The organism is Citrobacter sp. Cpo037, from assembly GCF_030332945.1.
Taxonomy (GTDB): domain Bacteria; phylum Pseudomonadota; class Gammaproteobacteria; order Enterobacterales; family Enterobacteriaceae; genus Citrobacter; species Citrobacter portucalensis.
In genome coordinates, this window is the sequence record NZ_JAOWGW010000040.1 from 115343 (window position 1) to 173013 (window position 57671).

Here is a 57671-nt window from a genome sequence, read left to right on the forward strand (position 1 = left end):
TCTTGTTTCTTGGCTTTGATCGCGTCCACAATCGGTTTGTTCGCCGGAACCTGATCGTAGTTCTTCGGTTTCGTTACCAGTAAGCCTTCTGCAGACTCACCCGCGATGTTAGACAGCGACACGTTCGCTACCCCTTCTGGTCCCATAAACTGGGTTTTCAGACCCGCAGCGCGTGCCTGGCGCAGAATCTGCCCCATTTCCGGGTGGTAACCACCGTAGTAAACGAAATCGATATTCTCTTTCTTCAGACGCGCCACCAGCGTAGAGAAATCTTTCTCGCCAGCGGTGATCCCGTCGAAGAACACCACGTCAGCGTTGGCTTTCTTGAGGTTGTCCTGCACGGAACGCGCCAGGCCTTCACCGTACTGTTGTTTGTCGTGAACGATCGCAATGCGCTTCGGCTTCACTTTTTCAACGATATATTTGGCAGCAGTCGGGCCCTGATCGGAATCCAGACCGGTGGTACGCATCACCAGGTTATAACCGCGCGCGGTCAGCTCCGGTGCCGTTGCCGCTGGGGTGATCATCAGAATGCCTTCGTCTTCATAGATATCTGACGCAGGCTGAGTGGAAGACGAGCACAGGTGGCCGATAACATATTTAATCCCGTCGTTGACCACTTTGTTAGCTACCGCTACCGCTTGTTTCGGGTCACAGGCATCGTCATATTTCACCATGACCAGTTTGTCGCCTTTCACCCCGCCTTTGGCGTTGATATCTGCAATCGCCTGCTCTGCGCCAGTAAATTCCTGATCGCCATACTGCGCTACCGGACCGGACATCGCGCCGACGACGGCAACTTTAATATCCTTAGCAAACGCCATATTGCTCAAAGACAGGGCGATACATCCTGCCAATAACGCTTTACCCTTCATATTCATCCTGACAATCCCCATTATTGTGGTTATTACGTGTGTTGTGATGTTGTTGTTCAGCACTTTATTTCGATTATTGGATAGCCACCCGTGCTTTAGCAGCATACTCTGCTAAAACATACCCGATTTTTATTATCTTGGAATAGCTAAATTTGACATGCAGATAACAACTTGATGACAAAAAGCATAAACGTCAGGAGAGAGGGGGAGAGATAAAAACAAAAAACCCCGGATTTTCATCCAGGGTTTATCAGCATTTCCAGGGCGGCTGGAAGATTACGCTTCGATCGCCGCGCGCAGTTTTTTCATGGCGTTCTTTTCAAGCTGACGAACACGTTCAGCGGAAACGCCGTAGCGATCGGCCAGTTCCTGCAACGTCGACTTGTTGTCTTCGTCCAGCCAACGGGCACGAATGATGTCCTGGCTACGCTCGTCCAGACCTTCCATTGCGTGGGTCAGTTTGTTCGCGGCCTGATCTTCCCAGTTATCTTCTTCAATGCCGTCGGCAAAGTTAGAAGATTTATCCTGCAGATACAGCACCGGGGCCATCGGCTGGCTGTCAGACTCATCGTCTGAAGACATGTCAAACGTCATGTCCTGTGCCGCCATACGGGATTCCATTTCGCGCACGTCTTTGCTGGAAACACCCAGCTCGCGAGCAACCATTTCAACTTCGTCCTGGTTAAACCAGCCCAGACGCTGTTTGGTTTTACGCAGGTTAAAGAACAGCTTACGCTGCGCTTTGGTGGTCGCGACTTTAACGATACGCCAGTTACGCAGAACGTATTCGTGGATCTCAGCTTTGATCCAATGCACGGCGAAGGAAACCAGGCGCACACCCACTTCCGGGTTGAAACGGCGCACGGCTTTCATCAGGCCGATATTACCTTCCTGAATCAGATCCGCCTGCGGCAGGCCATAGCCCGCATAATTACGAGCAACATGAACAACAAAGCGCAGGTGAGACAGGATCAGCGTTTTAGCTGCTTCCAGATCGCCCTGGTAATGCAGCTTTTCAGCCAGTGCCCGCTCCTCGTCAGCCGACAACATCGGCCACGCGTTCGCAGCCCGGATATAAGATTCCAGGTTACCAACAGGGGCTAAAGCTAAATTTTGCATTTCTTTGGTCATTCAAATCCTCTCAATCTTTTCATCTGGCGCATTGGCTAAAAACTAATTAACAAAAACCAGTAGCAACAACCATGCCAGAGCTTATGAGCAACGAGAATATCATTCAATCTTTTATCAGACAGTGATTTTATCCACAAGTTCCATGTCGTAATGTGTATAGATTACGCACAAAATGTGACATCACAATGAATACGCCGGGAAGAGATCACAGGGACTCTTTCCCTGCAGAGCGAACTACTCAGTGCAAGGAAAGATTATACCAGAGATTTTTTAATCGGGGGTAAAGTGGCGTAAATGTTGAACCGTGGCAAGCCAGGCTGCCACCCAGCCAATCATTGAGCACACCAGCAGCAATAACAGGCACTCATCGAATGATAAGCCATTGATATCAAACTTAGTTCCAAATACCTGTGCCACCTCAGTCACCGCTGACGACAGACGCATCACCAAAATTTCTGACAAAATCAGTGAAAGAAATGCACCGGAAAAACCGAGCAGTGCACCGCCGTAGAGGAACGGACGCAGGATAAATCCATCCGTCGCGCCAATCAGTTTTTGCACGTTAATGGTATCGCGACGCGCAAAAATACTCAGCCGCACGCTGTTACCGATGACGAGGAAGACCGCCGCCACCATCAGCACGCCGATCATCGCGGAAACGCGTCCGACAAGGCCCGTCAGCGCCGCCAGGCGAGCGAACCAGCTGTCATCCATTCGCACTTCATCAATACCGTTGATTTGTGCGATGCGGTCACGCAGCGTGTTCAGCGACTCCGTACCCTGAAAGTCCAGTTTCGGGATAACAACCGCCACGGCCGGAAGCGGGTTCTCTTCAAGCATATCCAGCGCGCCGCCAAAGCCAGACCAGTTACGGAATTCGCCCAGCGCGTCGTCACGGGAAAGATAATTCACTTTCTCCACGCCCTGTTCGGCCTGCAACTGACCAACCACCCGCGCCGCCGCATCATCATCCAGCGTTTTTTGCAGATAAACGGTGATCTGCGGAGACGGATAATACTGGCTTGCCGCATGGTTTACGTTCTTATAAACCATGTAGCACACGCTAGGCAGCGTCAGGGAGATGGCAATGACCATCACCGTCAGAAACGTCGCCAGCGGCTTGCTTTTCAGGTCCTGTAACGCGCCCTGAAACGCATAACGTACCTGCTCGTTAAAGACATTGGTTTTACGCGAATTCGGCTTTGGCGCGGCTTTCGCACGCTTTGGCGCGTTGCGACCGCCGTCACCCGACGCACCGCCCGATTTACGAAAGCGATCCAGTCGGCCACCGAACTGTTTGATTTGGTTAATAGCGTCACGTCTATTCATGCGCCAGGCCTCCATGCAGATGTCCATCGCTCAGAACCATTTGGCGATAGGAGCGACGGGAGATCAGGCCAATATCGTGCGTGGCCATTAATACCGTGACCCCGACGCGGTTAAACTCTTCGAACAGGCGAAGGATCCCTTCTGACAGCGCGTCATCCAGGTTCCCCGTTGGTTCATCCGCCAGCAGCACCGCAGGTTTGTTCACCACCGCGCGGGCGATGCCGACGCGTTGTTGTTCACCGCCGGAGAGTTGAATCGGGAAGTTTTTCGCTTTGTCCAACAGCCCGACCTTATCCAGCGCCGCTGACACGCGACGACGAATATCATCCCCGCTGGCGCCCGCGATGATCAGCGGGATTGCCACATTGTCAAACACGGTTCTGTCCATCAACAGGTGGTGATCCTGAAAAATCATGCCAATCTGACGACGCAGAAACGGCACTTCACGGTTTTTCAAACGGCTGATGTCATGCCCGCTAAAGTAGATTTTCCCGGCGCTGGGCCGTTCAATTCCACAAATCAGCTTCAGCAGGGTACTTTTCCCCGCGCCGGAGTGGCCGGTCAGAAACGCCATCTCGCCAGGCTGCATATGGAAGGTCACTCCCTGCAGCGCTTGTCTCCCACCGAGATAGGCCTTGCTGACATGTTCAAAGCGAATCATTGTTAATCCTCTCGGGCAAAAAGTGCCTCTATAAAATCGTCCGCTTTAAACGGACGTAAATCCTCGATACGTTCACCCACACCGATATAGCGGATAGGGATGCCAAACTGATCGGCAACCGAGAAGATAACCCCGCCCTTCGCCGTACCGTCCAGCTTGGTCAGGGTGATACCGGTTAAGCCCACCGCTTCATGGAACAGTTTGGCCTGGCTTATCGCATTCTGCCCGGTGCTGGCGTCGATAGTCAGCATAACTTCATGCGGCGCATCTTCGTCCAGCTTCTTCATGACGCGAACGATTTTCTTCAATTCTTCCATCAGGTGCGATTTATTCTGCAAACGCCCTGCGGTATCAGCGATCAGCACGTCTACGTTACGCGCCTTCGCCGCCTGGATGGCATCAAAGATAACGGACGCGGAATCCGCGCCAGTATGCTGAGCAATCACCGGGATGTTGTTACGCTGACCCCAAACCTGCAGCTGTTCTACCGCCGCCGCACGGAAAGTATCACCTGCCGCCAGCATTACCGATTTACCCTGCTGCTCAAACTGACGCGCAAGCTTACCAATAGTGGTGGTTTTGCCCACACCGTTGACACCAACCATTAAGATAACAAATGGTGTTTTGCCATCAACGTTCAGCGGTTCGTCAACCTTCGCCAGAATCTCGCCCATCTCTTCTTTCAACAGACCGTACAGCGCTTCCGCATCTTTAAGCTGCTTGCGGCTGGCGCCTTCCGTTAGATTCGCAATGATCTTGCGGGTCGTTTCTACACCCACATCAGCGATCAGCAGCTGCTCTTCCAGCTCTTCAAACAGATCATCGTCGATTTTTTTACCACGGAACAGACTGATAAATCCGGAACCGAGGTTTTCTTTTGTTTTCAGCAGGCTGCGTTTCAGACGCGCAAAGAAACCTTCTTTGGTTGGTTTTTCCTGCTCCTGGACCACCTCTTCTTCTACCGGTTCTTCTACAGCAGGTTCTTCTACCGGCACCACCATAACCGCTTCTTCAGCCGCCTCAGCGGCCAGCGCCTGTGCTTCCAGCTCTTCGTCGGTCAGTTGCGGTTCGTTTTCAGCTTCTTCTTCAACCGCCTCAACGATTTCCACGGTTTCCGCTTCGGCCTGCCACTCTTCGGCAGTAACTTCTTCGGTTTTCACCTCTTCCGGCAGCGGCAATTCTTCGCGTTCGATAACCACCGCAGCTGGCGTTTCCACTACAGTTTCAGCAACGGATTCAGCAACCGGCTCAATCTCCGGCTGCGCTTGTTCGGCGACAGGTTCTTCTTCCGGCTGCAGTTTTTCGATTTCCGCAACCTGTTCAGTTACTTCAACGACTTCAGCTGCAAAGGCTTGCGTTTCAGCCTCGCTACGGGTTTCCTCAACGTGCGGCTGTTCGTCAACGACGGTAGTTTCTTCAGCAACCGGTTGTTGTTCTTCATTTTTTACTTCTGTCTCGTTTTCCGGTGCCTGCTCTTTTTGACCAAAGCCCAGCCAGGAAAAAAAGCCACGTTTTTTCTCTTTCGCCATTTGCGACTACACTCCCCCGCTGTTGCTTCATGGCACAGCGTCAACGCTATGTACATAGCAGCTAAAAAAATGATGAAATAGTCTATCACTTAACTTAACTCACATCACCGCCTGGAATGACATGCTATAGGCGGATTGAGCAATAATAGAAATGAAAAAACCGAATCACTCTGGTAGCGGCCAGATCCGCATTATTGGGGGGCAATGGCGTGGCCGTAAACTCCCGGTTCCGGACAGCCCCGGCTTACGTCCGACCACCGACCGTGTGCGCGAAACATTGTTTAACTGGCTGGCCCCGGTAATGGTCGATGCTCACTGTCTGGACTGCTTCGCCGGCAGCGGCGCGCTGGGGCTGGAAGCCCTCTCTCGCTATGCGGCAAATGCGACGCTTCTGGAGATGGATCGCGCGGTATCTCAGCAGCTACAAAAGAATCTCGCCACGCTAAAAGCCTCCCATGCCCGCGTCGTCAATACCAATACGCTGACATTTTTGGCTCAGGCAGGTACGCCGCATAACGTGGTATTTGTTGACCCGCCGTTTCGCAAAGGATTACTGGAAGAAACATTAACTCTTCTGGAAACTCATGGCTGGCTGGCAAATGAAGCGTATATTTACGTTGAAAGCGAAGTAGAAAACGGCTTACCGCCGGTTCCGGTGAACTGGTCGCTATACCGTGAGAAAGTCGCCGGACAGGTCGCCTATCGCCTGTACCAACGTGAAGCACGAGGAGAGCACGATGCTGATTAACCTGGGACGCCTGCTGATGCTGTGCGTCTGGGCATTTTTACTACTGAATATTTTCCAACCCTTTCCACGCCCGCTTAACATCTTCGTTAACGTCGCACTGATATTTATGGTGCTGATGCATGGCATGCAGCTGGCGCTGCTAAAAAGCACCATGCCTAAAGATGGCCCGCAGATGACCAACGGAGAGAAAATCCGTATTTTTCTGTTCGGCGTCTTTGAGCTACTGGTGTGGCAGAAGAAGATTAAAGATCAGTTGAAGAAGTAGCTGTGATCTTTTCGCCCGGCGGCACGTTGCGGGCCGGGGCGAAAAATCTGTAGGCCGGATAAGGCGTAAGCCGCCATCCGGCATCAGTCAGATGACACCTTAGCGTTCAAGCGTAAAATCAACAAATCGCGAACCTTTGTAACTCAGCGTGCCTTTATCCCCGACCGTTAACGCGTGGTACTGCTGCGCATCAAGACGAAACGTCTGCTCCATCCCCCCATTTTGTGGCTTAAAGCTGGCTTCATAGCGCATGCTGGTACCTGCCGGGCTCACTTCCTGCTGGCGGGATCGCCGATCGTTAAGCGGTTTTTCCCGTTTGTTACTTACCACCACCTGCTTTTGCATCAGCGGTGCCGTATCATTATCGGCTTTTTCTCGTCGCTGCTGAACAAAGCGAAACGACGCAGCGATAACGATTAAGACAATGATAACAATGAAAAAAAGTGGTGGCTTGCTCATATTATTAACCCATCAGAAAATGCGGAAATAAGCATACATCGCCTGTTATGGTGTTGTCATCTGGCTGTGTCGACCTCTACACTGGACAGTAGAGCCGTGAGCACCCCGCTTACGAAAAAATAACGAATTCAAGGAACTAAGATGCTTTGGTCGTTTATCGCTGTCTGTCTTTCCGCATGGTTGTTCGTGGATGCTTCCTATCGTGGACCTGCCTGGCAACGCTGGGTCTTTAAGCCCCTGACGTTACTCCTGCTGGCACTGCTGGCCTGGCAGGCGCCAATGTTTAACGCTATCAGCTATCTGGTGCTGGCTGGCCTGCTTGCCTCGCTGCTGGGCGATGCGCTGACGCTGTTACCGCGCCAACGCCTGCTGTACGCCGTGGGAGCATTCTTCCTGTCGCATCTGCTGTATACCATTTACTTCGCCAGCCAAATGACGCTGTCGTTCTTCTGGCCTTTGCCGTTGGTGCTGGTAGTGCTGGGGGCGTTGCTGATCGCCGTGATCTGGACGCGTCTGGAAGAGCTGCGTGTCGCTATCTGCACCTTCATCGGCATCACGCTGATGATGGTCTGGATGGCCGGTGAGCTGTGGTTCTTTCGACCGACCGCCCCGGCGCTGTCGGCATTTATGGGCGCATCCCTCCTGTTCATCGGCAACATTGTCTGGCTGGGTAGCCATTACCGTCGCCGCTTCCGGGCCGATAACGCCATTGCCGCCGCCTGCTACTTCGCCGGGCATTTCCTGATTGTTCGTTCGTTGTATCTTTAAAACGCTTGACTCTGGAGTCGACTCCAGAGTGTATCCTCCGGTTAATACGAAATGATTATCAACCGGAGGATGCCATGTCGACACCCGATACCCGTGGCAAAAAAGTCCCACAATTCTCTTCTTTCAAGCCAGCGCCTGCGCCACAAAAGGTGGATGACTGCTGCTGCGAAGGAAGCTGCTCCACAACACCAACCGTATCCGATACCGTAATAGGTACCCGCTATTCCTGGAAAGTGGCGGGCATGGACTGTGCAGCTTGCGCCCGCAAAGTAGAGAATGCGGTCCGCCAGGTCAGCGGCGTCAACCAGGTCCAGGTTCTGTTCGCCACTGAAAAACTGGTGGTCGATGCCGGTTCCGATATCCGCCAGCAAGTTGAAAACGCGGTGCAAAAAGCAGGCTATACCCTGCGCGATGAGCACGCGACGGAAGCCGCCCCCGAGTCACGTTTTAAAGAAAACCTGCCGCTGATTTCGCTGATTATCATGATGGCGATTAGCTGGGGGCTGGAGCAGTTCAATCACCCCTTCGGTCAGATAGCGTTTATCGCCACCACGCTGGTCGGCCTGTATCCCATTGCCCGTCAGGCCCTGCGTCTGATGAAAACCGGCAGCTACTTTGCCATTGAAACGTTGATGAGCGTCGCCGCCATTGGCGCACTGTTTATCGGCGCGACGGCGGAAGCCGCTATGGTGCTGCTGCTGTTTTTAATTGGCGAGCGTCTGGAAGGTTGGGCCGCCAGCCGCGCCCGTAAAGGTGTCAGCGCACTGATGGCGCTCAAACCGGAAACCGCCACACGCCTGCGTAACGGCGAGCGCGAAGAGGTGGCTATCAATACCCTCCGCCCTGGCGATGTTATTGAAGTTGCCGCGGGTGGGCGTTTACCTGCCGATGGCAAACTGGTCTCCGGCTTTGCCAGCTTTGATGAGAGCGCCCTGACCGGCGAATCGATCCCGGTTGAACGCGCCACCGGCGAGAAAGTCCCGGCGGGTGCCACCAGTGTGGATCGTCTGGTAACGCTGGAAGTGCTCTCAGAACCGGGTGCCAGCGCCATTGACCGTATTCTGAAGCTGATTGAAGAAGCGGAAGAACGCCGCGCTCCCATTGAGCGCTTTATTGACCGTTTCAGCCGGATTTACACTCCAGCCATTATGGCGGTTGCGCTGCTGGTCACCCTCGTACCGCCACTGCTGTTTGCCGCATCCTGGCAGGAGTGGATTTATAAAGGGCTGACGCTGCTGCTGATTGGCTGCCCTTGTGCATTGGTGATTTCAACGCCCGCAGCCATTACCTCTGGTCTGGCCGCCGCGGCGCGTCGTGGGGCGTTAATCAAAGGCGGGGCCGCGCTGGAACAGTTAGGTAGAGTTACGCAGGTGGCGTTTGATAAAACCGGCACCCTGACCGTCGGTAAACCACGCGTCACGGCGATTCATCCGGCAAGCGGTATTGGTGAGGCTGAACTGCTGGCACTGGCGGCAGCGGTAGAGCAAGGCGCGACGCACCCGCTGGCACAAGCAATTGTTCGGGAAGCGCAAACGCGCGAACTGACTATTCCTGTCGCAAAAGAGCAACGGGCGCTGGTTGGCTCTGGAATTGAAGCGCTGGTCGACGGCGAGCGCGTGTTAATTTGCGCCGCAGGCAAACAGCCTGCCGACGCCTTTGCCGGACAGATTAGCGAGCTGGAAAGCGCGGGCCAAACGGTGGTGCTGGTGCTACGTAACGATGCTGTTCTCGGCGTGCTGGCCCTACAGGACACGCTGCGCGATGACGCTCGCAGCGCCATCAGCGAGCTTAATCAGATTGGCGTGAAAGGCGTGATCCTGACCGGCGATAACCCGCGTGCGGCGGCCGCCATTGCCGGTGAACTGGGCCTCGAATTCAAAGCGGGACTCTTGCCGGAAGATAAGGTGCAGGCCGTTACCCATCTTAACCAACAGTCGCCGCTGGCGATGGTCGGCGACGGCATCAACGACGCTCCGGCAATGAAAGCGGCCACAATTGGTATTGCGATGGGAAGCGGGACCGACGTCGCGCTGGAAACCGCCGATGCAGCCCTGACCCACAACCGCCTGCGTGGTCTGGTGCAAATGATTCAGCTGGCGCGGGCTACCCATGCCAATATTCGCCAGAACATTGCGATTGCGCTGGGTCTGAAAGGGATTTTCCTCGTCACCACGCTGCTCGGGATAACCGGATTGTGGCTGGCGGTGCTGGCGGATACGGGGGCAACGGTACTGGTGACCGCTAACGCGCTGCGATTATTGCGTAAAGGGTAGTGCCTGTTTCTCGCCTGATGGCGCTTCGCTTATCAGGCCTACAGGTTACTCAGTCTTTATAGGCCGGAGAAGCGTTAGCGCCATCCGGCATAACAAGATTACTGCCCTTTGCGCACCAGATAGCGGTACGGCAGCGAGTCGGTCTCTTTGGCCACCAGCTCATGTTCCATAAAGGTACAGAAGCCAGGAATATCGCGGGTTGTTGCCGGATCGTCGGCGACAATCAGCAGCGTTTCACCGGCCTGCATGCCGCGTACGGTTTTACGCACCATCATTACCGGTTCCGGGCAGCGCAGCCCCTGGGCATCAAGAGTATGGTCGGGGGAAGTAAACAGGTCGCTCATCGTCGTCTCATTCATACAAAAACGGCGTTATTTTACGCTCTGTTGTGGCGTAAGCCAATCAGGTTAACGATTGCGTGAAAAACAACCATTGCAATGTGCTCTTAAAGCAGTATCATGCGACGGTTTTTTATTGGGTTCCCTCACCCCATCCAACAAAAAGGTCACAATATGACTCCGTTTACACAAACTCAGCGCGTAAAAGCGTTGTTCTGGCTATCGCTATTTCATCTGCTGGTGATCACCTCCAGCAACTATCTGGTGCAGCTTCCAATCTCCATTTTTGGTTTCCATACCACATGGGGCGCGTTTAGCTTTCCGTTTATTTTCCTCGCGACCGACCTGACCGTGCGTATTTTTGGCGCGCCGCTGGCTCGACGTATCATCTTTGCGGTTATGATCCCCGCGCTGCTGATCTCCTATGTCGTTTCATCACTGTTCTATATGGGATCGTGGCAAGGATTCGGCGCACTGCTGCACTTTAATCTGTTTGTCGCCCGTATCGCCGCTGCCAGCTTTATGGCTTACGCGCTGGGACAAATTCTGGATGTGCATGTCTTTAATCGCCTGCGTCAGAACCGTCGCTGGTGGCTGGCACCGACGGCGTCCACGCTGTTTGGCAATATCAGCGATACGTTGGCCTTCTTCTTTATCGCCTTCTGGCGCAGCCCGGATGCCTTTATGGCCGAGCACTGGATGGAAATCGCACTGGTCGATTACTGCTTCAAAGTACTGATCAGCATTATTTTCTTCCTGCCAATGTATGGCGTGCTGCTGAATATGTTACTGAAAAGGCTGGCAGATAAATCTGAAATCTCTGCATTGCAGACGAGTTAAAGGTTCATTTTCCGAGTTGTGATAAGATGGACGAATGAGCCGTTATGGCCGTTTATCGAAAGGAAGAAGTCAATGCGCAATCTGGTTAAATATGTCGGTATTGGCCTGCTGGTTATGGGGCTTGCGGCCTGTGATAATAGCGATACAAAAGCGCCGGCCGAGGGTGCTGCCGCAGAAAGTAACGCCACCGGACAACCGGTCAGCCTGCTGGACGGCAAACTCAGTTTTTCCCTGCCAGCTGATATGACCGATCAGAGCGGCAAGCTGGGCACCCAGGCGAACAATATGCACGTATATTCTGACGCAACCGGCCAGAAAGCGGTGATTGTGATTGTTGGCGACAACACCAACGAAGATCTGGCCGTGCTGGCAAAACGTCTGGAAGATCAGCAGCGTAGCCGTGACCCTCAGCTGCAGGTCGTCACCAATAAATCTATTGAGTTGAAAGGCCACACGCTGCAGCAGTTAGACAGCATCATCTCGGCCAAAGGCCAGACCGCATACTCTTCCGTGGTGTTGGGTAAAGTGGACAACCAACTGCTGACGCTGCAAATCACGCTGCCTGCTGACGATCAGCAAAAAGCGCAGACTACCGCAGAAAACATCATTAACACGCTGGTTATCCAGTAACGGTTAAGACGATGACGCGGCCTCCGGTGACACCACCTGAGGCCGTTTTTTTAACCGCCAGGTCAGCAATAACGCCACCGCTACCAGCCCTGCCGCCGCCAGATAGATAACCGGCACACCCGCCCACGTCATGACCAGCCCGGCCAGCGGCCCGGTAACCCCCAGTGATAAATCCATAAACACCGTGTAGGTCGCCAGCGCAGCGCCCTGATTTTGCTGAGGAACGGCTTTTACCGCCACCACGCCCAGCGCTGGGAAAACCAGTGAGAACCCAGCCCCAGCCAGCAGAACGCCGATTTTCGCCATCCACGGCATCGAAGCCATCCCGACCAGTAACAGCCCGACAATCTCGACGCTAAAGCAGATCATCGCCACATTCAGCCCGCCTAAGCGGTTGATACCATTTGGGAACAACAAACGAGTACCGACAAACGTGCAGCTAAAAAGCGTCAGCGCGAATGCGGCGCCATCCCAGCCTTTGGCATCATAGAACAAGGTAATGAAGGTAGCGATTACCCCAAATCCAGCGGAGGCCAGGGCCAGCGCCATGCCGTACAACCAGACGCGCCCAAGCACCGCGCGAAATGGCAACGGTTTGCCTTTGCTGGCCTTCACCGCCGGACGAGGGAGCGCCAGCAGGATTGCCAACAGCGCCACGCCCATCACGGTCAGCGCCAGCCCCTGTAAGCCACCCCAGGCATAAAACAGAACACCCAGCGGCGCGCCTATCGCCATCGCGCCATAGGTCACGATGCCATTCCAGGAAATCACCCGTCCGATGTGCATTGAGCCAACCACCCCCACGCCCCACAGCGTAGAGCCGGTCCCGGCAAAGCTTTGCCCGATCCCGAGAATCACGCGCCCCAGACATAGCAGCAGCAAACTGGCCAACGGCCAGCCGTTCGTTGATCCCGCCAGTAAATAGCCCAGGCCACTTAAAAAGCAGCCGCACAGCCCAAATACCACAATCTTCTTTGGCCCCAGCAGATCGGCATAGCGACCGGCATGCGGACGGCTCAGCAGCGTAGCGAAATATTGCAGGCTGATGACCAGCCCAGCCCAGAAAGCGCTAAATCCCATTACATCATGGACGTAGCCAGGCAACACCGCGAGCGGCAGGCCGATGGTCAGGTAGCTGGCGAAGTTAAACATCACCACAGAAACAATACGCAGGTTCAGGCGTAAACCGCTAAGCGTCGGTTCAGCGACGGGTTCGGGCATGGAGGGTCACCACGTTTTCACAACAGTGTTTCATTTCTACCATGTTGCAGAGCAGAAATCAGTAGCCAGTTTAGGAATATCAGTCGCAAGCCAGCCGCTACACTTAATGCAAAAACGCAAACAGGAAGAAGACATGATAACCACCCAGCCCGATAAAACGGGTTTGCACATTTTGCTCAAACTGGCCGCTCTGGTGGTGATCCTCGCAGGTATCCATGCTGCGGCGGATATCATTGTGCAGCTGCTGCTGGCCCTCTTTTTTGCCATTGTATTGAATCCACTTGTCACCTGGTTTATCCGCCGGGGAGTCGGTCGCCCAATCGCTATTACCTTAGTCGTGGTGGTGATGCTGATCGTTCTTACGGCGTTGGTTGGCGTGCTGGCGTCATCAATCACTGAATTCATGGACCTGCTGCCAAAATACAATAAGGAGCTAACGCGCAAGGTTCTGTATTTGCAAGAGATGGTGCCTTTTCTGAATCTGCATATGTCCCCGGAGCGCATGCTGCAACGCATGGACTCTGACAAGCTGATGACCTTCACAACCACGCTGATGACGAGTCTTTCTGGTGCCATGGCCAGCGTCTTTCTGCTGGTGATGACGGTAGTTTTTATGCTGTTTGAGGTGCGTCATGTCCCCTATAAGATGCGTTTTGCGTTGAATAATCCGCAAATCCACATTGCGGGGCTACATCGGGCGCTGAAGGGCGTGTCACACTATCTGGCGCTGAAAACGCTGCTCAGCTTATGGACCGGTGCCATAATCTGGCTGGGACTGGCACTGATGGGGATTCAGTTTGCTCTGATGTGGGGTGTACTGGCATTCCTGTTGAACTACGTGCCCAACATTGGCTCGGTCATTTCCGCCGTCCCGCCCATGATCCAGGCACTGCTATTTAATGGCATTTACGAATGCGTGCTGGTTGGCGCACTGTTTCTGGTGGTGCATATGGTGATTGGCAACATTCTCGAACCCCGAATGATGGGGCATCGGCTGGGATTATCGACGCTAATCGTCTTCCTCTCTCTGTTGGTATGGGGATGGCTGCTCGGTCCGGTCGGCATGTTGCTCTCCGTGCCGTTAACCAGCGTATGTAAAATCTGGATGGAAACGACCACAGGCGGCAGCAAACTGGCCATTTTGCTGGGGCCAGGCAGACCCAAAAGTCGGCTTCCCTGAAAAACTACCAACCGAGGTAGTTTTTATATTTTTATATGACCGTTAAAATGACGCCAACGTAGTTATATATAGAAGCTTATCTTAAATAAAGAGTGAAAGGGATTTCATTCTTTATAAAGAAAATACATAAGCCAAGATGATGGTTTCTTTGCCAAAACGCATAAAAAAAATGAATCCCCCCAAAGCATTTAACGTAAACTATCTACTTATCTTTAAAGGTTATTTTATTTGATACATTTTCTCTAAAATTCTATACTTCTCGCCAATGATGATGCTGAAAAATTTCCGTTGAAGAAAGTCCTGGGGTATTACTATCCGGTCATCTCATTACCTTGCTACCAATCATATGAAATAAAATGCTAATTTAGCTTAAATATAATCATAGGCAATACAAGGTGCCCATGATTTCGGAGTTTATTATTTAACACGTATAAACGGTACTTTGATAGGGAGCTTTAATGAAACAGTATATTAAGTGGTTTGCGGCCATTGCCGTTGTCGGTGCTCTGGCGGGTTGCGCACGTACTGCGCCGATTGATCAAGTTCACACCAGTGTGAGCGCGGGACATACTCAGGACCAGGTTAAAACCGCGATCCTGAAAGCCGGTATTCAACGCCAATGGGTCATGTCTGAAGCCGGACCAGGTGTTATTAAAGCTCGCCAACAAACCCGCGATCATGTGGCTGAAGTCCGTATCACTTATACCGCCACCAGCTATGACATCAAATACGACAGCAGCCTCAACCTGCAGGCCTCTGGTGGAAAAATTCACAAAAACTATAACCGCTGGGTACGCAATCTGGATAAAGACATCCAGCTTAATCTGTCAGCCGGTGCCAATCTGTAATTATGCCTAAAGTCGGGCCGAAAAGGCCCGATACTCTTATTATCTGCCATTTAACAGGTTGTCCCCACATGTACGAACAGGATTCGCTTAGCGCACTGGATGCCATTACTGAAGCACAACGTATCGCCTTTGCCCCTATGCTTTTTCAAACCGCGTTGTGTCTGCGAAATGCGGGAGTACTCACCTGGCTAGACAAGCAAGGTAAACGCGGCGCCACGCTCGACGAAATTACCGAAAACAGCACCATCAACGAATATGCCGCCAGCATCCTGTTGGATATGGGGTTAAGTGGGCGAATCATTACCCACAAAGAAGGATATTATTACCTCGCTAAAGTCGGTCATTTTCTTTTACATGACACGATGACGCGCGTGAATATGGACTTCACTCAGGATGTTTGCTACCAAGGATTGTTCTATCTTGAAAATGCGTTGAAAGATGGAAAACCCGCGGGACTAAAAATTTTTGGCGACTGGCCAACAATCTATCCTGCGCTATCACAATTACCGCTGGCTGCGCGTGAAAGTTGGTTTGCTTTTGATCATTACTATTCAGATGGCGCATTTGATGCCGCATTGCCATATGTATTCGCCAGCGCCCCTGCAACCCTGTACGATGTCGGCAGAAATACCGGAAAATGGGCATTACGTTGTTGTCAACATGATGACAATATTACAGTCACCCTCTTAGATTTGCCGCAACAAATTGCACTTGCCCGCGAAAATATAGAAAATGCAGGATTATCTCATCGCATAAATTTCCATGCTGTGGATATGCTTAGCGACTCGCCTTTACCTGACGGCGCTGATATCTGGTGGATGAGTCAATTCCTGGACTGTTTTTCCCCGGAACAAATTATCGCTATGCTAAGCAACGTTGCTCGGGTGATGAAGCCAGGCGCGAAGCTGTGCATTATGGAGCTGTTTTGGGATGCCCAAAAATTTGAGGCTGCCTCATTTAGCCTGAATGCGTCTTCGCTTTATTTTACCTGTATGGCGAATGGCAACAGCCGTTTCTACAGCGTAGAGAAGTTTTATCACTATCTGAATCAGGCAGGTTTTCAGGTAGATGAACGCCACGATAACTTAGGTGTTGGGCATACTTTATTGATATGTCAGAAGAAAAAATAAGAAACAATCGGAACAACCGATTTACCGCGGATACGCGTTGATGAAATTTGCTTTCAATATTATCGACTGGCAGGCCAGGGCGCCTGGGTTAAGCGAAACAGAACAGTGGCATGAATGGTCACGGCTTTCGCACGCCATCGATCCCACCGCGCCGTTGGCTAAGCTCAATGAGTTACCGATGATGACAGCCCGCCGCCTCAGTTCCGGCAGCAAACTGGCCGTCGATTGCGGTCTGGCGATGTTACGTCGTCATGATATCAATGCCGTTTTGTATACCAGCCGCCATGGTGAACTGGAGCGTAACTACAGGATCCTGCACGCTCTCGCGACTGAGCAGGCGCTCTCACCGACCGATTTCGCCCTCTCTGTCCATAACTCTGCTGTGGGTAACCTGACCATCGCCGCGAAAAAACCGATTGTCTCCTCCTCGCTTTCTGCTGGCAGGGATACATTCCAGCAGGGGTTATGCGAAGTCATCGGGCTGTTGCAGGCGGGATATCAGCGCGTATTGATGGTCGATTTCGACGGTTTTCTGCCCGAGTTTTATCACCCACAGTTACCACCAGACATGCCAACATGGCCGTTTGCCGTCGCGCTGGTTATTGAATCCGGTGATAGCTGGCAATGTGAAACCCGTCCACACAGCGCACAGAGCGAGACAACATTGCCGCAAAGCCTGTTGTTTTTACAACATTACTTACAAGATGCCAGGGCGTTTACCCTGCCTGGCGAACGCGTACAGTGGCAGTGGAGTCAGGGATGAGCACGATGATCCTGCGGCTTAACCGGGTATGGCGGCTGGTGATGACCGGTTTTTGCTTTGCCCTGTTTGGCCTCGGCGGGCTCCTCCTGTCTACGATTTGGTTTAACGTCCTGCTGATCGCGGTATGGGATAAAGCCCGACGTCGGCGTATCGCCAGACGCAGTATCGCTGCCAGTTTTCGTCTCTTCTTAACCGTGGCGAAGCGGCTAGGCGTGCTGGATTACCAAATTGAAGGACGAGACATTTTACGCAACGAACAAGGGTGTCTTGTCGTCGCCAACCACCCGACGCTCATCGACTATGTCCTACTGGCCTCGGTCATGCCAGAAACCGACTGTCTGGTGAAAAGTGCACTACTAAAAAATCCTTTTCTCGGCGGCGTAGTCCGGGCCGCAGATTATCTGATTAACAGCCAGGCTGATGCGCTATTGCCCGCTTGCCAGCAACGTCTGGAGCAAGGCGATACCATTTTAATTTTCCCCGAGGGAACCCGTACACGCCCCGGAGAAGCAATGACGTTACAGCGTGGTGCAGCAAATATCGCCGTGCGCTGCAGCAGTGATTTACGCATAGTGACTATTAACTGCAGCGAACAAATGCTGGATAAAGAAAGCCAATGGTACAACGTCCCATCTGTAAAACCGATGTTTACCATTTCAGTACACGAACGGGTTAAGATCGACCAATTTTACGACGCAAACTCACAAGAACCGGCGCTGGCCGCAAGGCAGTTGAACCGGCATCTTTTGCTTCAATTACAACCAGGTACTTTACCTCTTTCAGGAATTAATGATGCAAGCGCTTTATCTTGAAATCAAAAATCTCATTATAACGACATTGAATCTCGACGAACTGACAGCTGATGATATTGAAACCGAAGCGGCACTCTTTGGCGATGGCTTAGGTCTGGACTCAATCGATGCCCTGGAGCTGGGTCTGGCGGTGAAAAACGAGTATGGCGTGATCCTCTCAGCAGAGAGCGAAGAAATGCGTCAGCACTTCTTCTCCGTCGCCACGCTGGCATCTTTCATTCACGCGCAACGTGCCTGAGGATAGTCCGTTATGACCGAACAAAAAGCCATTTACGCTGAAGTTTCCTCGCTGCTGGTCAAGCTGTTTGAAGTTGATCCGCAAGATATCAAGCCTGAGGCGCGCCTGTACGAAGATTTGGAACTCGATAGCATCGATGCCGTCGACATGATCGTGCATCTGCAAAAGAAAACCGGTAAGAAAATCAAGCCGGAAGAGTTCAAAGCAGTACGCACCGTACAAGATGTCGTCGATGCGGTAGAACGCCTTCTCAAAGAAGCGTAATTCTCCGTGTCGGGCACACGCTCGTTGCCAGTCGTACAACTGCTGACAGGTCTACTGTTGCTGGCCTGGCCGTTTTTGATCTGGTTTGGCCTGGCGCATAACAGTCTGCACTGGTTGCTACCGTTGATGGCGCTACTCCTTTTTTTACGCTTTCGCCAGACCCGGCGACAGGCGGGGCCGCTGCGCGTCGTGACACAGGTAGTGGCGGTCGCGGGTATAACCTTGTGCATTGCCAGTTATCTGCTCAAAACGCACCAGCTGCTGCTGTTTTATCCGGTAGTGGTAAACGCCGTTATGCTGTCGGTTTTTGGTGGATCGTTATGGTCAGCAATGCCCATTGTTGAACGTCTGGCACGACTGCGCGACCCAAATCTGCCCGATGCGGGCGTGCGCTACACGCGCCGTGTGACACAAATCTGGTGCGCCTTTTTCATCATCAATGGCAGCGTTGCGCTCTTTACCGCACTGAATGGCGATATGACCCTGTGGACCACCTGGAACGGCATGGTTTCCTATCTGCTAATGGGAACATTGATGGTAGGCGAGTGGTTAATTCGCCAACTGGTGATAAAACGAGATACCCAATGAAGCAGCCCCTCACACTCGCTCAATGGCTCTGTGCCCCACGTCCGGACGACGTTCCTGTTGCGTGGCAGGAAGAGCATACCTGGACGCTTGGCCATCTGCGCCATGATGTGGCCCATTTGATAGCATATCTGCGACAGCAGGAAGGTGAACGCTGGGCATTGTGCTTCGAGAACAGCTATTTATTCATCGTCGCACTGCTGGCAACACTCCATGCCGGCAAAACACCGGTGATCCCAGGACATTGTCGCGTTTCGTTGTTAAACGAGCAGCACTTGCTGTTTGACGGCGTACTGAGCGATAAAGCGATGGACTGGCAGGGAACGCTGCGGGTGGTCAACTCCGCCATGACATCCGTGGCTCACGACATCACGTTCCCGGCAATACGCAGTGACGCCTTTGTGGAGCTATTCACTTCCGGTTCGACCGGCCAGCCGAAACGCGTGATCAAACCGATCGCTCGTCTGGATAGCGAAGCGGCATTGCTCGCTACACGCTTTGCCGATCGTCTGGCAGGTTGCCGGGTGGTCGCGTCAGTGGTACCGCAACACCTGTATGGCCTGACGTTCCGTATATTTTTGCCGATGGCCTTAGGCCTGCCGCTGCACGCGGCGATGCTTTGGTATGCCGAACAACTGGCGGCGCTGAGCGCTGAGCATCGGTATGCGTTTATCAGCAGCCCGGCGTTTCTGAAACGCCTCGACCACAACCTGACACCGCCGCCGGTAGAACTAATTCTGTCTGCGGGCGGTATGCTGCCCTGGCAGGACGTCACGCAGGCTGCTGACTGGCTTAATGTCTGGCCCGATGAGATCTACGGCAGCACTGAAACCGGGATCCTTGCGTGGCGCTATCGCCACCAGGATGATGTGGCATGGCTGCCTTTTCCCGGCGTCAGATTCCAGCCAGAAGACGACGCATTTCGTGTGTTTTCACCGCTAATTAACGCTGATGATGGCCTGTTACTCGATGATGTTCTGCAGTTTATCGAAAACGGACAGTTCCGCCTGATGGGCAGACGCGGGCGGGTGGTCAAAATTGAAGAGAAACGCATTTCACTCAGCGAAGTGGAGCAACGTTTACTGGCACTGGATGGTATCTGTGAAGTCGCGGCATTGCCGGTCTCACGTGGAGGACGTCAGGGCGTTGGCGTCCTGCTGGTACTGAATGACGAAGCCCGGCAACGCTGGCTTGAGTGCGGTGGTAAACCGCAAGAACTGACCTGGCGACGATCGCTGCTGCCCTGGCTGGAGCCTGTCGCGGTTCCCCGCTACTGGCGGGTGATTGATGAGATTCCGGTCAACAGTATGAACAAGCGTGTCTATGCGCAATTACAGGAGTTATTTCATGAAACCCCATGAAATCGAGCGCCATCAGGCACTGCCTCATCAGGCTGAGATTGTTTTACAACTCGACCCGTCTCTGTTTTGGTTCAGCGGGCATTTTAGCGTGCAGCCACTGCTGCCGGGCGTTGCACAGCTGAACTGGGCGATGGATTACGCCACCACGCTGCTGGTCCCAGGCTGGCGTTTTCACAGTATTCAAAACGTGAAGTTCCAGTCACCGCTATTGCCAGAGGCCACCGTCACCCTGAGTCTGAGCTGGCAGGAAGCGCGTCAGATGCTCTCTTTTAGCTACCAGCGCCACGACGGTGACGTGCGCCATACCGCCAGCAGCGGGAAGATTCGGTTATGCCGCTGACCTTTTCCCCATGCGTGTTGATCCCCTGCTACAACCACGGCGCGATGATGTCAGACGTGTTGGATCGTCTTCGGCCGTTCAATCTCCCCTGCATTGTGGTGGACGATGGCAGCGACGAGACTACACGAGATGAACTGGCACGCCTGGCGGCAGAATACAGCAATCTGACGTTAATTCGCCTGCCCATCAACGCAGGCAAAGGCGCAGCGGTTATTCGCGGAATGCAGACGGCGGCAGATGCCGGGTTCAGTCATGCCGTGCAGGTCGATGCCGACGGGCAACATGCCATTGAAGATATTCCCAGGCTGCTTGCATTGGCAAAAGAACATCCGACAGCACTGATTTCCGGACAACCGATTTACGATGATTCGGTTCCTCGCTCGCGCCTGTACGGTCGTTGGGTAACCCATATCTGGGTGTGGATAGAAACGCTCTCGTTGCAACTCAAAGACAGTATGTGCGGCTTTCGGGTATATCCGGTGGCCCCTACGCTGCAACTGGCACAGCGCGTAACGCTCGGCAAACGGATGGATTTTGATACTGAAGTGATGGTGCGCCTCTACTGGCAAGGCAACACCAGCTATTTTATCCCCACGCGAGTCACCTATCCGCAGGACGGGCTATCCCATTTCGACGCGCTTAAAGACAATTTGCACATTTCATTGATGCACACTCGCCTGTTCTTTGGCATGTTGCCACGCATCCCCTCCCTGCTTTGTCGTCGTTCATCGACACACTGGGCGCAGCAACAGGAAGTCAAAGGGTTGTGGGGAATGCGCCTGATGCTACTGGTCTGGCGTGTACTGGGTCGCAAAGCCTTCTCCCTGCTGCTGTATCCGGTCGTCGGCGTATACTGGCTCAGCGCTTCAACTGCCCGAAAAGCCTCTCAACGCTGGATTAGCCGCGTAAGGGCGCAACTGATCACACGGCGGATGCCAGTACCGCCAAACCTGACCAGTTATCAGCATTTCCTGCGTTTTGGCGGCGCGATGCTGGATAAGATTGCCAGCTGGCGCGGTGAGCTGCACTTCGGTCGCGATGTGATTTTTGCACCAGGTGCAGAAACGACGCTGAATATCAGCGATCCTCGGGGAAAACTGCTACTGGCTTCACATCTTGGCGATGTCGAGGCCTGTCGGGCACTGGCCCAGCTACAGGGCAGTAAAACAATCAATGCGCTGGTATTTAGCGATAACGCCCAACGCTTTAAACAAATCATGCAAGAGATGGCCCCGCAGGCTGGATTAAATCTGCTCCCGGTGAACAGTATTGGTCCAGATACTGCCATTCTGCTCAAAGAGAAACTGGAGCGCGGTGAATGGGTAGCCATCGTAGGCGATCGCATCGCAGTCAATCCCCAACGCGGCGGCGAGTGGCGCGTGTGCTGGAGCCGCTTTATGGGGCAAAACGCGCCATTCCCTCAGGGCCCGTTTATTCTCGCGTCTATTTTACGCTGCCCTGTAGATCTGATTTTTGCCCTGCGCCAGCAGGAGAAACTCCACATCTACTGCGAACCGTTTGCCGACCCACTGCTCTTACCGCGCGCCACACGACAACAGGCATTACAGAATACTGTCGATCGCTACGCCGAACGCCTTGAGCACTATGCGCTTCAGTCGCCCCTCGACTGGTTTAACTTTTTCGATTTCTGGCAACTGCCGGATACCAATGACAAGGAGTAAAGGGTGCTTAACGATCCCCGCTTTACGGCTGAAGTCGAGCTAACTATTCCGTTTCACGACGTCGATATGATGGGCGTAGCGTGGCATGGTAACTACTTCCGTTACTTCGAGATTGCCCGTGAGGCACTGCTGAACCAATTCGATTATGGCTATCGGCAGATGAAAGAATCTGGCTATCTGTGGCCCGTGGTCGACACTCGGGTGAAGTATCGCAATGCGCTGACTTTCGAGCAGCGTATCCGTGTACGCGCCCAAATTAAAGAGTACGAAAATCGCCTGCGTATCGGCTACGAAATTTTTGATGCCGAAACAGGTAAACGCGCCACAACAGGCTACACCATCCAGGTCGCCGTCGACGAAAAAAGCCGTGAACTGTGCTTTGTCAGCCCGGATATTCTGTTTGAACGGATGGGAGTGACACCATGAAATTATGGTCATTGCTCGTGCTGCTCGTCAGCCCTTTCGTCAGTGCCCTGACGCTCGACTCCCTACAACAGCGTTTTACCGAACAACCGGTGGTTCGCGCCCACTTCGATCAAACCCGGACGATAAAGGATCTGCCGCAGCCGCTGCGATCTCAGGGCAAGATGTTGATCGCCCGCGACCAGGGGTTGCTGTGGGATCAAACGTCCCCGTTCCCGATGCAGCTGCTGCTGGACGACAAACGGATGGTTCAGGCAATTAACGGTCAACCACCGCAGACCATTACCGCTGAGAATAACCCGCAAATGTTCCAGTTTAATCATCTGCTACGGGCGTTATTCCAGGCGGATCGTAAAGTGCTGGAACAAAACTTCCGCGTGGAGTTTGCAGACTTAGGAGAAGGTCGCTGGACGCTACGCCTGACGCCAATCACCACACCGCTGGATAAGATTTTTGCGACGATTGATTTAGCCGGAAAGACTTACCTGGAGAGCATTCATCTCAACGATAAGCAGGGGGATCGCACCGATATCGCGCTTTCCCAACACCAACTAACGCCAGCGCAACTGACCGATGACGAACGCCAACGCTTTGCCGCCCAGTAAACGCCCCGCGCTGTTATGGGGAGTCGTCTGCCTGCTTCTGCTGGGCATCTTTCTGACGTTGCTACCTCAGGCCCGCCTTAACAGCAGCGTGCTGGCCATGTTGCCAAAGCAGACGCTGGGCGCTATACCTCCGGATCTGAACGAGGGATTTATGCAGCGCCTTGACCGTCAGGTGGTCTGGCTGGTGAGTCCCGGTAAGCAACCGGACCCAGCGATAGCCCGGGACTGGCTGGCTTTACTGCAAAAATCGCACGCGCTAGCCCAGGTAAAAGGTCCAATGGATGCCGACAGCCAGCAGGCCTGGGGGGCATTCTTCTGGCAACATCGTAACGGACTGATAGATAACGAGACCCGCGCCCGGCTGCAAAACGGCGGCGAAGCACAGGCCCAGTGGATCCTGTCCCAACTTTACTCCGCATTCTCCGGCGTCAGTGGCAAAGAGCTACAAAACGATCCCTTCATGCTGATGCGAGGCTCGCAGCTGGCCATGGCCAAAACCGGGCAGCGTCTGCGCCTGATGGACGGCTGGCTTGTCACCCAGGATGAGCAAGGCAACTATTGGTATCTGTTACATGGCGAGTTGACCGGCTCATCGTTTGATATGCAACAGACGCATCAATTGGTCACCACGCTGAATACGCTGGAAAGTGAGCTCAAAGCCCACTATCCACAGGCTCAACTACTGTCTCGCGGGACGCTGTTCTATAGCGATTACGCCAGCCAGCAGGCGAAACAAGATATCTCTACCCTCGGCATAGCCACTGTGCTCGGGGTGATCCTGCTCATCGTGGCTGTATTTCGTTCGCTGCGTCCGCTGCTGCTGTGCCTGATTTCGATTGGCATTGGTGCGCTGGCGGGGACCGTCGTCACGCTGCTGATTTTTGGCGAGCTCCATCTGATGACGCTGGTGATGAGCATGAGCATCATCGGTATTTCCGCCGACTATACGCTCTACTATTTGACCGAACGGATGGTGCACGGTGCGGAAACATCGCCATGGCAAAGCCTTGCCAAAGTGCGCAATGCCCTGCTCCTGGCTCTACTCACCACCGTAGCGGCTTATCTGATTATGATGCTGGCCCCCTTCCCCGGTATTCGCCAGATGGCGGTATTCGCGGCGGTAGGTCTGAGCGCCTCCTGCCTGACGGTCATTTTCTGGCACCCGTGGTTGTGTCGTCGGTTGCCGGTACGCCCAGTGCCGGCAATGGTACTCATGCTACGCTGGCTTGCTGCATGGCGGCGGAATAAGAAATTATCCGTTGGCCTGCCGGTGGCGCTGGCGTTGTTCTCGTTGGCAGGTATGGCGACGCTACGCGTAGACGATGATATCTCCCAGTTACAGGCGCTGCCGCAGGAAATTCTTGCTCAGGAAAAAGCGATTACCGCCCTGACCGGGCAAAGCGTCGACCAGAAGTGGTTTGTGGTGTACGGCAAATCCGCTCAGCAAACGCTGGAGCGGCTGGAAACCTTTATCCCCACGCTGGAACAGGCAAAAAAAGACGGGTTACTCAGCGGATATCGCACCATTCCGCTCAATTCACTCGCCCGGCAACAGCAGGATCTGTCTCTGCTAAAAGATGCCGCGCCCGCCATCACGAAAGCCTTAAACAACGCCGGTCTGGCAACGGTGAACCCCGATCTTAGCGCCATGCCCGTAACCGTCGATGCCTGGCTTGCCAGCCCGGCCAGTGAAGGCTGGCGCTTGCTATGGTTGTCTCTGGCTGATGGCGAAAGCAGCGTACTGGTTCCCGTTGAAGGGGTGAAACAAAGTGATGCTTTAAATACGCTCAGCGCGAAATATTCCGGCGTGGCGTGGGTGGATCGTAAGAGCAGCTTTGACAATCTGTTTGCCCTTTATCGCCATATTCTGACCGGTCTGCTGTGCATTGCGCTGGCGGTGATTGCCTGTGGCGCCGTCATTCGGCTTGGCTGGCGTAAGGGCTTAATTAGCCTGGTCCCCTCAGTGCTGTCTTTAGGTTGCGGTCTGGCGGTACTGGCCCTGAGCGGTCATGCACTCAACCTGTTCTCGCTGCTGGCACTGGTGCTGGTACTGGGAATTGGCATTAACTACACGCTGTTTTTTAGTAATCCACGCGGTACGCCACTGACATCGCTGCTGGCTATCACGCTGGCGATGATGACCACGCTCCTGACGCTCGGCGTGCTGGTCTTTAGCGCCACTCAGGCAATCAGCAGTTTTGGCATTGTGCTAGTGAGCGGTATTTTCACCGCCTTCCTGCTGTCACCGCTGGCTATGCCAGGAAAAAAAGAGAAAAAAAGAAGATGATTAAACAGACATTCTGGCGTACCGCTGCGCTCGTCGCCACGTTGCTGCTGGCCGGTTGCAGCCACTCGCAGCCGGAACAGAAAGGCCGCCCGCAAGCCTGGTTAGAGCCGGGGACTCGTGTAACGCTACCTGCCCCGGGGATTTCTCCCGCGGTGAATTCACAACAGCTACTAACCGGAAGTTTCAACGGCAAAACTCAGTCACTGTTGGTCATGCTCAATGCTGATGACAAGAAAATCACACTTGCCGGGCTGTCATCAGTCGGCATTCGCCTGTTCCTCGTGACTTACGATGAAAAAGGACTGCACACCGAGCAATCGATCATCGTTCCACAATTGCCGCCAGCCAGCCAGGTGCTGGCTGACGTGATGCTCAGTCACTGGCCGATTAGCGCCTGGCAACCGCAATTACCCACAGGCTGGACGCTCGTCGATACGGGTGACACGCGTGAGCTGCGCAATGCCCGCGGCAAAGTGGTCACGGAAATCACGTATCTGAATCGAAAAGGAAAACGCGAACCGATCAGCATTGAACAGCACGTTTTTAAATACCACATCACCATTCAATACCTGGGTGACTGAGATGATCTACATTTCTGCCGTTGGCATGATTAATGCGTTGGGCAATAACACTGATGAAATCGCAGCCAACCTCACTCGTGGCGTAGCGCCGGGAATGCGCCCGCGCACGGGCTGGCTGCAAGGACACCCATCCGCAGTGTTAGCAGGCGTTGACGGTGAGCTGCCCGCTATTCCTCAGCACTTTAGCGCTCATCGTTCGCGCAACAACCAGCTATTGTTGGCAGCACTGATGCAAATCCAGCCACAGGTGGACGACGCTATCGCCCGATTTGGTCGCGATCGTATTGCTGTTGTTCTCGGCACCAGCACCTCCGGTCTGGATGAGGGTGACGTTCACGTAGATTTGATGCTCAACGGCAAAGAGAGCACTGACTGGCGCTATCCGCAACAGGAACTGGGCGATCCGTCGCGTTTTCTTAGCCACTGGCTGGCGCTGGATGGCCCGGCCTTTACGCTCTCAACCGCCTGCTCGTCCAGTGCAAGGGCTATCATGAGCGGACGTCGTTTGATCGAATCAGGTCTGGTCGATATCGCCATTGTCGGCGGTGCGGATACGCTAAGCCGAATGCCAATCAACGGATTCCACAGTCTGGAATCACTCTCCCCAACGCTGTGTCAGCCGTTTGGCCGCGACCGTTGTGGGATCACCATTGGCGAAGGCGCCGCATTGATGGTATTAACCCGCGAGCCACAGCCTATCGCGCTCCTTGGCGTCGGCGAATCCAGCGACGCGTACCATATTTCGGCTCCCCATCCACAGGGGGAAGGTGCCATTCGCGCCATCGGCCAGGCGCTTAACGACGCAGGAATGACGCCGGAACACGTGGGCTATATCAATCTGCACGGAACCGCCACACCGTTAAATGATCAGATTGAGTCCAACGTCGTGAGCGCGCTATTTGGCGAAACGGTCCCGTGCAGTTCAACCAAACATCTGACCGGGCACACGCTGGGCGCTGCGGGGATCACCGAAGCAGCGATCAGTATGCTGATTCTGCAACGCGAACTGCCGCTGCCACCGCAGGATTTTAGCCAATCGCCACGCGATGAAACATTGCCAGCCTGCGGCATCATTGAACAGCCGCAGTCGCTGACTCGCCCGGTTATCTTGTCTAATTCATTTGCCTTCGGTGGCAATAATGCCAGCATCCTGCTCGGGAGAACCTCATGAGCCACTTTTTACCACCGGGTGACTATTTACCGCATGATGCGCCGATGCTGCTTCTTGAAGAGGTCGTCAGTGTGGCGGACGAAACCGCCACCTGCCACGTGACAGTATCAGCAAACAGCGTACTGGCCCCTTTTCTCGACCCTGATGGCAATCTGCCTGGCTGGTTCGCACTAGAACTGATGGCGCAGACCATTGGCGTCTGGTCTGGCTGGCACCGCCAGCAACAAGGTCAGGCGAGTATTACGTTAGGCATGGTACTGGGCGCACGTGAGTTAGTCTGTGCTACTGGTGTTCTGCCTGCCGGGAAGAAGCTGAGCATCCATGTCAAATTGCTGATGCAGGATGCACGATTCGGTAGCTTTGAATGTGCCATCCAGGCAGACAACGAGACGCTGGCAACCGGTCGAGTCAACACCTTCCAGCCAACATCAGAAGAAATTAACACGCTATTTCAACAAGGAGCGTCCACATGAGCCGTTCAGTTTTAGTTACGGGTGCCAGCAAAGGTATCGGTCGCGCCATCGCCAGACAACTGGCCGCGGACGGTTTTGTGGTCGGCGTACACTATCATCGCGATGTGCAAGGAGCACAAGAAACGCTGGATGCTATCCTCGCCGCTGGCGGCGTAGGGCGCCTGTTGACATTTGACGTTGCCAATCGCGAGCAGTGCCGTGAAATACTGTCGCAAGATATTGAGGCAAACGGCGCATGGTACGGCATTGTCAGCAACGCTGGAGTCACTCGGGATGCCGCTTTCCCCGCGCTCAGTGATAACGACTGGGATTCGGTGATCCATACCAACCTCGACAGCTTTTACAACGTCATTCATCCGTGCATTATGCCGATGATCAGCGCACGCCAGGGGGGCCGTATCATCACACTGTCTTCGGTTTCGGGCGTGATGGGCAACCGCGGTCAGGTCAATTACAGTGCGGCAAAAGCCGGAATTATTGGTGCCACCAAAGCGCTGGCTATCGAACTGGCAAAACGCAAAATTACCGTAAACTGCATTGCGCCGGGACTCATTGATACCGGGATGATCGAGATGGAAGAAGCCGCATTGAAAGAGGCGATGTCGATGATTCCCATGAAACGAATAGGTCAGGCTGAAGAAGTCGCCGGGCTTGCCAGTTATTTAATGTCGGATGTGGCGGGCTATGTAACTCGCCAGGTGATTTCCATCAATGGAGGGATGTTATGACACGTCGTGTCGTGATTACAGGCATGGGCGGCGTCACCGCCTTTGGGGAAAACTGGCAGGCTGTCTCCGCCAGGTTATTGGCATATGAAAATGCGGTACGCAAAATGCCGGAGTGGCAGGTTTATGACGGACTGCACACACTGCTGGGAGCGCCGATCGACGACTTCACTCTGCCGGAACACTATACCCGCAAGCGAATTCGCGCCATGGGGCGCGTATCGCTGATGTCCACCCGCGCAACAGAGCTGGCGCTTGAGCAGGCCGGGCTGATTGGCGATCGGGTACTGACTAACGGTGAAACCGGGATCGCTTATGGTTCATCAACCGGTAGTACCGGTCCAGTGAGCGAGTTCGCGACCATGCTGACCGAGAAACACACCAATAACATCACCGGCACGACCTACGTGCAAATGATGCCGCATACCACTGCCGTTAACACCGGATTGTTTTTCGGTCTGCGTGGGCGAGTCATCCCGACATCCAGCGCCTGCACATCCGGTAGCCAGGCAATTGGTTATGCATGGGAAGCCATTCGACACGGTTATCAAACGGTGATGGTCGCCGGCGGCGCAGAAGAACTGTGTCCTTCCGAAGCCGCCGTGTTTGATACGTTATTCGCAACCAGCCAGCGCAACGACGAGCCGAAAACCACCCCATCCCCGTTCGATGAAAAACGCGATGGTCTGGTCATCGGAGAAGGTGCAGGTACGCTAGTGCTGGAAGAGCTGGAACACGCTAAAGCGCGCGGAGCAACGATTTATGGTGAAATCGTTGGCTTTGCCACTAACTGCGATGCTGCCCATATCACCCAGCCGCAGCGCGAAACAATGCAGATTTGCATGGAAAAATCACTGAATATGGCAGGTATTAGTGCCCGGGATATCGGCTATATTTCAGCGCACGGAACCGCAACCGATCGTGGTGATGTTGCAGAAAGTCAGGCAACCTCTGCAATTTATGGTGATAATGTTCCGCTATCCTCGCTTAAAAGCTATTTTGGACATACCCTTGGCGCTTGTGGCGCACTAGAGGCCTGGATGAGTCTGCAAATGATGCGTGAAGGCTGGTTTGCGCCTACGCTAAATTTGAGTCAGCCAGATGCCAATTGTGGCGCGCTGGATTACATTATGGGTGAAGCCCGCAAGATTGATTGCGAGTTTTTGCAGAGCAACAACTTTGCGTTTGGCGGCATAAATACTTCTATCATCATTAAACGTTGGCCGTGATATGTACCGGATCGTTCTTGGGAAAGTTTCTGTTTTAAGCGCTGGCGCACTGCCTGCCGCACTAAGTGAGCAAGCGCCGCAAGGTGCTCGCCGTGCGCGCTGGCTGGCAGGTCGCGTGCTGCTTTCCCATGCCCTTTCGCCATTACCGGACATCGTCTATGGCGAGCAAGGAAAACCGGCCTTTTCTGCTGACACGCCGCTGTGGTTCAATCTCAGCCACAGCGGTGATGATATCGCCCTGCTGCTCAGCGACGAAGGGGAAGTCGGCTGCGATATTGAAGTCGTGCGCCCGCGCGATAACTGGCAAACGCTGGCAAATACGGTATTCAGTCTTGGTGAACATGCCGAAGTCGAGGCCGAACGCCCGGAGCAACAGCTGGCGGCGTTCTGGCGCATCTGGACGCGTAAAGAAGCTATCGTGAAACAGCGCGGCGGTAGCGCCTGGCAAATCGTCAGCGTCGACAGTACCGCGCTAACTTCCTCACTCTCCGTCAGCCAGTGCCAGCTCGATACCCTGAGCCTGGCGGTGTGCACCCCCACGCCGTTTACCCTAACCGCAGACGCCGTGCAGCGCCTGGAAGCCTTAGCGTAAATTTTCCGGGAAGTTTTTCGGCAGCTCGCTCGCCGCACAGGCAATAACGTCATCGTTGTTCGCGCCGCAGTCACGTACGAAAGTGATGGTCGCGAACTCATCAATCACCTCGGTGGGATACGCCGGGCCGGCATCGCGGTACGACATCATCAGCGGAATATGGTCATTCTGGAAGCAGACCGTTTTTTCCGGATTATTGATCACCCAGCGAGGGAAAAAGATGGTGCCGTGAAAGAGTTTGTCACCCAGGTTTACGATCAGGCTGACGTCGGTCCCGGTCGGTTCGGTCCACGAAATTTTATAAACGCTCTCCCCGACCCGCACAATATAGGCCCGCTGATCTTTCACCCAACGATTTCCCACAATACCGCTGTGAATGCGGTAATCCAGCGTAGTGTCGTTTTTCACGTAGATCTCGTAATTCCAGCCATTATCGTAGGTATAGACCAGATGTTTGCCGACAAATCCCCTCAAATCATGTTTATCAAACGCGCTCATATTCGTTCTCCTCTTACTTGATGTGAGGATCTTAACGCTTCAAAAATTGGATGAATAACGCTATGTTTGCATCAAATTCATTCAATTATTAGATGAGTTATGCACAAAACAACCCTCGAGCAGTGGGCCCTATTGGAGAAAGTGGTGGAGCTGGGCAGCTTCGCTAAAGCGGCGGAAGAGACCAACCGTAGCCAGTCTTCGGTAAGCTACAATCTGGCACTGTTACAGGAGCGACTTGGCGTAACGCTGCTGACCCCGGAAGGCCGCAGGGCTGTCCTGACCCCGGCCGGAGAGCTATTGCTCAATCAGGTCAAACCGTTGCTGAAGGCCTTTTTATGGGTGGAAACCCGGGCCGCAACGTTACAAAACGGTACGCGAACGCGGCTGGATTTGATGGTAGATAGCATCTTCCCACGCAAACGCCTGTTCGCCATTCTCAAACAGTTTCAGCAGGCCTGGCCGCAAACGCAGGTGCGTCTGACCGAAGTCCTGGAGAATGGTGATGCTCGACTGGCAGCACATGCCGATGCGGACGTAATGGTCCTGACCCGGCGTCAGGATGTCACCGGACGCGGCGAATGGCTGATGAATATTGACTTCGTGGCCGTGGCCCACCGCGATCACCCACTCTGCATGCTGGATGCGCCGCTGAATGAAGACGCATTACGCGCCTGGCCGCTGATTCGCATTGCCGATCGCGACAACCCACAACAACCGGCGCGTGATGCCTGGACCTTCTCGACCATTGATGCCGCGATTGATGCGGTGATGTATCAGGTCGGTTACGGCTGGCTGCCCGAAGAACGCATTCAGACGCAGCTTGACCAGGGACTTTTACGCCCACTGCCGTTAAGCCATGGCGCTCGCCGCGCCACGCCTTTGCATCTGATCGTTAAAGATACGCTTGCCCCGCTGGATGAACAGGTCAGTACTCTGCTGCGTTTATTGCGAGAACATTAACCTTTTCCCCGGATGCCGGACGTGTGTTACAAAATACGCTATTCCCCTTACACCCTGTGCGCCAACGCGCCACATGAAAGGTTAACTGCAGATGCAACGAGTCACCATTACCCTCGATGACGATTTACTGGAAACGCTTGACGGCCTGAGTCAGCGCCGTGGCTACAACAACCGTTCCGAAGCGATCCGCGATATTCTGCGTGGCGCACTGGCGCAGGAAACTACCCTTGAACACGGCACTCAGGGCTTCGCGGTGCTCTCGTATGTTTATGAGCATGAGAAGCGTGATCTGGCCAGCCGTATTGTTTCTACCCAACACCACCATCACGATTTATCGGTCGCCACGCTGCACGTGCACATCAACCATGACGACTGCCTGGAAATCGCCGTGCTAAAAGGCGACATGGGCGATGTGCAGCATTTTGCCGATGACGTGATTTCCCAGCGCGGCGTGCGCCACGGCCATTTACAGTGCCTGCCGAAAGAAGAGTAATTGCCTGTTTCGTTGTGGGATGCCGGATGGCGGCTACGCCTTATCCGGCCTACGTCTGTTACCGTCTGTAGGCCAGGCAAGCGAAGCGCCCCGGCAATAATGATTACGCCATCGTGCCAATCGTCTTTCTGAAACGCAGCAGTGCTATCAGGAAGAACGCGCTACCAATCGCCAGCAGCGTCAGAAACTGCGGCCAGACAATGTCAAACCCTGCGCCGCGGTAAAGTATCGCCTGCGCGAGGCTGACAAAATGGGTCGTTGGCATGGTCAGCATAATGTCCTGCACCGCCTGCGGCATGCTTTCACGCGGTGTGGAGCCACCTGAGAGCATCTGTAACGGCAGCAGCACCAGAATCATCAGCAGTCCCAACTGCGGCATGGAACGCGCCAGCGTGCCCATAAAAATGCCGATCGAGGTGGTGGCGAACAGGCTCAGCGCCACGCCCAGCATAAACAACGGAATTGAACCTTCAATCGGCACCCCGAGCACGCCTTTCACCATCAGCATCAGCGACAGACCGGAAACCACCAGCACCACCAGCCCCATCGACCAGATTTTTGCCATCATAATCTCAAACGGCGTCACCGGCATCACCAGCAGATGCTCAATAGTCCCGTGCTCGCGCTCGCGAATCAGCGCCGACCCGGTAAGCACGATCGCCAGCATGGTGATGTTATTGATGATCGCCATCACCGCGCCAAAACGGGCGGGTTCCAGATTAGGGTTAAAGCGCATGCGCATTTCCAGTGCCACCGGCGGCTCATTGTTATCGCGGTAACGCGCCACAAAGCTGTTTACCTCGCCGCTGATGATATTCTGGATATAGCTGTTGCCGGTAAACGCCTGGCTCATCCGCGTGGCATCGACGTTAACCTGTATATCCGGTTGTCGTCCGGCCAGCACATCACGCTGAAAGTCAGGCGGAATGTTTACGGCGAAGGTATAGCGCCCGGCGTCCAGCCCGGCATCCATTTCATCGGCAGTGATCATCTCCGGCGGTAAAAACCACGGGCGATAAAAGCTATTCACAATCCGATTCGACAACTGCGACTGGTCCATATCGGCAATAGCAATCGGTGCCAGATGCAGCGAACCCGGCAGGACGGTCGCGGAAGAATAAACCGAAACCGTGAAGGCGAAGACGATCAGCGTCAGCATCGCTTTGTCACCCAGCAGGCTGCGCAACTCTTTGATGCCGAGGTTATAAATATTGCGTAATCGGCGCATCACCCCTCCTGTTTTTTCAGCAGTAATACGCTCAGACCAATCACCACCGGAATGGCTACCGCCAGCGGAATAAACAGCGGCCAGAGATCGGTCAGATCCAACGCTTTAGAGAACGTTCCACGCGCGATGGTCAGAAAATGGCTGGTCGGATAAATTTCACCAATCCAGCGACCCGGCCCTTCCAGCGAGGCAACTGGATCGATCATTCCGGAAAACTGCGTCGCCGGGATCAATGTAATAATCGCCGTACCAAAAATGGCCGCGATCTGGCTTTTCATAAACGTGGAGATTAACAGCCCCAGCCCGGTGGCAATGATGACGTACAGCAGCGCTGCCAGCGTCAGGGTCACAAAGCTCCCCTTATGCGGGACGCCGAACACAAACACCGACAGCGCGCACAACAGCAGGAAGTTCAGCATACCCAGCACGATGTACGGCAACTGTTTGCCGAGTAAAAACTCGCTGCGGGTCGTGGGCGTAACGTACAGGTTGATAATCGACCCCAGCTCTTTCTCACGCACCACGCTGAGGGCACTGAGCATGGAGGGGATCATCATCAACAGCAGTGGGATCACTGCCGGAACAATCGCCGGTAGACTCTTCACATCCGGGTTGTAACGATAGCGAGTTTCAATGGTCATCAGCCCGTTTTGCCCGCTGGCATTGGGCTGGCGCGCCATCACATCCTGCAGCCAGGTCTGGTGCATCGCCTGCACGTAACCCCTGACCGTTTCAGCGCGGCTTGGCATTGCGCCATCGACCCAGACGCCAATCTTCACCGGCGTTCCACGCGCGATGTCGCGGCCAAAATTTGGCGGAATTTCAATTGCTACCGCAACTTCGCCTGAGCGCATCCGTTTGTCCAGCTCGTCATAACTGCTGAGCGGCGGTTGCTCGATAAAATAGCGCGATCCCGCCAGATTCAGCGTCCACGCCTGGCTGCTGACGGTCTGGTCACGATCGAGCACCGAAAAACGCAGGTTTTCTACATCCATGCTGATGCCGTAGCCCATGATAAGCATCAGGATCACTGTGCCCATCAGCGCCAGCGTGGAGCGTACCGGGTCACGTCGTAGCTCCAGCGCCTCGCGGCGGCTGAAGCTGAACAAGCGTCGCAGGCTAAAGCCTTGCCGCGGCGGCTTACTGTTTTCATGCACTGTCGGGACATTGGCTGGCGCCAACTGAGTTTCCGGCGCCGGGCCTGCCGCTTCCTGCAACCAGGAGATAAACGCCTCTTCCAGACTGGCAGCTCCACGCTGTTTCACCAGCTCCTGCGGCGTACCGCTGGCCAGTACTTTTCCGGCGTGCATCAGCGACATGCGGTCGCAGCGCTCCGCTTCGTTCATAAAGTGGGTGGAGATAAAAATGGTCACTTTATCCTGGCGCGACAGGTCGACCATCAGTTGCCAGAACATATCCCTCGCCACCGGATCGACCCCGGAGGTCGGTTCATCAAGAATGAGCATCTCCGGGCGATGGATCACCGCCACCGCCAGCGACAGGCGTTGACGGATCCCCAACGGCAGCGCACCGGGCAGCGCATCTTCGACATCGGTCAGCGAAAAGCGCTCACTCATCTCCTGCACCCGACCAGGGATTTCTGCTTCGGGGATATGGAACAGCCGCGCATGTAGTTCGAGGTTTTGCCGGACGGTCAGCTCGCTGTAGAGCGAAAATGCCTGCGACATATAGCCTACCCGGCGGCGGGTATCGATATTTTTCGGGTCAACCGCTTGCCCAAACAGCCACGCCTCGCCTTCGCTTGCGGGCAGCAGTCCGGTGAGCATTTTCATGGTGGTGGATTTACCGCAGCCGTTGGAGCCGAGAAAACCGAAGATTTCCCCGCGCGGAATGCGGAAGTTAACGTGGTCCACCGCCACAAATTTACCGAAGCGCATGGTCAGGTTTTTCGCCTCGATGGCAATCTCTTCCTGCTCAGCGTGATACGGCGGGATCACTACCGGTTTATGTGCCTGCCGCTGGGCTTCAGGTAACAGCGCGATAAACGCCTGCTCCAGCGTGTTGCTGTTGGTTTGCTCACGTAGCTGCTGCGCGCTCCCGGTGGCTAACACCTCCCCGGCGTTCATCGCCACCAGCCAGTCAAAGCGCTCAGCTTCTTCCATGTAAGCGGTCGCCACCAGCACGCTCATGTTGGTCTGCCGCTGGCGAATGCTGTTAATCAGATCCCAGAACTGGGCGCGGGACAGCGGGTCGACCCCGGTGGTGGGTTCATCGAGAATTAACAGTTCCGGGTCGTGGATTAACGCGCAGCACAACCCCAACTTTTGCTTCATCCCGCCCGAGAGTTTCCCGGCAGGACGGTCGCGAAACGGTGCCAGTCCGGTGCTATTCAGCAGCTCGGTAATCCGCGCCTCACGCTCCGCTTTGTCATGCCCAAACAGGCGGGCAAAGAAATCGACGTTCTCATATACCGACAGCGTGTGATACAGGTTTTTCCCCAGCCCTTGTGGCATCCAGGCAATGCGCGGGCAGACATCCCGGCGATGTTTTGGGTCGCGCATATCGCCACCCAACACCATCACGTTGCCGTGTTCAATGACCCGCGCGCCGGAGATGAGCGACAGCAGGCTCGATTTTCCGACGCCATCCGGGCCAATCAGCCCCACCATACAGCGGGCAGGGATATCCAGCGTGATATTGTTCAGCGCTACCGTTTTCCCGTAATGCTGACTCACGCCGTCAAGGTGCGCCACGGGAGGAACGGGAACCAGCGCCAGATGCGTCATTGCGGCAACCTCACCACCAGGTCGTCAGGCCAGGCGCGACTTTCATCAACACGCACCCACGCCATGCCCGGCAGACCGGTTTTCACGTACTCCAGATGCTGCTGCAACAGCTCTGGCGGGATACGCGCTTTGACGCGAAACATCAGTTTCAGCCGTTCATCGCTGGTTTCGACCGTTTTCGGCGTGAACTGCGCGACGCTAGCCACAAAGCTGATGGTCGCCGGAATACGCAGATCCGGCGCAGCATCCAGCACCAGCCGCGCTTCTCCGCCAATCTTCAGTAAACCAGCCTGTTCGGTTGGCAAGAAGAACGTCATGTAGACATCGCTGAGATCGACCATATTCAGCACGCGACCGCCTGCGGAAAGCACCTCGCCCGGTTCAGCGACGCGGTACTGTACGCGGCCATCGCGCGGGGCTTTCAACTCGCTGTCATCAATATCAGCCGCAATACGACGTTCGGTAGCCTGCGCGGCTTCTACGCGGGTTTGCGCCTGAATGATACTGGTACGAGCGGCTTCAATGGCGGCTTTTGCCGCAGAGACCTGCGCCTTTGCGGATTCCAGTGCAGCGCGTGCGCTTTCTGCCGCAGCCCTGTCGTCATCCAGCTGTTGCTCAGACACAGCCCCACGCTGAGATAGCGAACGGGAGCGGACGTGGCGTTTAGAGACCGACTGCAGTTCCGCCTCACGCTGTTTTACCACCGACTGCGCGGCGCGCATTTCACTTTGCCGCTGCTCTAACAGCGCCCGCGCCGCCGCCACCGCACTTTCGGCCTCTTTGATTTGGGCTACCGCTTCCAGCCGCTGCTCCTGCAGCACGCGGGTATCCATTTTCGCCAGCACCTCACCCTGACGGACGAACTGCCCTTCCGACACGAGGATCGTGTCAATTCGCCCGGCAATCTTGGTGGCAATATCCACTTCAGTGGCTTCAATTCTGCCGTTGCTGGCTGCAAACCCCTCCGGTATTCCCGCAGGACGAAGCATCCACCATGCTATCGCGGCCACCACGACCAGGATGCCCGCCACCCACCACATCATATGACGTTTAAACTTATCCATATTCGACCCGCCGTAATCCCTGTTATCAAACGATGCGTGTCACAAAGCCCACTGAACAGCTATTCAGCGGGAGATTCCATCCGGGATAAGAAGGAATGAGAAACAATGGCCAGAGAGCAGACAGGCATGTAAGCAACCTGCGCCGCGAAGGAAGTGAATGATGAAAATGCTGTGAAATCGGGTAGTAATGTTGTCATCATCAGCGTTCCTGGCCGGAAATGAAACACGCATACTCATAACTGCTGTCTATTGAATACTAACACCTGGATTCAATATGTCTATTCGGTTGTAGCAGGGATGTTGCAGGAAAAAAATCGTGCCCGGCAATTCCTTCACCGAGCAAATTTCACAAGTGAGTTTTATTTAAAATGCAGCGGATACACGCTCAACGTATCGTCTTCGCTTATTCAGATACCTGTGTAGAGACATTAAAGTTGTATCCTTTAACCTGAAAAAGACTTTAAAGTTGTAAAGTTTTAAAAAAAACACATACAAAACATGATGCTAAGTGTGTATCACACGCTGTTCCAACATTATGCCTTGATGTTCTTGCAAGAACTGCAATTTACAGGAGGAAAAAGGTGTTTTTGTAGTTATCTGGCGTTACGTGACAGTGTTGGTCAGATACTTCCACCTCTTCAGAGTTAAAGTTTGATATATGGGAAAAAAAAACGCTCCCGGACGGGAGCGTAAGCCAGTGACTTCGGCGTCAAATGAGGGTCTAACAAGTGGAGCTGCGGGTTAATTCTGGGTGATCTGACTGCGATGCTTATCAGCCTGCTGCTGGTGAACAACGGAAGACTGACCATTATTCGCCTTCTCATGTACAGCTGCGGCCTTCTCATGCTCGCTCATTTCAGAAAATGACTTTGCTGTTTCGTTGGTAGCTCCGGGTTTAGCTTTCATCATTTTTTTATGCATTTCAGCCATGTCCTGGTGGGCAGCAGAATTGCTGTTTTGCATCATGTCATGGGACATTGCGGCCTGATCGTGACTGCTCATATCCATCATTGTCATGCTGTCTCCCTGAATTGCACTTTTTTCAGCAGATGACTGCATCTGGTGGGCAGGTGCCTGTGCATTATTTACCTGGTCATGCATGTTCATTGTCTCTGCAGCCATGGCAGATGAAGCGGCAGCCATAATGGCAACAAATGATACGAGAATCTTTTTCATGGTTGGGTCTCCGGTGTTTACATACCCAAACAATCAATGGCTTATAACAGAGAAAGCAGTTGATCTCAGGGCGGGTTAATCATCACTCCAGGAACCAGGTGATTGTGTTATCACGCTGCTCCTGATTTATGAATAATTATAAAAAACCGCCTCTGTTTATCGCGTGACTGAATGATGACAATTTTGTCACCTTCCAGGTTTCTCCTGAACAACGGGATTAATCCATTAACAGGCGCACTTTGAACACAATTTCACGCCCCTGCTGTTCTGCTGACAGCTCGCCGCCGTGAGCATGAATGATCGACCTTGTAATTGATAATCCCAGCCCCGCGCCTTCCGTGTTGTAGAACCTTGATGAGTCTGCGCGATAGAACCGGTCAAACAAACGTTCCAGATTAGCGGGAACCTGGCCGGACATCGTATTCGTAATCATCACGTTCACACAGTCACTGTCACGCTCAAGGTGTATCGCTGTACAGGTGTTATCGGGAGAATACTTGATTGCATTGGAAAGCAGGTTACTGAAAGCACGTCGGAGCATATCGCTGTCTCCGGCAACAACGCCCTCTCCTTCAACCGTGATTGTCTTTCCTGTTTCGTCTGCCAGGGGCTCGAACAACTCACGTAATTCATTCAGTTCGGCTGCCAGATCCACATCATGTTTATCCAGCCGCAGCAGACCATGCTCTGAACGTGCCAGAAAAAGCATGTCACTGGTCATTCGTGACAACCTTTTCAGTTCTTCCAGGTTAGCGAATAAAATTTCGCGGTAATGCGAAACATCCCTTTCCTTAGCCAGTGCAAACTGCGTCTGCATCATCAGATTACTGACTGGTGTGCGCAGCTCATGCGCGATGTCAGACGAGAAATCTGACAGTTTCCGGAATGCCCCCTCCAGGCGATCAAACATATTATTGAACTCCTGCATGGTCTCAGAGATTTCCGGCGGAGCCAGATCGGGATTTAGACGCTGATCCAGGCTGTGTACGGTCATGGAGGAAGCCAGACTGGTCATTTCCCGTAGCGGTTTCAGACCAATACGTGTGGTCAGCCAGCCCAGAAAAACAGAAATAAAGACCAGACCGATATTGAACCAGAACAGCCAGGTACTGAGTTTGTCCATAAACAGGGTGTGATACCCAGTATCCGTGGCAACCGTAATGATGACATATTTGCTTTTACCCTGTTCCGGCGTCACGGCAACCCGCCGCGAGATACTGCGATACACGGTGTTATTTTCTTCCGTCTGGATCATATAGTCGAGAATATCACCCGACTTATTAAGCAGGACCGCTGGAACAACAGAATTTTTGGCATAGAGTTCAACAATTTTTTCATTTTCCATGTTTTTTATAGAAATGAATAAGCCATTGTGCCCCACCATCGCATCGTTTATTTTTTCTGATAATGACTTAATATCCGTTTTGTTCCTGAACGTCTCTGTTTTAAGAAACTCTTCGGTGAGCTGAAGTTTACCTGTCAGAAAATCGCGGTCCTGATTATCGAAATAGCCATTAAGGGTGCTAATCAGGATAAAACTTGATAACCACCATACCGTAAGCATCACCGCAGAAAAAATCAGGCTCAGGCGTGTGGTCAGGGAAATTTTGAACCTCACTCTTCTCTGATCTCCAGGACATATCCGGCACCGCGAACGGTATGGATCAGTTTTGGCTCAAAGTCATCATCAATTTTACTTCTCAGACGTCTCACGGCGACATCAATCACATTCGTATCACTGTCAAAATTCATGTTCCAGACCAGGGACGAGATAAGACTCCTGGGTAACACTTCTCCGGTGCGTTGCAGCAGCAACTCAAGCAGAACGTATTCTTTACCGGTGAGATGGATCTTCTTCCCCGAACGGATCACGGTCCGGCGCACCATATCAACGGTCATATCGGCGATGGTGCAGACTGTTGCGGCCTGCGAGCGTGCCCGGCGCAGTAGGGTTCTTACACGTGCAACCAGCTCCGTAAAATCAAAGGGCTTAATCAGGTAGTCATCTGCGCCAAGCTCCAGTCCTTTCACTTTGTCCCGCACGTTGTCCTTTGCGGTTAAAAACAGGACCGGTTCTTCGTGCCCGGACTCCCTCAGTGCGCTGATGATTTGCCACCCGTCGAGGAAAGGCAGCATCACGTCCAGTATTATCAAATCATACTGTCCCTTCGACGCGGCCCCGAGACCATCGCGGCCATTATTAAAGAGATCGGCCTGATAGCCTTCCTCAACCAGTCCCTGCTGCAGGTAACGACCTGTTTTTTGTTCGTCTTCAACGATTAAAATACGCTGCATGGTCAACTCGCTGATATGAAAGTAAAAATCTCACGCATGAGCTTTGGCTGTCCCCTAGCTGACCTGAGACGGAGCAAGCATTCCGAGCCACGCTACGGCGCCCAGAATGATAATCGCAACAACGAATTCTGTCAGGATGCTGTTTCGCATCAGGGCAACGCTGCGATCATAATTCCCTTCCCTGACCATAACTTCAAGCCGGGGACCCAGGTGAAACCGGTTTGCTGCAGCCAGAAGAAGCATCAGAACAAACAGAGCCGTCTTGGCAAGCAATATCCTCCCCCAGGAACTGTTGAATAAGGGAGTTAAGTTACCCTCAGCAATATACAGATAGTTGACCAGCGCACTCAGGATCAGGGCTACAACAATCACCGTTCCTGCCGTGGCAAATTTTGCCAGGGAGTCAGATATCACAATGACGCTCTGTGCATTATGCTCGTTTCTGCGCATCAGCAGGATAGCAAATGCAACCAGAGCACCTGTCCAGGCACCTGCAGCGCCGAGATGGGTCAGATCGCTCAGTAAATGGAGATAGTAATGCAGACCGTCATGCATAACGGCGTGTCCTCCCCAGGCAAGTGTAGCCAGCGCCACGCCCCCACTCATCGTCATCAGCAGGCAGGACAATACTCTCTTATTAGTGTAAAGGAACAAAGCACCGAGTGTGGTAAACAGGGCACAGAGCCTGACAATCCAGCTAATACCCACATCAGTTTCTTCTATCACCATCTCGATAACATGGATGGATAATTCTCTGAGGTCAGTTACTCCACTCATGGCATTAGATACCAGGAGCATATTAATGCCAGTAAGAATGATGCCTGTAACAACAGCAAAGGTTATAAACGACCTGAAATTAGTCAGGTTATAGGTTTCATGTCTGACACCGCTTATTCCATATATCTGAAAAAATGGCAATCCAAATATTACCATCAAATCCAGATAAAGAAGAAAACGAATAACAATCATAATCAGGTCGTTCATAATATTACTTCACTGTAAAGGTGTAATTACCGGTAATAGGGTGCGTATCTGAAGAAACCGCGCGCCAGTCAACACGATAAGTGCCAGCGGGTAAAGGCTCTCGCGGAATAATGACCATCGATTTAGGGTCAGCGCCTGGCGCCACTTTTGCCGCGACCGGCATCGGAGAATGTGATGACATGCCTTTCATACCCGTCATCGTTAATTTTGCACCTGAGAATTTCACGGTCAGATTTTCCGAGAAATTAAGCTGAATCTTTTCCGGGGCCGCTACGGCTGAATCAGCCTGTGGCACAGAGCTTTTTAATTCCGGATGGGCCATAGCAGAGAAAGCAACGCCCATAACGAGGCCACCTGTAAGAATGGCTTTATTTAAAATCGACATTTTATTTACCTGTTTAGTTGAGTGTTTTATATCAGTGCGTTAAAACCAGATTCTGGCTCCCGCCAGGAATACTACCTGATGGTCTTTCTCACCTTCTCTTTTCGCCATATCGGATGTTTTCCCGTAAAGTTGATTCCAGGAAACGCCTATATAGGGTGCAAACTCACGGCGTATTTCATAGCGCAGCCGGAGCCCCAGCTCTGTGTCAGTCAGTCCCCTGCCGCGACCCCGCGATTCATCATCCTGACTGTAGAAATTCACCTCATAGGATGGCTGGAGTATGAGCCGGTTAGTCAGTAAAACGTCGTATTCTCCTCCCAGACGAAGGGCTGCTTTTCCGCCATTACTGACAAAACCCGTAATTTCAGACTCAAAATTATAGAGTGCCAGCCCCTGAAAACCGACAGCAGCCCAGGTCCGGGCAGAAGCAGGTCTGAAATCCTGCCTGACACCCGCAACCAAATCCCACCATGGGCCAACCGCATGTCCCCAGAGTAACTGCGCTTCAGCCGCCTCCGTTTCCCCATTGCTTCGTTCACCTTCACTCTTTAGCCAAATCCGATCTGTGTCGCCTCCAATCCAGCTGTTAACACTCCAGCTGAAATTGTTGGTGTTATCCGACCGTTGCCATTCCAGTTGATCCAGCAGAACCAGATAATTAATCGCACTGTCGTGAATCGCATGCCCCTGTAAATTGCCGAATGCAGCCTTCCGGTCGGCATCGGTAACAGGCGGAATTGGCGTTCTGCTCTCAGTTACAATGGGCTCCATTGACGTCATCTCAGTGAAATTCTCATCTGCTGGCATCTGCATGGCAGACATGTCGTGCCCGGCGTGGGGATCTGCAGAGACGGAGCCCGCCGCAATAGAAAGCTGTGAGGTAAACAAACCGGCGACCAGAACAGGTATGGCCTTCAAATTTCTCTTCATTCGCATCATTCCTCCACCCGGACTTCACGAAACATTCCCATTTCCATGTGATAGAGCAAATGGCAGTGATACGCCCAGCGGCCAAGCGCATCTGCTGTCACTCTGTAACTGCGTTTTGTACCAGGGGGAACATCTATTGTGTGTTTACGAACCATGAAATTACCGTTTTCATCTTCCAGATCGCTCCACATACCATGCAGGTGAATGGGGTGAGTCATCATGGTATCGTTGATCAGCGTGATCCTGAGCCGCTCACCGTATTTCAGCAGCACCGGTGCGGCATCTGAAAACTTGATTCCGTTAAATGACCAGGCAAACTTTTCCATGTGGCCGGTTAAATGCAGTTCTATGGTACGGCCAGGTTCACGTCCGTCAGGATCCTCAAAGCGGCTTTTCAAATCCGCGTACGTGAGAACCTTTCTTCCGTTATTTCGAAGACCAATACCCGGATCATTTAATTTCGGAGAGACGCTCATCGCCTGCATATCAACCAGTGGGTTATCCGTTTCTGACGCAGGATGACTTTGCATACCCGGCATTCCGGCCATCCGGGAATGATCCATACCGGCCATGCTGCTGTGATCCATGGGCGCGGAGGATGTCCCGCTATCCGGAAGGTCAGCACCGTCCATAGACATCATCTCTCCGCTGTTATCCATGCCTCCCATCTGGCTGTGGTCCATTCCTGCCATATCATGTCCCATTCCCCCCATACCCATATCTTCCATGGTCAACAGAGGACGGGGATCGAGGGGGGGAACGGCAGCACTTAACCCCTCTCTCGTGGCCAGTGTCCCTCGAGCGTAACCGGTCCTGTCCATGGATTGTGCGAAGATGGTATAGGCCTCACCCTGAGGCTCCACAATGACATCATAGGTTTCGGCAACGGCAATCCTGAATTCGTCAACGGTAACCGGGTTTACATACTGGCCATCTGCAGCCACGACCGTCATTTTCAGCCCAGGGATACGGATATCGAAATAGGTCATTGCCGAGCCGTTGATAAACCGTAAGCGTATCTTTTCACCGGGACGGAACAGTCCGGTCCAGTTTTTCAGCGGGGCCTGCCCGTTCATGAGATAGGTGTAGGTGTAGCCACTGACATCCGCGAGGTCAGTCGGATTCATTTTCATTTCAGCCCACATTTTCCGATCGGCAATGGTGGCTGACAGCCCCCTGGTATTCACGTCGCGGAAAAAAGAGCCAACGGTTGGTTTATTGAAATTGTAGTAATCCGACTGTTTTTTTAATTTTTTCAGCAGGCTGTGAGGATTTTCATCGGTCCAGTCAGACAACATGACCACATGCTCACGATCGTAAGCAAACGGTTCTGGCTCCCTGGCATCGATGATAATGGCACCGTATACCCCCTCCTGTTCCTGCAGACCGGAATGGCTGTGGTACCAGTAAGTCCCGTTCTGCTTAACCTTAAAGGTGTAAACGTAGGTATCATCAGGCTCTATGCCCATAAAACTCAGCCCCGGAACACCATCCATATTGGCCGGAAGAATAATGCCGTGCCAGTGAATGGACGTCTGTTCATTAAGACGGTTTTTGACCTTCAGGGTAATGGTGTCACCTTCTTTCCAGCGAAGAACGGGCCCCGGCAGGCCTCCATTGATTGTTTTGGCCTGACGCTCACTGCCCGTGATATTGACGGCCGTTTCACCAATGGTCAGGTCAAACTGAGTACCCTGCAGGGATGCGGCAACTGGCAGGCTCAGACTGGAACGCGCATTGAAACTCCATACGCCAAGACTTCCGGCTACGCCAGAGAGGGTTAACCCCTTCAGGAAAGTTCGTCGAGACGTTTTCAACAGCATGCGCATTCCCTTATTTAAAGTATGGTTACTGACAGAATTCGAGAACCGATTTAAATTAAATTACTGGTTCATCCACTTACAATGAAATGAATCTAGCACACCTTAAGAAACAAATTCATTACAATCGTGTAATGTACATAGCTGTATTACATTTACGTCATCTTCCCCACAGGTTGATTATTTTTATATATGATCATAAGGACATCTTTTATGTACCTCAGAAGGTAATTACACATGAATATATTAATCACGACCACTGCGTTTACAGCTTTATTTTGTGGGGCAGCTTTTGCTCAGTCCAGTGATATTGCCCATGAAGCACATCGATTTGTTAATAATGCCTCAGCCGTCAGTCATGTGAATTCCTCGACGCATGAAAACTTACCGGACAGGGTTAATAAAAACAACACGCCCTCATTCTCTGAAATGAATGAACATGAAAGGGCCATTGTTGCTCATTCATTTATGAACAACAGCACGTCCTATGCGCATCAGAAAATGATTGAGGAACATAAAAAAATGCTGTCCGGCAGTGATGCAAATTCAAAGACCTCGTCTTCTTCTTTTAACGAACTGAATGCCGGAGAAAAAGCCGCTCTCGTGCATGAGCAGGTCAATAATGCCGGTGCGGAAGCACATCAGACGCAGGCAAGAAAGCTTCGCGGGCTGTATTCGACCAGGTAACTGCAGGCGGGTTAGTGCTTAGCGTCAGGTGCGCAGCAGGGCTTTACTGACGGGTTACGTAGCAGGACATGAGCCCCATATTGCTCTGCCGTAACCTGTTTCAGTCCCGTTAATCATCACCGTCGGGCTGGTCATACAGTTCCCAGAGCTTCAGGAGCAAACGGGAAACAAGATATGTTACAAAAATGACGACCATCAACGGTGCTCCCGATTAACTGACAGATGACACGCCTCCTGAAAACCCCTAGCATACGCCGCAGTGTTCATGCTAACGGCGAATTCCAGTAAATGTATTCTACCGATGTCGTAAAAGAAAATGCCTACCTTTCAGCCACCCGCTCGGGGCTGGAATCGAACGAGATCGCTACTCTTCAGCGCTCCTTGCCTTCCCGGTTTAATCTGCGGCATTTGAAAAAAAATGAATCATTAAAACTCGTACTGCAAAAGAAAGCGGGAAAATCACGTGTCGTGGCCTATAAATTTACGTCCGGTTCATTTAATTACACGGCGTATCGTATATCAGATAAAAAGTTCTATAACCTTTCCGATACTTCCGGGAAAGGCAGTCTCGATTATCCGTTACCGGCCACAGCAAGACTCAGTTCGCCTTTCAATCCTGCAAGACTTAACCCGGTATCGGGAAAAGTGAGTCCCCATAATGGCATTGATTATTCCATGCCCATGAACACGAAAATAGTCAGCGTCATCGACGGAAAAATCACCCGGGCCGAATACAACAGTACCATGGGATATTTTGTTGAAGTAACGGGAAAAGCCGGTGTTAAAACTCGCTATCTCCACCTCAATAAAATACTCGTTACTAAAGGGGCCAGGGTTACACGGGGAGGTGCTATTGCGTTATCCGGTAACAGCGGACGTTCATCCGGTCCTCATCTGCATTACGAGCTGGTCATCAATAACAACCCTGTTAACTCTCTGGCGTTCCGGGCAGCGGCACCCGCTGATAACAAACTCGAACAGCATGCCTTTGCGCATGCCAGAGACTACGAACGATACCTGGACTGATAACGGGACCGCGACGCGGCCCCGTCTGCCGGATTAATTTTTTTTATCGTTTTCACTTCCGTGATGTTGATGATCTCCATGCCCTCCGTGGCCGTGGAAAAGATGCATTAGCGGGCAGACCAGCAATAACAGATATGGCCAGTAACCTGCCACATGTGACCAGTGTTCGCGCAGGAGGGCAAATGCCGCGATCGCGGCGACAGCAATAAGCGCATAGGTGGTACTTTTCATACTGGACTCCTTCTGTTCGTAACTGACCCTTCACTCAGTGTTATTTCCCGAGCCTGACACTTTTCAGACGCAACGCATTCACAATGACGCTGACGGAGGAAAGAGCCATGGCCGCCGCCGCAATAACTGGCGACAGCAGTATTCCATACACAGGATAAAGCAGACCTGCAGCCACAGGCACGCCAAGTGCGTTGTAGATAAATGCAAAAAACAGATTCTGACGGATATTTTTCATGGTGATCTCTGACAGATGACGGGCCCTGTTCAGTATCATCAAGTCGCCTTTGAGAAGGGTGACTCCGGCACTTTCAATTGCCACATCTGTACCCGTTCCCATAGCTATGCCCACGTCAGCCGCTGCCAGCGCCGGGGCATCATTTACACCGTCCCCCGCCATCGCAACCACATGACCAGACGCTTTCAGTCGGGTTATCACTGCTTTTTTGCCGTCAGGCAGAACCCCGGCTTCAACCTCATCTATTCCCAGTTTCCGTGCGACTGCTTCAGCAGTAAGCTGGTTATCCCCGGTGAGCATAACAATGCGGATCCCCGCCTGACGCAAAGCTTTAAGCGCATCCGGCGTGGTTGCTTTCACGGGATCCGAGATAGCTATCAGGCCTGCAAGGTACCCATCTGTGGCCACATAGATAACGGTAGCGCCTTCCATCCGCAACGTATCCGCAACGGCCTTTTGATTATCAATAACGATACTGTTTTCCTGCATAGCCAGTTCATTACCAATAACAACCCGTTGACCTTCAACATCGCCTGAAACACCTTTCCCCGACGGAGCATTGAAATCACTGACTGCGGGTATCATGATCCCCCTGTGCTGGGCTGCCCGGACTACAGCCATACCCAGCGGATGCTGCGAGCCTTTTTCCACTGCGGCCGCTACACGTAAAAGAGATGCTTCCCCACCCGGATTGAGACTGATAATCCCTGTCACCGTAGGCGAACCTTCCGTGAGCGTGCCTGTTTTGTCGACAACCAGCGTGTCCACTTTTTCAAGACGTTCAAGGGCTTCGGCATTCCTGATTAACACCCCGGCCTGGGCTCCTTTGCCTACCCCCACCATTATCGACATCGGTGTGGCCAGCCCCAGTGCGCAGGGGCAGGCAATAATCAGGACCGACACAGCCGCAATCAGACCGTGCGCCATCCTGGGCTCGGGCCCCCAGACAGACCAGATCACGAAAGCAACAACCGCGATAAGTATCACCAGAGGAACAAACCAGCCTGAAACGCTGTCAGCCATTCTCTGGATGGGGGCACGCGAACGCTGTGCATCAGCGACCATCTGAACAATTCGTGAGAGCATCGTTTCATCACCGACTTTCTCTGCACGGATGATAAGACTACCTGTCTGATTAATCGTCCCCCCAATGACAGGGTCACCCTTCGTTTTGGTAACCGGCATAGACTCCCCGGTCACCATCGATTCATCAACGGTTGTTTTGCCTTCGATCACGATACCGTCGACCGGAATACTCTCTCCAGGTCTGATGCGGAGCTTATCGCCAGGCAGGACATCTTCCGCATTAATATCCGTTTCATGACCGTCATGATCCAGCCGTCTGGCGGTTTTGGGGGCAAGGTTCAGAAGCGCAGTAATGGCGCCTGAGGTTTGTTCCCGTGCCCGCAGCTCAAGAACCTGTCCCAGCAGAACAAGCACCGTAATAACTGCTGCGGCTTCAAAATAAACGGCCACCAGGCCATCCATGTTTCTGAACGATGCAGGAAACCAGGAGGGGAAGACGGTTGCAATGACGCTGTAAACCCAGGCTACGCCGGTCCCCATTGCAACAAGGGTAAACATATTCAGGGAGCGGTTACGTAACGACATTCCGGCCCGGGCGAAGAATGGCCAGCCACACCACAACACGACAGGGGAGGCCAGAAGCAACTGCAGCCATGTGTTGTACTGTGGCGGTACTGTATTCCTCAAGTCGGGAAACAGATGAGATCCCATTTCGAGTACCAGAACCGGAAACGCCAGCAACAACCCCAGCCAGAAGCGTCTTGTCATGTCGTGAAGTTCATCACTCGGCCCCGTGGATGCCGTAGCTACGAGCGGCTCCAGTGCCATTCCACAGACAGGACAGCTTCCGGGACCACTGCGGCGTATCTCCGGGTGCATCGGACATGTCCACACACCTTCAGAATTCTCTTTTTCCGCCTGGTGGTGAGGCTGTTTTATCTGATCAGGGCTGACTTCGTGATGATCGTGGTGATGGTGATGGGAATGTTCACTGGCATCTTCGGTAAGATAACGATCGGGATGGGCTTTAAATTTACTCTCACAGCTGGCGGAGCAGAAATAAAGTTGATGGTCCTGGTATCGAATGCTGCTGTGCGCCCTGTCGGGCAGGATGGCCATCCCGCACACGGGATCTCTCACCTTATGCAATACGTGGCCCTCGTCCGGGGATAATGTCTGCTCAGAAGCAGTCTGGTTGTTGTGTTGCACTGCATTGTCATTTTTCACAGTAACTCTCCTTATGCATACCGAAGCATCTTCTGTCTTCAGGGTATGTCATGGATGCGATTACCACGAATATCGCCGGCACAGGAGTGCCTGCTACCGGCGTCCCGTTATCAGCCGTTCCGCTGACTATTCGATTCGCTGGAAGACTTTTTTACTTCCATCCGGTGAGAATGCGATAACATCGTAAGCCTCTTTTCGGGCTCCCATCTCCATTCCAGGACTTCCTGCTGGCATACCGGGGGTGGCGAGACCGTATATACCCGAACCAGACTGCATTGCCTTATGTATCGTTGTCGCAGGCACATGGCCTTCAATGATCAAATTACCGGCAACCGCGGTATGACAACTTCGTAGTCCTGCAGGAATAGCATGCTTTTCTTTCAGGGCTGACAGCGCCTGATCATTCATGACGTGAGTTCGTACTTCAAACCCGTCTTTTTCCATCGCTTTGCCCCACAGGGAACAACAGCCACAGTTTTCAGATTTGTACATATCAATCACTTTTTCACTCGCCATCGCGGGTAGTGAAAGGCCGAGAGCCAGCGCCATTAGAACCACTTTTTTCATACTCACCTCTGTATATTATCGATATAAACCCTGACGTCAGGGTGAATCAGTAAAGAAGGACACCCACAGGGGGTGCCCTTTCAGGTTCAGGACACGCTTTTTTTATGTCTGCGCAGCCAGATTAATTTGTAGGCGGCAGGAATAATGAACAGGGACAGCAGCGGAGCCGTGATCATCCCACCAATCATGGGTGCCGCGATACGGCTCATGACTTCTGAACCTGCACCGGTTCCCCAGAGTATTGGCAGCAGACCCGCAATGATCACCGCCACGGTCATGGCTTTCGGCCGGACACGCAGTACGGCACCATGATAGAGGGCTTCATCAAGGCCTTCCGGTGTGAACGTCTCTTTACGGGACAATTCCGGGTGCGCTTCAATGGCATGACGCAGATACATCAGCATGACCACGCCAAACTCTGCTGCCACCCCGGCCAGGGCGATAAACCCGGTTCCGGTCGCCACTGACATATGGAAGCCCTGCCAGTACAGGAACCATATCCCGCCAACCAGGGCAAACGGCAGGCTCATCAGGATCAACAGGGCTTCATCAACCCTGCGGAATGCCAGATATAACAGGATGAAGATGATCATCACCGTCATCGGTACCATCAGTTTTAATTTCTTATTGGCGTGCTCGAGTAATTCAAACTGTCCTGAGAATGCCACACTGGTCCCCGGTCTCAGTTTCACTTTCTCACTGATGGCCGTCTTAATATCGTTCACCACCGACACCATGTCCCTGCCGCGGGCATCAACATAAATCCAGCTGGCTGGCCGGGCATTTTCGGTTTTCAGCATGGTTGGTCCGGAAACGACCTTAATATCGGCAACATCGCCCAGCGTAATTTGCTGCTTCATTGGGGTCAGGATTGGCATCTCTCTCAACGCCTGCGGACTGTTACGGTAATCCTGCGGATAGCGAATGTTAATAGGGTACCGGGCCACGCCTTCAACCGTCTCACCCACCATAGCCCCACCGATTGCTGAAGAGACGAACAGCTGGACGTCGCCCACAGTCATCCCGTACCGGGAAGCTTTTTCCCGGTTAATGTCCACATCAATATAACGTCCACCTTCCAGTCGTTCAGCCAGTGCGGAAACCACACCAGGTACGGTTTTAGCGACTGCTTCGATACTCTGTGCTGTTACATCGATATCCGACAGAACAGTACCCGATACCTTAATACCTATCGGACTTTTAATGCCGGTTGAGAGCATATCAATACGGTTACGGATAGGCGGTACCCAGAGGTTGGCCAGACCCGGTAAACGGACGGTCCTGTCGAGTTCTTCAATAATCTTGTCAATCGTCATGCCTGGACGCCACTGATCCTCAGGTTTCAGTTGGATGGTGGTTTCCATCATTTCGAGCGGAGCAGAATCCGTGGCGGTCTCAGCCTTACCGGTCTTGCCAAAAACTGAGGCCACTTCAGGCACCGTTTTGATTAGTTTGTCCGTGGTCTGTAAGAGCGCAGCAGCTTCTCCAGGAGACACGCCAGGTAACGTTGACGGCATATACAACAGGTCACCCTCGTTAATCTTCGGTAAAAACTCGCCGCCCACCTGACTCAGTGGCCAGATAACAGTGAAAATGGATAAAGCCGCAACCAGCAGGGTTGTTTTTGGCCAGTGTAGTACCCTGAGCAGTAACGGGTGATACGCTTTAATCAGCAACCGGTTCAGTGGGTTACTGGTCTCAGCAGGAATTTTCCCGCGGATCCAGAACCCCATCAGAATAGGGATAACAATGATTGCCAGTATGGCTGCACCCGCCATGGAATACGTTTTTGTAAAGGCCAGCGGACCAAACAGACGCCCTTCCTGCCCTTCCAGGGTAAAAATAGGAATGAACGATAATGTGATAATCAGCAGGCTGATAAACAGCGCTGGACCCACTTCAACGGAGGCGTCAGTGATAACCTTCCAGCGGGTGGCATTATCAATCTGTTCCCCGGGATGCTGATGGTCCCACTCCTCAAGCCGTTTATGCGCGTTTTCGATCATGACGATGGCGGCATCCACCATCGCTCCGACGGCTATTGCAATCCCTCCCAGCGACATAATGTTGGCATTCAGCCCCTGGAAGTGCATGACGATAAAGGCGATACACAGGCCAAGTGGCAGAGAAATAATCGCCACCAGGGCAGAACGGACATGCCAGAGGAACAGTGCGCAAACGACAGCAACAACGATAAACTCTTCAAGAAGCTTGTAACTGAGGTTGTCAATCGCACGATCGATTAACTGGCTGCGATCGTATGTCGTTACGATCTCCACTCCTTCAGGCAGGCTTGCCTTCAGCGTGTCCAGTTTATCCCTCACCGCCGTAATGACTTCGCGTGCATTTTTGCCCGAACGCAGGATCACCACTCCGCCAGCGACTTCGCCCTGACCGTTAAGCTCAGCGATACCACGCCGCATTTCCGGTCCCATTTGTATGCGGGCAACATCACGCAGGTAAACAGGTACTCCATTTTCCCCCGTTTTCAGGACGATATTTTTGAAATCATCAATAGTCTGAAGATAACCGCTGGCCCGGACCATATACTCTGACTCAGCAATTTCAACAGATGAGCCACCGGCTTCCTGGTTAGATGAGCTAAGAGCTTGTTTTACTTCTGGCAGACTGATGCCGTACTGCGTCAGTTTTACCGGGTCAAGCTGGATCTGATACTGCTTAACCACGCCGCCTACGGATGCAACTTCAGCGACATTAGGAATGGTTTTCAGCTCAAACTTCAGGAACCAGTCCTGCAGAGAACGCAGTTCTGAAAGGTCGTGTTTTCCGCTGCGATCGACAAGGGCATATTCAAAAATCCAGCCCACACCCGTGGCATCAGGACCGATTTCAGAACTCACACCAGCAGGCAGTTTTCCCTGAACCTGATTCAGATACTCCAGCACGCGAGAGCGCGCCCAGTACAGATCGGTGCCGTCTTCAAAAATGACATACACATACGAATCCCCGAACTGTGAAAAACCACGCACGGTTTTTGCGCCAGGCACGGACAGCATGGTGGTGGTAAGCGGATAGGTGACCTGGTTTTCTACAATCTGCGGGGCCTGGCCGGGATAGCTGGTTTTGATAATGACCTGCACATCTGACAGGTCAGGCAAGGCATCTACCGGCGTGTTAATAATCGTCCATGTTCCCCAGATGCTGAGAAACAGGGCCCCCATCATGACCAGGAAACGGTTGGCGACAGAGCGCCGGATAATCCATTCAATCATCGTCGTCTCCTCAGTGCCCTGAATGCATATTTACAGGCTGGTCAGACATTGCTGGCATACTGCTTTTTGTTTTTTCAGGGTGGCGCATACGTTCCAGCGCGCCCGTAATATTGGCTTCGGAGTCAATGAGGAACAGGCCACTGACCACCACGGTATCGCCTTCATTCAGGCCGGAGCCGATGCCGGACTGTTGCTGTGATTCATGCAGAACGTGGATCTGTTTCGGCACAAACTTGCCTTCATCATCAACAGTAATCACGCGCTGTTCTTTGCCGGTATCGATAACGGCCTGGCTTGGTATCAGCAGCATCTCCTGGCTTCTGGTATTCAGTTTCAGATAGGCATTCATGCCTGGCTTGAGAAACTCATCCTTGTTAGAAACCTGGAGGCGGACCTGAAGCGTGCGGGTTGTCTGATCCACGCTGGGAAGAATGTTCCATTTTTCGACATGGAATGTTTTATCCGGATAAGCCGGTACCGAAATTTCAAACTGCGACGTATCTTTCAGCAGATAGGCGATAGATTCTGGCACTGCAGCGCTGATCCAGACCGGGTCCATCCCCTGAATCTGAGCCACCACCTTATCTTTCGAAATATTCATGCCGGTGCGCAGGTCAAATGCAGTAATGACACCATCAATAGGTGCTTTAATGGTAAAACGGGTCTGGATTGTGCGGGTTGAACGCAGCCTTTGAATATCTTCTTCCGGCATACCAGCCAGACGAAGTCGCTCCAGAACCCCTTTTATCTGGGTTGGCGTACCGCCTGTACCGGATAACAGCAGAAACTCACTTTGTGCCTCAACCCATTCAGGAATGGTGATATCGATAAGCGGAGTGCCTTTCTTCACATGATCGCCAATCGTCAGGGGATACACTTTTTCGACGAAACCATCAGAACGCGCCTGCACAATGACAAACTGATATTCGTTGTAACTGACATTAGCCGGGATTGTCTGAGAATAATTCAGCATTCCTCGCGTGACTTTTTGCGTTTTTAATCCCAGATTCTGAACCTGGGTTGGGTCGATACGGATCCCGCCACTGCTTTTATCGCCACTTTCATCAGCATATTTTGGCACCAGGTCCATATCCATAAAGGGCGATTTTCCGGGTTTATCAAATTTGGTATCCGGTTTCATCGGGTCATACCAGAAAAGTACCTTTTTCTCCGGTGCCTTTTGTTCTGTTTGTACTGTTTTTTGTGATGAGTTTACATACTGCCAGGCAGTAACCGATATCAGCCCTCCTGCTATGAGGCTGCTGATAATTATTGCAGCATATTTTATCTTTAAAGAAGCCATACAATTTCTCGCTGAAAAATCAAAACACCTGGCATATGCGCCCGATCATTCATTCACAGTAATCCCTTAATGAATGTTCAGGCGCACTGGATGTATTCGCTCCGGACTGTTAATCAGGATTGCGTCACGTTAATGCTTTTGAGTAAGGAGATATTGCCCTGCTGAATAAACGAGAAATCGACATGGTTGCCGGTTTTCAGGGCATTGATAGCGTCGTCTGCATTAACAAAAGTGAAGCGCATGGTCATTGCAGGCCAGCCCACCGCAGGGATTGCTTCGTGCGAAATGGTGATTTTTTTACTATTCATATCAATGTCTTTAACGACACCGGTGCCCTTGATAACCTGCTGTACCGAAGCATCACTGGCAGCATTCATATCGCCATGCTGATGTGTTTCAGCATGAAGACCGGCAGAGAACATGACAGAGAAGGCACCAAATAAAACGGCTTTAAGTGAATTACGCATTTTTAATTTCCTGATTAATTAAATAAATTTACTCTACCCAACCGCCACCCAGCGCGGTAAACAGATTAATTTCGTTAACCTGTCGGGAATAGGTAAGATCGAGAATGGTTTGCTGCGTAGCGAAGAGGGAACGTTCTGCATCCAGCACTTCGATGTAACTGACAGCACCACTTGCATACAATCCTCTGGCACGCTGGAGAGTTATCTGAAGTGAATCAAGATAACGCTGCTGTGACTCAAGTTGCTGGCTAAGGCTGTCGCGCAGCGCAAGCGTGTCGGAAACATCCTTAAAGGCTGACTGAATTTTTTGTTCGTAATTAACCACCGACTGTTGCTGGCGAATTTCAGCCAGCTTCAGATTGGCTTTATTCCTGCCAGCATTAAATATAGGTATTTCAATTTTAGGGATAAAATTCCACATTCCACTTCCTGACGTAAACAGGCTGGACAGCTCCGTACTGCTTGCGGAAAGACCACTGGTCAGGGTAATGGAGGGGAAAAAGGCCGCTCGCGCTGCGCCAATATTGGCATCAGCCGCTTTCAGCTGATATTCCGCTTCCATAATATCCGGTCGCTGCAGCAAAATTTGTGAAGACAGATTTGGTGGCAATTTTACTGGTGCTATCTCCCCGCCTTTCATCCCTTTTTCTGACGGAAGTGCGCGGTACGTTCCCAGCACCAGTTGCAGGGCATTGTTTGCCTGAGCCAGATCGCCTTCTCGTTTGGCTATTTCGGCGCGGGTACTTTCGATTTGCCCCCTGGCTTGTTCAAGCGCCAGAACGTTCGTACTCCCGGTCACCAGTTGTTGCTCAACGAATGCATAAGACTGTTCATAATTTTTCAGCGTTTCCCGCGCAATACGGAGTTGTTCGTACGCCAGTTGCTGGCTGAAATAGCTCTGTGAAACGTTGGAGACCAGCAGGATGTGTACGGCACGACGGGCTTCTTCGCTGGCAAAGTAGTTCTGGCGATCAGCCTCACTCATGTTCTTAAGTTTGCCAAAAAAATCGAGCTCATAGCTGAGCTCCAGACCCGCGTCGTACTCCTGCGTGGTCGGCTTGTCACCTTTCAGACCACCGCTGTATGTAATCCCGGATGAGGCATTCAGTTGGGGATAACGATCTGCATCCGTGACGTTGAACTGGGCCCGGGCCTCTTCAACCTTCAGGGCTGCCATTCTCAAATCACGGTTATTATTCAGGGCTTCACCGATCAGCCTGCTGACCTGGGGATCGACAAAAAAGTTTCGCCAGCCCGTATCCTGATAGCTGTTTACCGCAGGCGTCAGACTGTTTTTAGACAATGAAAACTGCTGGGGAACCGGAGCTGGCGGACGCTGATATTCAGGTGCCAGAGAAACACAACCTGCCAGGATGAATATGGTACTGATGCTAAGTAATTTTAATTTGAACATAACGCTTCTCGTACAGGCAGACCTGGTAAATGGTTCAATCGAAGTCCAGAGTATTGATAGGGATACTTTACCGAACGCTCTCTGTTTGCCGGGTGACAGGATAATGACAATGTTGTCATTTTTGCTGTAATCCGTTGATAACGATCGTGGGCGCAATAGAATGACATTAGCAGCCAGCCGGGGAGCAAGATGAAAATATTGATCGTCGAAGACGAAATTAAAACAGGTGAATATCTCAGCAAAGGGCTTACAGAAGCAGGGTTCGTAGTGGATCACGCTGATAATGGTCTTACCGGATATCATCTCGCCATGACCGCCGAGTATGATTTAGTCATTCTGGATATCATGCTACCTGATGTGAACGGCTGGGATATCATCCGTATGCTGCGCACTGCCGGAAAGGGTACGCCGGTCTTACTGCTGACGGCCCTGGGCACGATCGAACACAGGGTCAAAGGACTGGAGCTGGGTGCGGACGATTATCTGGTTAAACCCTTTGCGTTTGCCGAACTGCTCGCCCGGGTAAGAACCCTCCTCAGGCGGGGAAACACGATGATCACGGAAAGCCAGCTTAAAGTGGCTGACCTCTCGGTTGATCTCGTATCCAGAAAAGTCAGCCGCGCCGGGAACCGCATTGTGCTCACCAGTAAAGAGTTCAGCTTGCTGGAATTCTTCATTCGCCATCAGGGAGAAGTTCTTCCCCGCTCCCTGATTGCCTCTCAGGTCTGGGACATGAATTTTGACAGCGACACTAACGCGATTGATGTCGCAGTAAAGCGACTCCGCGCTAAAATAGACAACGATTACGGGACAAAACTGATCCAGACAGTGCGGGGCGTGGGCTACATGCTGGAGATCCCGGATGCATAGCAAACCGTCCAGACGACCTTTCTCACTCGCTCTGCGGCTGACCTTTTTTATCAGCCTGTCCACAATACTGGCGTTTATCGCCTTCACCTGGTTTATGCTGCATTCTGTTGAAAAGCATTTTGCCGAGCAGGATGTCAGCGATCTGCAACAAATCAGCACCACACTGAGCCGTATACTCCAGTCCCCGGCAGATCCGGATGAAAAAAAAGTAAGCAAAATAAAGGAATCGATCGCCAGCTACCGCAACGTTGCCCTTTTGCTCCTCAATCCCCGGGGTGAGGTGCTGTACAGCTCTGCGCAGGGGGCAGCACTACGCCCGGCCGTGAATTCAGCCGATTTTAGCGAGCACAGCCGCGCACGGGATGTCTTTCTCTGGACGGTGGAGGATACTGCGAGAGCGATGGATACCGGGTCCGGAATGAAGATGGAAACGTACCGGATTATCGCCT

The 57671-nt window shown here is 52.8% G+C and carries 58 protein-coding genes (2 of these 58 running past the window's edge); 32 read left to right on the forward strand and 26 right to left on the reverse strand.

What is annotated here, in order from left to right; all coding sequences use genetic code 11:
- The 5 genes from livJ to ftsY all read right to left on the reverse strand — a co-directional run.
- A protein-coding gene (livJ, locus tag OGX94_RS04140; RefSeq protein ID WP_139153507.1) for a branched chain amino acid ABC transporter substrate-binding protein LivJ crosses the window boundary here: on the reverse strand, window positions 1-881 show its 5' portion. 223 nt of this gene lie to the left of the window's left edge; 881 of the gene's 1104 nt are visible here — the first part of the coding sequence; it begins with the start codon at window positions 879-881; its stop codon lies beyond the left edge, outside the window.
- Window positions 882-1151: 270 nt separating this feature from the next.
- Window positions 1152-2006, reverse strand: coding sequence for an RNA polymerase sigma factor RpoH (gene rpoH, locus OGX94_RS04145; protein ID WP_003023425.1), 855 nt, complete (start codon window positions 2004-2006; stop codon window positions 1152-1154).
- 270 nt (window positions 2007-2276) lie between these two features.
- Window positions 2277-3335, reverse strand: a complete 1059-nt coding sequence (gene ftsX, locus OGX94_RS04150) for a permease-like cell division protein FtsX (protein ID WP_003827568.1) — start codon at window positions 3333-3335, stop codon at window positions 2277-2279.
- Window positions 3328-3996, reverse strand: a complete 669-nt coding sequence (gene ftsE, locus OGX94_RS04155; protein ID WP_003023420.1) for a cell division ATP-binding protein FtsE — start codon at window positions 3994-3996, stop codon at window positions 3328-3330. Before ftsE ends, ftsX begins: the two co-directional genes overlap by 8 nt.
- A gap of 2 nt (window positions 3997-3998) precedes the next feature.
- The gene (gene ftsY, locus OGX94_RS04160; RefSeq protein ID WP_286568765.1) at window positions 3999-5525 is read right to left on the reverse strand and encodes a signal recognition particle-docking protein FtsY; all 1527 of its coding nucleotides are present in this window, start codon (window positions 5523-5525) and stop codon (window positions 3999-4001) included.
- A gap of 151 nt (window positions 5526-5676) precedes the next feature.
- Here ftsY and rsmD point away from each other — a divergent pair, with 151 nt between their 5' ends.
- Window positions 5677-6273, forward strand: a complete 597-nt coding sequence (rsmD, locus tag OGX94_RS04165) for a 16S rRNA (guanine(966)-N(2))-methyltransferase (protein WP_003827565.1) — start codon at window positions 5677-5679, stop codon at window positions 6271-6273.
- Window positions 6263-6538 (forward strand): DUF1145 family protein, encoded by a 276-nt coding sequence (locus OGX94_RS04170; protein WP_003023415.1) that lies wholly within the window; start codon window positions 6263-6265, stop codon window positions 6536-6538. Before rsmD ends, OGX94_RS04170 begins: the two co-directional genes overlap by 11 nt.
- Before the next feature lie 99 nt (window positions 6539-6637).
- Here the strand turns inward: OGX94_RS04170 and OGX94_RS04175 are convergent, their stop codons facing one another.
- Window positions 6638-6997 carry a DUF2500 domain-containing protein gene (locus OGX94_RS04175; protein ID WP_003827560.1) on the reverse strand — a complete coding sequence of 120 codons (360 nt, stop codon included), beginning with the start codon at window positions 6995-6997 and terminating at the stop codon, window positions 6638-6640.
- 141 nt (window positions 6998-7138) lie between these two features.
- On the opposite strand from OGX94_RS04175, the gene OGX94_RS04180 reads away from it, so the two are divergent.
- Window positions 7139-7765, forward strand: a complete 627-nt coding sequence (locus OGX94_RS04180; protein ID WP_003827558.1) for a lysoplasmalogenase — start codon at window positions 7139-7141, stop codon at window positions 7763-7765.
- Window positions 7766-7839: 74 nt separating this feature from the next.
- Window positions 7840-10038 carry a Zn(II)/Cd(II)/Pb(II) translocating P-type ATPase ZntA gene (gene zntA, locus OGX94_RS04185; RefSeq protein WP_063941402.1) on the forward strand — a complete coding sequence of 733 codons (2199 nt, stop codon included), beginning with the start codon at window positions 7840-7842 and terminating at the stop codon, window positions 10036-10038.
- Window positions 10039-10136: 98 nt separating this feature from the next.
- On the opposite strand, the gene tusA is transcribed toward zntA, so the two are convergent.
- Window positions 10137-10382 (reverse strand): sulfurtransferase TusA, encoded by a 246-nt coding sequence (tusA, locus tag OGX94_RS04190; protein WP_003827551.1) that lies wholly within the window; start codon window positions 10380-10382, stop codon window positions 10137-10139.
- Between the two features lie 168 nt (window positions 10383-10550).
- Here tusA and OGX94_RS04195 point away from each other — a divergent pair, with 168 nt between their 5' ends.
- Together OGX94_RS04195 and OGX94_RS04200 are read left to right on the forward strand one after the other, a co-directional pair.
- Window positions 10551-11216: a 7-cyano-7-deazaguanine/7-aminomethyl-7-deazaguanine transporter gene (locus OGX94_RS04195; RefSeq protein WP_003827549.1), complete on the forward strand. Its 666-nt coding sequence runs from the start codon at window positions 10551-10553 to the stop codon at window positions 11214-11216.
- Window positions 11217-11288: 72 nt separating this feature from the next.
- Window positions 11289-11846, forward strand: a complete 558-nt coding sequence (locus OGX94_RS04200) for a DcrB family lipoprotein (RefSeq protein ID WP_003827547.1) — start codon at window positions 11289-11291, stop codon at window positions 11844-11846.
- Between the two features lie 3 nt (window positions 11847-11849).
- On the opposite strand, the gene OGX94_RS04205 is transcribed toward OGX94_RS04200, so the two are convergent.
- Window positions 11850-13067 (reverse strand): MFS transporter, encoded by a 1218-nt coding sequence (locus OGX94_RS04205; RefSeq protein ID WP_003827545.1) that lies wholly within the window; start codon window positions 13065-13067, stop codon window positions 11850-11852.
- Window positions 13068-13200: 133 nt separating this feature from the next.
- Between OGX94_RS04205 and OGX94_RS04210 the strand changes: the two genes are divergently transcribed.
- The 20 genes from OGX94_RS04210 (at window position 13201) to acpT (ending at window position 30356) form a co-directional block, all read left to right on the forward strand.
- Window positions 13201-14247, forward strand: a complete 1047-nt coding sequence (locus OGX94_RS04210; RefSeq protein WP_003827543.1) for an AI-2E family transporter — start codon at window positions 13201-13203, stop codon at window positions 14245-14247.
- 470 nt (window positions 14248-14717) lie between these two features.
- Window positions 14718-15095 carry a hypothetical protein gene (locus tag OGX94_RS04215; protein ID WP_122973906.1) on the forward strand — a complete coding sequence of 126 codons (378 nt, stop codon included), beginning with the start codon at window positions 14718-14720 and terminating at the stop codon, window positions 15093-15095.
- A gap of 68 nt (window positions 15096-15163) precedes the next feature.
- Window positions 15164-16225 (forward strand): class I SAM-dependent methyltransferase, encoded by a 1062-nt coding sequence (locus tag OGX94_RS04220; RefSeq protein ID WP_286568768.1) that lies wholly within the window; start codon window positions 15164-15166, stop codon window positions 16223-16225.
- Window positions 16226-16265: 40 nt separating this feature from the next.
- A complete protein-coding gene (locus OGX94_RS04225) occupies window positions 16266-16988 on the forward strand; it encodes a beta-ketoacyl synthase chain length factor (protein ID WP_003827539.1) in 723 nt (240 codons plus the stop codon).
- Window positions 16985-17800: a lysophospholipid acyltransferase family protein gene (locus OGX94_RS04230; RefSeq protein ID WP_003827538.1), complete on the forward strand. Its 816-nt coding sequence runs from the start codon at window positions 16985-16987 to the stop codon at window positions 17798-17800. Before OGX94_RS04225 ends, OGX94_RS04230 begins: the two co-directional genes overlap by 4 nt.
- Window positions 17781-18038 (forward strand): phosphopantetheine-binding protein, encoded by a 258-nt coding sequence (locus OGX94_RS04235; RefSeq protein ID WP_003827537.1) that lies wholly within the window; start codon window positions 17781-17783, stop codon window positions 18036-18038. Before OGX94_RS04230 ends, OGX94_RS04235 begins: the two co-directional genes overlap by 20 nt.
- 12 nt (window positions 18039-18050) lie before the next feature.
- Window positions 18051-18302, forward strand: coding sequence for an acyl carrier protein (locus tag OGX94_RS04240; protein WP_003827536.1), 252 nt, complete (start codon window positions 18051-18053; stop codon window positions 18300-18302).
- A 6-nt stretch (window positions 18303-18308) separates the two neighbouring features.
- Window positions 18309-18890, forward strand: coding sequence for a COG4648 family protein (locus tag OGX94_RS04245; protein WP_003827535.1), 582 nt, complete (start codon window positions 18309-18311; stop codon window positions 18888-18890).
- A complete protein-coding gene (locus OGX94_RS04250; RefSeq protein ID WP_257662204.1) occupies window positions 18887-20248 on the forward strand; it encodes an AMP-binding protein in 1362 nt (453 codons plus the stop codon). The genes OGX94_RS04245 and OGX94_RS04250 overlap by 4 nt, the downstream gene beginning before the upstream one ends.
- On the forward strand, window positions 20235-20588 hold the full coding sequence (locus OGX94_RS04255; protein ID WP_003827533.1) for an ApeI family dehydratase: 354 nt from the start codon (window positions 20235-20237) through the stop codon (window positions 20586-20588). Before OGX94_RS04250 ends, OGX94_RS04255 begins: the two co-directional genes overlap by 14 nt.
- Entirely contained in the window at window positions 20579-22270 is a 1692-nt protein-coding gene (locus OGX94_RS04260; protein WP_003827531.1) for a glycosyltransferase family 2 protein, read from the forward strand. Before OGX94_RS04255 ends, OGX94_RS04260 begins: the two co-directional genes overlap by 10 nt.
- Before the next feature lie 3 nt (window positions 22271-22273).
- Complete coding sequence (locus OGX94_RS04265) at window positions 22274-22696, forward strand: acyl-CoA thioesterase (protein WP_003827529.1); 423 nt, start codon at window positions 22274-22276, stop codon at window positions 22694-22696.
- The gene (locus OGX94_RS04270; RefSeq protein WP_257662203.1) at window positions 22693-23298 is read left to right on the forward strand and encodes a LolA family protein; all 606 of its coding nucleotides are present in this window, start codon (window positions 22693-22695) and stop codon (window positions 23296-23298) included. The genes OGX94_RS04265 and OGX94_RS04270 overlap by 4 nt, the downstream gene beginning before the upstream one ends.
- The gene (locus OGX94_RS04275) at window positions 23267-25585 is read left to right on the forward strand and encodes an MMPL family transporter (RefSeq protein WP_257662202.1); all 2319 of its coding nucleotides are present in this window, start codon (window positions 23267-23269) and stop codon (window positions 25583-25585) included. The genes OGX94_RS04270 and OGX94_RS04275 overlap by 32 nt, the downstream gene beginning before the upstream one ends.
- Window positions 25582-26166 carry a DUF3261 domain-containing protein gene (locus OGX94_RS04280; protein WP_003827523.1) on the forward strand — a complete coding sequence of 195 codons (585 nt, stop codon included), beginning with the start codon at window positions 25582-25584 and terminating at the stop codon, window positions 26164-26166. Before OGX94_RS04275 ends, OGX94_RS04280 begins: the two co-directional genes overlap by 4 nt.
- A gap of 1 nt (window position 26167) precedes the next feature.
- Entirely contained in the window at window positions 26168-27337 is a 1170-nt protein-coding gene (locus OGX94_RS04285; RefSeq protein ID WP_003827522.1) for a beta-ketoacyl-[acyl-carrier-protein] synthase family protein, read from the forward strand.
- Window positions 27334-27810, forward strand: a complete 477-nt coding sequence (locus tag OGX94_RS04290; RefSeq protein WP_003827520.1) for a hotdog family protein — start codon at window positions 27334-27336, stop codon at window positions 27808-27810. The genes OGX94_RS04285 and OGX94_RS04290 overlap by 4 nt, the downstream gene beginning before the upstream one ends.
- On the forward strand, window positions 27807-28538 hold the full coding sequence (locus OGX94_RS04295) for a 3-ketoacyl-ACP reductase FabG2 (RefSeq protein WP_003827518.1): 732 nt from the start codon (window positions 27807-27809) through the stop codon (window positions 28536-28538). Before OGX94_RS04290 ends, OGX94_RS04295 begins: the two co-directional genes overlap by 4 nt.
- Window positions 28535-29764: a beta-ketoacyl-ACP synthase gene (locus tag OGX94_RS04300; protein WP_003827516.1), complete on the forward strand. Its 1230-nt coding sequence runs from the start codon at window positions 28535-28537 to the stop codon at window positions 29762-29764. Before OGX94_RS04295 ends, OGX94_RS04300 begins: the two co-directional genes overlap by 4 nt.
- Window position 29765: 1 nt before the next feature.
- Window positions 29766-30356 carry a 4'-phosphopantetheinyl transferase AcpT gene (acpT, locus tag OGX94_RS04305; protein ID WP_003827514.1) on the forward strand — a complete coding sequence of 197 codons (591 nt, stop codon included), beginning with the start codon at window positions 29766-29768 and terminating at the stop codon, window positions 30354-30356.
- On the opposite strand, the gene OGX94_RS04310 is transcribed toward acpT, so the two are convergent.
- Window positions 30348-30854 (reverse strand): phenolic acid decarboxylase, encoded by a 507-nt coding sequence (locus OGX94_RS04310; protein ID WP_003827511.1) that lies wholly within the window; start codon window positions 30852-30854, stop codon window positions 30348-30350. The two genes, acpT and OGX94_RS04310, sit on opposite strands and share 9 nt — an antisense overlap.
- Before the next feature lie 99 nt (window positions 30855-30953).
- Here OGX94_RS04310 and OGX94_RS04315 point away from each other — a divergent pair, with 99 nt between their 5' ends.
- Window positions 30954-31814, forward strand: a complete 861-nt coding sequence (locus tag OGX94_RS04315; protein ID WP_003827509.1) for a LysR family transcriptional regulator — start codon at window positions 30954-30956, stop codon at window positions 31812-31814.
- A 91-nt stretch (window positions 31815-31905) separates the two neighbouring features.
- Window positions 31906-32307: a nickel-responsive transcriptional regulator NikR gene (nikR, locus tag OGX94_RS04325; RefSeq protein WP_003827507.1), complete on the forward strand. Its 402-nt coding sequence runs from the start codon at window positions 31906-31908 to the stop codon at window positions 32305-32307.
- A gap of 103 nt (window positions 32308-32410) precedes the next feature.
- Here the strand turns inward: nikR and OGX94_RS04330 are convergent, their stop codons facing one another.
- The 10 genes from OGX94_RS04330 to pcoA form a co-directional block, all read right to left on the reverse strand.
- Window positions 32411-33535 (reverse strand): ABC transporter permease, encoded by a 1125-nt coding sequence (locus OGX94_RS04330; RefSeq protein ID WP_063941408.1) that lies wholly within the window; start codon window positions 33533-33535, stop codon window positions 32411-32413.
- On the reverse strand, window positions 33535-36282 hold the full coding sequence (gene rbbA, locus OGX94_RS04335) for a ribosome-associated ATPase/putative transporter RbbA (RefSeq protein ID WP_257662201.1): 2748 nt from the start codon (window positions 36280-36282) through the stop codon (window positions 33535-33537). The genes OGX94_RS04330 and rbbA overlap by 1 nt, the downstream gene beginning before the upstream one ends.
- Window positions 36279-37346 carry an HlyD family secretion protein gene (locus OGX94_RS04340; protein WP_003827499.1) on the reverse strand — a complete coding sequence of 356 codons (1068 nt, stop codon included), beginning with the start codon at window positions 37344-37346 and terminating at the stop codon, window positions 36279-36281. The genes rbbA and OGX94_RS04340 overlap by 4 nt, the downstream gene beginning before the upstream one ends.
- Window positions 37347-38087: 741 nt before the next feature.
- A complete protein-coding gene (pcoE, locus tag OGX94_RS04345; protein WP_000723069.1) occupies window positions 38088-38522 on the reverse strand; it encodes a copper resistance system metallochaperone PcoE in 435 nt (144 codons plus the stop codon).
- A 217-nt stretch (window positions 38523-38739) separates the two neighbouring features.
- Complete coding sequence (gene pcoS / locus OGX94_RS04350) at window positions 38740-40140, reverse strand: copper resistance membrane spanning protein PcoS (protein ID WP_032294135.1); 1401 nt, start codon at window positions 40138-40140, stop codon at window positions 38740-38742.
- Complete coding sequence (gene pcoR / locus OGX94_RS04355; protein ID WP_001188930.1) at window positions 40137-40817, reverse strand: copper response regulator transcription factor PcoR; 681 nt, start codon at window positions 40815-40817, stop codon at window positions 40137-40139. Before pcoR ends, pcoS begins: the two co-directional genes overlap by 4 nt.
- Before the next feature lie 54 nt (window positions 40818-40871).
- The gene (gene pcoD, locus OGX94_RS04360) at window positions 40872-41750 is read right to left on the reverse strand and encodes a copper resistance inner membrane protein PcoD (protein ID WP_229692861.1); all 879 of its coding nucleotides are present in this window, start codon (window positions 41748-41750) and stop codon (window positions 40872-40874) included.
- Between the two features lie 55 nt (window positions 41751-41805).
- The gene (gene pcoC / locus OGX94_RS04365; RefSeq protein WP_000025662.1) at window positions 41806-42186 is read right to left on the reverse strand and encodes a copper resistance system metallochaperone PcoC; all 381 of its coding nucleotides are present in this window, start codon (window positions 42184-42186) and stop codon (window positions 41806-41808) included.
- A 39-nt stretch (window positions 42187-42225) separates the two neighbouring features.
- Window positions 42226-43116, reverse strand: coding sequence for a copper resistance outer membrane transporter PcoB (pcoB, locus tag OGX94_RS04370; protein ID WP_001378118.1), 891 nt, complete (start codon window positions 43114-43116; stop codon window positions 42226-42228).
- Between the two features lie 5 nt (window positions 43117-43121).
- Entirely contained in the window at window positions 43122-44939 is a 1818-nt protein-coding gene (gene pcoA, locus OGX94_RS04375; protein WP_000925242.1) for a multicopper oxidase PcoA, read from the reverse strand.
- 234 nt (window positions 44940-45173) lie between these two features.
- Here pcoA and OGX94_RS04380 point away from each other — a divergent pair, with 234 nt between their 5' ends.
- Together OGX94_RS04380 and OGX94_RS04385 are read left to right on the forward strand one after the other, a co-directional pair.
- On the forward strand, window positions 45174-45623 hold the full coding sequence (locus tag OGX94_RS04380; protein WP_032294134.1) for a PcoE/SilE family metal-binding protein: 450 nt from the start codon (window positions 45174-45176) through the stop codon (window positions 45621-45623).
- A gap of 288 nt (window positions 45624-45911) precedes the next feature.
- A complete protein-coding gene (locus tag OGX94_RS04385) occupies window positions 45912-46649 on the forward strand; it encodes a peptidoglycan DD-metalloendopeptidase family protein (protein WP_000287501.1) in 738 nt (245 codons plus the stop codon).
- Window positions 46650-46682: 33 nt separating this feature from the next.
- Here the strand turns inward: OGX94_RS04385 and OGX94_RS04390 are convergent, their stop codons facing one another.
- From OGX94_RS04390 to silC, 7 genes are all read right to left on the reverse strand, one after another.
- The gene (locus OGX94_RS04390) at window positions 46683-46880 is read right to left on the reverse strand and encodes a DUF2933 domain-containing protein (RefSeq protein WP_000843494.1); all 198 of its coding nucleotides are present in this window, start codon (window positions 46878-46880) and stop codon (window positions 46683-46685) included.
- A 40-nt stretch (window positions 46881-46920) separates the two neighbouring features.
- On the reverse strand, window positions 46921-49368 hold the full coding sequence (gene silP, locus OGX94_RS04395; RefSeq protein ID WP_001514621.1) for an Ag(+)-translocating P-type ATPase SilP: 2448 nt from the start codon (window positions 49366-49368) through the stop codon (window positions 46921-46923).
- Between the two features lie 126 nt (window positions 49369-49494).
- Entirely contained in the window at window positions 49495-49935 is a 441-nt protein-coding gene (locus tag OGX94_RS04400) for a DUF411 domain-containing protein (protein WP_000758228.1), read from the reverse strand.
- A gap of 86 nt (window positions 49936-50021) precedes the next feature.
- The gene (gene silA / locus OGX94_RS04405; RefSeq protein ID WP_022630602.1) at window positions 50022-53168 is read right to left on the reverse strand and encodes a Cu(+)/Ag(+) efflux RND transporter permease subunit SilA; all 3147 of its coding nucleotides are present in this window, start codon (window positions 53166-53168) and stop codon (window positions 50022-50024) included.
- A gap of 10 nt (window positions 53169-53178) precedes the next feature.
- Complete coding sequence (silB, locus tag OGX94_RS04410; protein ID WP_032294133.1) at window positions 53179-54471, reverse strand: Cu(+)/Ag(+) efflux RND transporter periplasmic adaptor subunit SilB; 1293 nt, start codon at window positions 54469-54471, stop codon at window positions 53179-53181.
- A 113-nt stretch (window positions 54472-54584) separates the two neighbouring features.
- Entirely contained in the window at window positions 54585-54938 is a 354-nt protein-coding gene (cusF, locus tag OGX94_RS04415) for a cation efflux system protein CusF (protein WP_001246153.1), read from the reverse strand.
- A 28-nt stretch (window positions 54939-54966) separates the two neighbouring features.
- On the reverse strand, window positions 54967-56352 hold the full coding sequence (gene silC, locus OGX94_RS04420) for a Cu(+)/Ag(+) efflux RND transporter outer membrane channel SilC (protein ID WP_032294132.1): 1386 nt from the start codon (window positions 56350-56352) through the stop codon (window positions 54967-54969).
- Window positions 56353-56541: 189 nt separating this feature from the next.
- On the opposite strand from silC, the gene silR reads away from it, so the two are divergent.
- Window positions 56542-57222 (forward strand): copper/silver response regulator transcription factor SilR, encoded by a 681-nt coding sequence (gene silR, locus OGX94_RS04425; protein WP_032294131.1) that lies wholly within the window; start codon window positions 56542-56544, stop codon window positions 57220-57222.
- Window positions 57215-57671: the beginning of a copper/silver sensor histidine kinase SilS gene (gene silS, locus OGX94_RS04430; protein WP_000555733.1), read on the forward strand. It continues 1025 nt past the right edge of the window; only the first 457 of its 1482 coding nucleotides appear in the window; its start codon is at window positions 57215-57217; its stop codon lies off the right edge, out of view. The genes silR and silS overlap by 8 nt, the downstream gene beginning before the upstream one ends.

Coding starts and splice junctions, on each gene's coding strand:
- rpoH (WP_003023425.1), bottom strand. CDS start 2,006: ATGACCAAAGAAATGCAAAATTTAGCTTTAGCCCCTGTTGGTAACCTG.
- ftsX (WP_003827568.1), bottom strand. CDS start 3,335: ATGAATAGACGTGACGCTATTAACCAAATCAAACAGTTCGGTGGCCGA.
- ftsE (WP_003023420.1), bottom strand. CDS start 3,996: ATGATTCGCTTTGAACATGTCAGCAAGGCCTATCTCGGTGGGAGACAA.
- ftsY (WP_286568765.1), bottom strand. CDS start 5,525: ATGGCGAAAGAGAAAAAACGTGGCTTTTTTTCCTGGCTGGGCTTTGGT.
- rsmD (WP_003827565.1), top strand. CDS start 5,677: ATGAAAAAACCGAATCACTCTGGTAGCGGCCAGATCCGCATTATTGGG.
- OGX94_RS04170 (WP_003023415.1), top strand. CDS start 6,263: ATGCTGATTAACCTGGGACGCCTGCTGATGCTGTGCGTCTGGGCATTT.
- OGX94_RS04175 (WP_003827560.1), bottom strand. CDS start 6,997: ATGAGCAAGCCACCACTTTTTTTCATTGTTATCATTGTCTTAATCGTT.
- OGX94_RS04180 (WP_003827558.1), top strand. CDS start 7,139: ATGCTTTGGTCGTTTATCGCTGTCTGTCTTTCCGCATGGTTGTTCGTG.
- zntA (WP_063941402.1), top strand. CDS start 7,840: ATGTCGACACCCGATACCCGTGGCAAAAAAGTCCCACAATTCTCTTCT.
- tusA (WP_003827551.1), bottom strand. CDS start 10,382: ATGAGCGACCTGTTTACTTCCCCCGACCATACTCTTGATGCCCAGGGG.
- OGX94_RS04195 (WP_003827549.1), top strand. CDS start 10,551: ATGACTCCGTTTACACAAACTCAGCGCGTAAAAGCGTTGTTCTGGCTA.
- OGX94_RS04200 (WP_003827547.1), top strand. CDS start 11,289: ATGCGCAATCTGGTTAAATATGTCGGTATTGGCCTGCTGGTTATGGGG.
- OGX94_RS04205 (WP_003827545.1), bottom strand. CDS start 13,067: ATGCCCGAACCCGTCGCTGAACCGACGCTTAGCGGTTTACGCCTGAAC.
- OGX94_RS04210 (WP_003827543.1), top strand. CDS start 13,201: ATGATAACCACCCAGCCCGATAAAACGGGTTTGCACATTTTGCTCAAA.
- OGX94_RS04220 (WP_286568768.1), top strand. CDS start 15,164: ATGTACGAACAGGATTCGCTTAGCGCACTGGATGCCATTACTGAAGCA.
- OGX94_RS04225 (WP_003827539.1), top strand. CDS start 16,266: ATGAAATTTGCTTTCAATATTATCGACTGGCAGGCCAGGGCGCCTGGG.
- OGX94_RS04230 (WP_003827538.1), top strand. CDS start 16,985: ATGAGCACGATGATCCTGCGGCTTAACCGGGTATGGCGGCTGGTGATG.
- OGX94_RS04235 (WP_003827537.1), top strand. CDS start 17,781: ATGCAAGCGCTTTATCTTGAAATCAAAAATCTCATTATAACGACATTG.
- OGX94_RS04240 (WP_003827536.1), top strand. CDS start 18,051: ATGACCGAACAAAAAGCCATTTACGCTGAAGTTTCCTCGCTGCTGGTC.
- OGX94_RS04250 (WP_257662204.1), top strand. CDS start 18,887: ATGAAGCAGCCCCTCACACTCGCTCAATGGCTCTGTGCCCCACGTCCG.
- OGX94_RS04255 (WP_003827533.1), top strand. CDS start 20,235: ATGAAACCCCATGAAATCGAGCGCCATCAGGCACTGCCTCATCAGGCT.
- OGX94_RS04260 (WP_003827531.1), top strand. CDS start 20,579: ATGCCGCTGACCTTTTCCCCATGCGTGTTGATCCCCTGCTACAACCAC.
- OGX94_RS04270 (WP_257662203.1), top strand. CDS start 22,693: ATGAAATTATGGTCATTGCTCGTGCTGCTCGTCAGCCCTTTCGTCAGT.
- OGX94_RS04275 (WP_257662202.1), top strand. CDS start 23,267: ATGACGAACGCCAACGCTTTGCCGCCCAGTAAACGCCCCGCGCTGTTA.
- OGX94_RS04280 (WP_003827523.1), top strand. CDS start 25,582: ATGATTAAACAGACATTCTGGCGTACCGCTGCGCTCGTCGCCACGTTG.
- OGX94_RS04285 (WP_003827522.1), top strand. CDS start 26,168: ATGATCTACATTTCTGCCGTTGGCATGATTAATGCGTTGGGCAATAAC.
- OGX94_RS04290 (WP_003827520.1), top strand. CDS start 27,334: ATGAGCCACTTTTTACCACCGGGTGACTATTTACCGCATGATGCGCCG.
- OGX94_RS04295 (WP_003827518.1), top strand. CDS start 27,807: ATGAGCCGTTCAGTTTTAGTTACGGGTGCCAGCAAAGGTATCGGTCGC.
- OGX94_RS04300 (WP_003827516.1), top strand. CDS start 28,535: ATGACACGTCGTGTCGTGATTACAGGCATGGGCGGCGTCACCGCCTTT.
- acpT (WP_003827514.1), top strand. CDS start 29,766: ATGTACCGGATCGTTCTTGGGAAAGTTTCTGTTTTAAGCGCTGGCGCA.
- OGX94_RS04310 (WP_003827511.1), bottom strand. CDS start 30,854: ATGAGCGCGTTTGATAAACATGATTTGAGGGGATTTGTCGGCAAACAT.
- OGX94_RS04315 (WP_003827509.1), top strand. CDS start 30,954: ATGCACAAAACAACCCTCGAGCAGTGGGCCCTATTGGAGAAAGTGGTG.
- nikR (WP_003827507.1), top strand. CDS start 31,906: ATGCAACGAGTCACCATTACCCTCGATGACGATTTACTGGAAACGCTT.
- OGX94_RS04330 (WP_063941408.1), bottom strand. CDS start 33,535: ATGCGCCGATTACGCAATATTTATAACCTCGGCATCAAAGAGTTGCGC.
- rbbA (WP_257662201.1), bottom strand. CDS start 36,282: ATGACGCATCTGGCGCTGGTTCCCGTTCCTCCCGTGGCGCACCTTGAC.
- OGX94_RS04340 (WP_003827499.1), bottom strand. CDS start 37,346: ATGGATAAGTTTAAACGTCATATGATGTGGTGGGTGGCGGGCATCCTG.
- pcoE (WP_000723069.1), bottom strand. CDS start 38,522: ATGAAAAAGATTCTCGTATCATTTGTTGCCATTATGGCTGCCGCTTCA.
- pcoR (WP_001188930.1), bottom strand. CDS start 40,817: ATGCAGCGTATTTTAATCGTTGAAGACGAACAAAAAACAGGTCGTTAC.
- pcoD (WP_229692861.1), bottom strand. CDS start 41,750: ATGGTAATATTTGGATTGCCATTTTTTCAGATATATGGAATAAGCGGT.
- pcoC (WP_000025662.1), bottom strand. CDS start 42,186: ATGTCGATTTTAAATAAAGCCATTCTTACAGGTGGCCTCGTTATGGGC.
- pcoB (WP_001378118.1), bottom strand. CDS start 43,116: ATGAAGAGAAATTTGAAGGCCATACCTGTTCTGGTCGCCGGTTTGTTT.
- pcoA (WP_000925242.1), bottom strand. CDS start 44,939: ATGCTGTTGAAAACGTCTCGACGAACTTTCCTGAAGGGGTTAACCCTC.
- OGX94_RS04380 (WP_032294134.1), top strand. CDS start 45,174: ATGAATATATTAATCACGACCACTGCGTTTACAGCTTTATTTTGTGGG.
- OGX94_RS04385 (WP_000287501.1), top strand. CDS start 45,912: ATGTATTCTACCGATGTCGTAAAAGAAAATGCCTACCTTTCAGCCACC.
- OGX94_RS04390 (WP_000843494.1), bottom strand. CDS start 46,880: ATGAAAAGTACCACCTATGCGCTTATTGCTGTCGCCGCGATCGCGGCA.
- OGX94_RS04400 (WP_000758228.1), bottom strand. CDS start 49,935: ATGAAAAAAGTGGTTCTAATGGCGCTGGCTCTCGGCCTTTCACTACCC.
- silA (WP_022630602.1), bottom strand. CDS start 53,168: ATGATTGAATGGATTATCCGGCGCTCTGTCGCCAACCGTTTCCTGGTC.
- silB (WP_032294133.1), bottom strand. CDS start 54,471: ATGGCTTCTTTAAAGATAAAATATGCTGCAATAATTATCAGCAGCCTC.
- cusF (WP_001246153.1), bottom strand. CDS start 54,938: ATGCGTAATTCACTTAAAGCCGTTTTATTTGGTGCCTTCTCTGTCATG.
- silC (WP_032294132.1), bottom strand. CDS start 56,352: ATGTTCAAATTAAAATTACTTAGCATCAGTACCATATTCATCCTGGCA.
- silR (WP_032294131.1), top strand. CDS start 56,542: ATGAAAATATTGATCGTCGAAGACGAAATTAAAACAGGTGAATATCTC.